The 55,751-nt window shown below is 63.8% G+C and carries 57 protein-coding genes (2 of these 57 running past the window's edge); 24 read left to right on the forward strand and 33 right to left on the reverse strand.

All coding sequences use genetic code 11. The features are described from left to right. The 6 genes from M8445_RS17485 to M8445_RS17505 all read right to left on the reverse strand — a co-directional run. On the reverse strand, nt 1-352 hold the 5' portion of the coding sequence (locus M8445_RS17485) for a response regulator transcription factor (protein WP_273991303.1). 320 nt of this gene lie to the left of the window's left edge; only the first 352 of its 672 coding nucleotides appear in the window; the start codon lies at nt 350-352; its stop codon lies beyond the left edge, outside the window. Further along, entirely contained in the window at nt 352-927 is a 576-nt protein-coding gene (locus tag M8445_RS17490; RefSeq protein WP_273991304.1) for a phosphatase PAP2 family protein, read from the reverse strand. The genes M8445_RS17485 and M8445_RS17490 overlap by 1 nt, the downstream gene beginning before the upstream one ends. 259 nt (nt 928-1,186) lie before the next feature. Beyond that, nucleotides 1,187-1,633, reverse strand: a complete 447-nt coding sequence (locus M8445_RS17495; protein WP_273991305.1) for a hypothetical protein — start codon at nt 1,631-1,633, stop codon at nt 1,187-1,189. A 245-nt stretch (nt 1,634-1,878) separates the two neighbouring features. Further along, nucleotides 1,879-2,043: a VapC50 family PIN domain-containing toxin gene (locus tag M8445_RS18375; protein ID WP_465252280.1), complete on the reverse strand. Its 165-nt coding sequence runs from the start codon at nt 2,041-2,043 to the stop codon at nt 1,879-1,881. Between the two features lie 3 nt (nt 2,044-2,046). Continuing rightward, a complete protein-coding gene (locus tag M8445_RS17500) occupies nt 2,047-2,427 on the reverse strand; it encodes a PIN domain-containing protein (RefSeq protein ID WP_337961629.1) in 381 nt (126 codons plus the stop codon). Next, on the reverse strand, nt 2,424-2,804 hold the full coding sequence (locus M8445_RS17505; RefSeq protein ID WP_273991306.1) for a helix-turn-helix domain-containing protein: 381 nt from the start codon (nt 2,802-2,804) through the stop codon (nt 2,424-2,426). The genes M8445_RS17500 and M8445_RS17505 overlap by 4 nt, the downstream gene beginning before the upstream one ends. Before the next feature lie 125 nt (nt 2,805-2,929). Between M8445_RS17505 and M8445_RS17510 the strand changes: the two genes are divergently transcribed. Both M8445_RS17510 and M8445_RS17515 read left to right on the forward strand, forming a co-directional pair. Further along, on the forward strand, nt 2,930-3,874 hold the full coding sequence (locus M8445_RS17510) for a tyrosine-type recombinase/integrase (protein WP_273991307.1): 945 nt from the start codon (nt 2,930-2,932) through the stop codon (nt 3,872-3,874). Nucleotides 3,875-4,171: 297 nt separating this feature from the next. Next, nucleotides 4,172-5,290 (forward strand): hypothetical protein, encoded by a 1,119-nt coding sequence (locus tag M8445_RS17515; RefSeq protein WP_273991308.1) that lies wholly within the window; start codon nt 4,172-4,174, stop codon nt 5,288-5,290. 291 nt (nt 5,291-5,581) lie between these two features. Here the strand turns inward: M8445_RS17515 and M8445_RS17520 are convergent, their stop codons facing one another. Further along, nucleotides 5,582-6,103, reverse strand: a complete 522-nt coding sequence (locus M8445_RS17520) for a hypothetical protein (RefSeq protein WP_273991309.1) — start codon at nt 6,101-6,103, stop codon at nt 5,582-5,584. 383 nt (nt 6,104-6,486) lie between these two features. Between M8445_RS17520 and M8445_RS17525 the strand changes: the two genes are divergently transcribed. The 4 genes from M8445_RS17525 to M8445_RS17540 all read left to right on the forward strand — a co-directional run bounded on the left by M8445_RS17525 (nt 6,487) and on the right by M8445_RS17540 (nt 12,534). Further along, the gene (locus tag M8445_RS17525; protein ID WP_273991310.1) at nt 6,487-6,897 is read left to right on the forward strand and encodes a hypothetical protein; all 411 of its coding nucleotides are present in this window, start codon (nt 6,487-6,489) and stop codon (nt 6,895-6,897) included. A gap of 32 nt (nt 6,898-6,929) precedes the next feature. Further along, nucleotides 6,930-7,352, forward strand: coding sequence for a transposase (locus M8445_RS17530; protein WP_273991311.1), 423 nt, complete (start codon nt 6,930-6,932; stop codon nt 7,350-7,352). A 1,259-nt stretch (nt 7,353-8,611) separates the two neighbouring features. After that, nucleotides 8,612-10,597 carry an ATP-dependent nuclease gene (locus M8445_RS17535; protein ID WP_273991312.1) on the forward strand — a complete coding sequence of 662 codons (1,986 nt, stop codon included), beginning with the start codon at nt 8,612-8,614 and terminating at the stop codon, nt 10,595-10,597. Beyond that, entirely contained in the window at nt 10,594-12,534 is a 1,941-nt protein-coding gene (locus tag M8445_RS17540) for a UvrD-helicase domain-containing protein (protein WP_189104514.1), read from the forward strand. Before M8445_RS17535 ends, M8445_RS17540 begins: the two co-directional genes overlap by 4 nt. 1 nt (nt 12,535) lies before the next feature. On the opposite strand, the gene M8445_RS17545 is transcribed toward M8445_RS17540, so the two are convergent. The 9 genes from M8445_RS17545 to M8445_RS17585 form a co-directional block, all read right to left on the reverse strand. Beyond that, a complete protein-coding gene (locus M8445_RS17545) occupies nt 12,536-12,712 on the reverse strand; it encodes a hypothetical protein (protein ID WP_189104512.1) in 177 nt (58 codons plus the stop codon). Nucleotides 12,713-13,068: 356 nt separating this feature from the next. Continuing rightward, a complete protein-coding gene (locus M8445_RS17550) occupies nt 13,069-13,998 on the reverse strand; it encodes a hypothetical protein (protein ID WP_273991313.1) in 930 nt (309 codons plus the stop codon). Next, nucleotides 13,995-14,210, reverse strand: coding sequence for a KTSC domain-containing protein (locus M8445_RS17555; RefSeq protein WP_189104508.1), 216 nt, complete (start codon nt 14,208-14,210; stop codon nt 13,995-13,997). The genes M8445_RS17550 and M8445_RS17555 overlap by 4 nt, the downstream gene beginning before the upstream one ends. A gap of 104 nt (nt 14,211-14,314) precedes the next feature. Further along, nucleotides 14,315-14,482 (reverse strand): hypothetical protein, encoded by a 168-nt coding sequence (locus M8445_RS17560; RefSeq protein ID WP_189104506.1) that lies wholly within the window; start codon nt 14,480-14,482, stop codon nt 14,315-14,317. A 355-nt stretch (nt 14,483-14,837) separates the two neighbouring features. Next, nucleotides 14,838-16,133 (reverse strand): hypothetical protein, encoded by a 1,296-nt coding sequence (locus tag M8445_RS17565; protein WP_273991314.1) that lies wholly within the window; start codon nt 16,131-16,133, stop codon nt 14,838-14,840. Nucleotides 16,134-16,665: 532 nt separating this feature from the next. After that, entirely contained in the window at nt 16,666-18,096 is a 1,431-nt protein-coding gene (locus M8445_RS17570) for a hypothetical protein (protein WP_273991315.1), read from the reverse strand. Nucleotides 18,097-18,426: 330 nt separating this feature from the next. Next, entirely contained in the window at nt 18,427-19,110 is a 684-nt protein-coding gene (locus tag M8445_RS17575) for a hypothetical protein (RefSeq protein ID WP_273991316.1), read from the reverse strand. Further along, a complete protein-coding gene (locus M8445_RS17580) occupies nt 19,107-21,110 on the reverse strand; it encodes a site-specific integrase (RefSeq protein ID WP_273991317.1) in 2,004 nt (667 codons plus the stop codon). The genes M8445_RS17575 and M8445_RS17580 overlap by 4 nt, the downstream gene beginning before the upstream one ends. Before the next feature lie 110 nt (nt 21,111-21,220). Then, nucleotides 21,221-22,585 carry a site-specific integrase gene (locus M8445_RS17585; protein ID WP_273991318.1) on the reverse strand — a complete coding sequence of 455 codons (1,365 nt, stop codon included), beginning with the start codon at nt 22,583-22,585 and terminating at the stop codon, nt 21,221-21,223. A gap of 264 nt (nt 22,586-22,849) precedes the next feature. On the opposite strand from M8445_RS17585, the gene M8445_RS17590 reads away from it, so the two are divergent. The 5 genes from M8445_RS17590 (at nt 22,850) to M8445_RS17610 (ending at nt 25,917) form a co-directional block, all read left to right on the forward strand. Then, nucleotides 22,850-23,377, forward strand: a complete 528-nt coding sequence (locus M8445_RS17590; protein WP_273991319.1) for a hypothetical protein — start codon at nt 22,850-22,852, stop codon at nt 23,375-23,377. Nucleotides 23,378-23,538: 161 nt separating this feature from the next. After that, a complete protein-coding gene (locus tag M8445_RS17595) occupies nt 23,539-24,066 on the forward strand; it encodes a hypothetical protein (RefSeq protein ID WP_273991320.1) in 528 nt (175 codons plus the stop codon). Between the two features lie 678 nt (nt 24,067-24,744). Next, nucleotides 24,745-24,966 (forward strand): hypothetical protein, encoded by a 222-nt coding sequence (locus tag M8445_RS17600; protein ID WP_273991321.1) that lies wholly within the window; start codon nt 24,745-24,747, stop codon nt 24,964-24,966. After that, nucleotides 24,963-25,700: a DUF2442 domain-containing protein gene (locus tag M8445_RS17605; RefSeq protein ID WP_273991322.1), complete on the forward strand. Its 738-nt coding sequence runs from the start codon at nt 24,963-24,965 to the stop codon at nt 25,698-25,700. Before M8445_RS17600 ends, M8445_RS17605 begins: the two co-directional genes overlap by 4 nt. Continuing rightward, the gene (locus tag M8445_RS17610) at nt 25,690-25,917 is read left to right on the forward strand and encodes a helix-turn-helix domain-containing protein (RefSeq protein ID WP_273991323.1); all 228 of its coding nucleotides are present in this window, start codon (nt 25,690-25,692) and stop codon (nt 25,915-25,917) included. The genes M8445_RS17605 and M8445_RS17610 overlap by 11 nt, the downstream gene beginning before the upstream one ends. An 802-nt stretch (nt 25,918-26,719) precedes the next feature. Here the strand turns inward: M8445_RS17610 and M8445_RS17615 are convergent. From M8445_RS17615 to M8445_RS17625, 3 genes are all read right to left on the reverse strand, one after another. Then, complete coding sequence (locus M8445_RS17615) at nt 26,720-27,610, reverse strand: C39 family peptidase (RefSeq protein WP_273991324.1); 891 nt, start codon at nt 27,608-27,610, stop codon at nt 26,720-26,722. A gap of 148 nt (nt 27,611-27,758) precedes the next feature. After that, the gene (locus M8445_RS17620) at nt 27,759-28,169 is read right to left on the reverse strand and encodes a hypothetical protein (RefSeq protein WP_078305901.1); all 411 of its coding nucleotides are present in this window, start codon (nt 28,167-28,169) and stop codon (nt 27,759-27,761) included. A 28-nt stretch (nt 28,170-28,197) separates the two neighbouring features. After that, a complete protein-coding gene (locus tag M8445_RS17625; RefSeq protein WP_273991325.1) occupies nt 28,198-30,705 on the reverse strand; it encodes a heavy metal translocating P-type ATPase in 2,508 nt (835 codons plus the stop codon). A 150-nt stretch (nt 30,706-30,855) separates the two neighbouring features. Between M8445_RS17625 and M8445_RS17630 the strand changes: the two genes are divergently transcribed. Together M8445_RS17630 and M8445_RS17635 are read left to right on the forward strand one after the other, a co-directional pair. Beyond that, nucleotides 30,856-31,059 (forward strand): CopZ family metallochaperone, encoded by a 204-nt coding sequence (locus M8445_RS17630; RefSeq protein WP_078305903.1) that lies wholly within the window; start codon nt 30,856-30,858, stop codon nt 31,057-31,059. A 25-nt stretch (nt 31,060-31,084) separates the two neighbouring features. Further along, a complete protein-coding gene (locus tag M8445_RS17635; protein ID WP_273991493.1) occupies nt 31,085-31,348 on the forward strand; it encodes a metal-sensitive transcriptional regulator in 264 nt (87 codons plus the stop codon). A gap of 288 nt (nt 31,349-31,636) precedes the next feature. On the opposite strand, the gene M8445_RS17640 is transcribed toward M8445_RS17635, so the two are convergent. The 10 genes from M8445_RS17640 to M8445_RS17685 form a co-directional block, all read right to left on the reverse strand. Further along, nucleotides 31,637-32,065 carry a type II toxin-antitoxin system VapC family toxin gene (locus M8445_RS17640; RefSeq protein ID WP_273991326.1) on the reverse strand — a complete coding sequence of 143 codons (429 nt, stop codon included), beginning with the start codon at nt 32,063-32,065 and terminating at the stop codon, nt 31,637-31,639. Then, on the reverse strand, nt 32,062-32,322 hold the full coding sequence (locus tag M8445_RS17645; RefSeq protein WP_273991327.1) for an AbrB/MazE/SpoVT family DNA-binding domain-containing protein: 261 nt from the start codon (nt 32,320-32,322) through the stop codon (nt 32,062-32,064). Before M8445_RS17645 ends, M8445_RS17640 begins: the two co-directional genes overlap by 4 nt. A 260-nt stretch (nt 32,323-32,582) precedes the next feature. Continuing rightward, nucleotides 32,583-33,176 (reverse strand): hypothetical protein, encoded by a 594-nt coding sequence (locus M8445_RS17650; protein WP_273991328.1) that lies wholly within the window; start codon nt 33,174-33,176, stop codon nt 32,583-32,585. Nucleotides 33,177-33,468: 292 nt separating this feature from the next. Next, nucleotides 33,469-35,895: a heavy metal translocating P-type ATPase gene (locus tag M8445_RS17655; protein WP_273991329.1), complete on the reverse strand. Its 2,427-nt coding sequence runs from the start codon at nt 35,893-35,895 to the stop codon at nt 33,469-33,471. A 273-nt stretch (nt 35,896-36,168) separates the two neighbouring features. Further along, on the reverse strand, nt 36,169-37,257 hold the full coding sequence (locus M8445_RS17660) for a sensor histidine kinase (protein ID WP_273991330.1): 1,089 nt from the start codon (nt 37,255-37,257) through the stop codon (nt 36,169-36,171). 4 nt (nt 37,258-37,261) lie between these two features. Next, nucleotides 37,262-37,927, reverse strand: coding sequence for a winged helix-turn-helix domain-containing protein (locus tag M8445_RS17665; RefSeq protein WP_273991331.1), 666 nt, complete (start codon nt 37,925-37,927; stop codon nt 37,262-37,264). A 16-nt stretch (nt 37,928-37,943) separates the two neighbouring features. Further along, nucleotides 37,944-38,564 (reverse strand): DUF305 domain-containing protein, encoded by a 621-nt coding sequence (locus M8445_RS17670; protein ID WP_273991332.1) that lies wholly within the window; start codon nt 38,562-38,564, stop codon nt 37,944-37,946. A 148-nt stretch (nt 38,565-38,712) separates the two neighbouring features. Continuing rightward, the gene (locus tag M8445_RS17675) at nt 38,713-39,369 is read right to left on the reverse strand and encodes a recombinase family protein (protein ID WP_099749999.1); all 657 of its coding nucleotides are present in this window, start codon (nt 39,367-39,369) and stop codon (nt 38,713-38,715) included. A 315-nt stretch (nt 39,370-39,684) separates the two neighbouring features. Beyond that, on the reverse strand, nt 39,685-40,653 hold the full coding sequence (locus M8445_RS17680) for a GGDEF domain-containing protein (RefSeq protein WP_273991333.1): 969 nt from the start codon (nt 40,651-40,653) through the stop codon (nt 39,685-39,687). 381 nt (nt 40,654-41,034) lie between these two features. Then, nucleotides 41,035-41,271 (reverse strand): hypothetical protein, encoded by a 237-nt coding sequence (locus M8445_RS17685; RefSeq protein ID WP_273991334.1) that lies wholly within the window; start codon nt 41,269-41,271, stop codon nt 41,035-41,037. A gap of 1,432 nt (nt 41,272-42,703) precedes the next feature. Here M8445_RS17685 and M8445_RS17690 point away from each other — a divergent pair. From M8445_RS17690 to M8445_RS17715, 6 genes are all read left to right on the forward strand, one after another. Next, the gene (locus M8445_RS17690; protein ID WP_273991335.1) at nt 42,704-43,024 is read left to right on the forward strand and encodes an ArsR/SmtB family transcription factor; all 321 of its coding nucleotides are present in this window, start codon (nt 42,704-42,706) and stop codon (nt 43,022-43,024) included. 10 nt (nt 43,025-43,034) lie between these two features. Beyond that, complete coding sequence (locus tag M8445_RS17695) at nt 43,035-43,496, forward strand: arsenate reductase ArsC (RefSeq protein WP_273991336.1); 462 nt, start codon at nt 43,035-43,037, stop codon at nt 43,494-43,496. Between the two features lies 1 nt (nt 43,497). After that, nucleotides 43,498-44,184, forward strand: a complete 687-nt coding sequence (locus M8445_RS17700) for an MIP/aquaporin family protein (RefSeq protein WP_273991337.1) — start codon at nt 43,498-43,500, stop codon at nt 44,182-44,184. After that, complete coding sequence (locus M8445_RS17705) at nt 44,181-44,612, forward strand: arsenate reductase ArsC (RefSeq protein WP_273991338.1); 432 nt, start codon at nt 44,181-44,183, stop codon at nt 44,610-44,612. Before M8445_RS17700 ends, M8445_RS17705 begins: the two co-directional genes overlap by 4 nt. Further along, the gene (locus M8445_RS17710; RefSeq protein ID WP_273991339.1) at nt 44,609-45,424 is read left to right on the forward strand and encodes a metallophosphoesterase family protein; all 816 of its coding nucleotides are present in this window, start codon (nt 44,609-44,611) and stop codon (nt 45,422-45,424) included. The genes M8445_RS17705 and M8445_RS17710 overlap by 4 nt, the downstream gene beginning before the upstream one ends. A gap of 126 nt (nt 45,425-45,550) precedes the next feature. Continuing rightward, the gene (locus M8445_RS17715) at nt 45,551-45,868 is read left to right on the forward strand and encodes a DUF6428 family protein (RefSeq protein WP_273991340.1); all 318 of its coding nucleotides are present in this window, start codon (nt 45,551-45,553) and stop codon (nt 45,866-45,868) included. A gap of 33 nt (nt 45,869-45,901) precedes the next feature. Here the strand turns inward: M8445_RS17715 and M8445_RS17720 are convergent, their stop codons facing one another. The 3 genes from M8445_RS17720 to M8445_RS17730 all read right to left on the reverse strand — a co-directional run bounded on the left by M8445_RS17720 (nt 45,902) and on the right by M8445_RS17730 (nt 50,603). After that, a complete protein-coding gene (locus tag M8445_RS17720) occupies nt 45,902-48,925 on the reverse strand; it encodes a Tn3 family transposase (RefSeq protein ID WP_221588530.1) in 3,024 nt (1,007 codons plus the stop codon). A 4-nt stretch (nt 48,926-48,929) separates the two neighbouring features. Continuing rightward, nucleotides 48,930-49,487: a recombinase family protein gene (locus M8445_RS17725; protein WP_184115575.1), complete on the reverse strand. Its 558-nt coding sequence runs from the start codon at nt 49,485-49,487 to the stop codon at nt 48,930-48,932. A 222-nt stretch (nt 49,488-49,709) separates the two neighbouring features. Beyond that, the gene (locus M8445_RS17730; RefSeq protein ID WP_273991341.1) at nt 49,710-50,603 is read right to left on the reverse strand and encodes a LysR substrate-binding domain-containing protein; all 894 of its coding nucleotides are present in this window, start codon (nt 50,601-50,603) and stop codon (nt 49,710-49,712) included. Nucleotides 50,604-50,683: 80 nt separating this feature from the next. Between M8445_RS17730 and M8445_RS17735 the strand changes: the two genes are divergently transcribed. The 4 genes from M8445_RS17735 (at nt 50,684) to M8445_RS17750 (ending at nt 54,396) form a co-directional block, all read left to right on the forward strand. Next, nucleotides 50,684-51,823: a TDT family transporter gene (locus tag M8445_RS17735; protein WP_184115571.1), complete on the forward strand. Its 1,140-nt coding sequence runs from the start codon at nt 50,684-50,686 to the stop codon at nt 51,821-51,823. Between the two features lie 62 nt (nt 51,824-51,885). Next, nucleotides 51,886-53,169: a molybdopterin-dependent oxidoreductase gene (locus tag M8445_RS17740; protein ID WP_184115568.1), complete on the forward strand. Its 1,284-nt coding sequence runs from the start codon at nt 51,886-51,888 to the stop codon at nt 53,167-53,169. Nucleotides 53,170-53,520: 351 nt separating this feature from the next. Further along, on the forward strand, nt 53,521-53,886 hold the full coding sequence (locus tag M8445_RS17745; protein WP_229782269.1) for a c-type cytochrome: 366 nt from the start codon (nt 53,521-53,523) through the stop codon (nt 53,884-53,886). A gap of 81 nt (nt 53,887-53,967) precedes the next feature. Beyond that, nucleotides 53,968-54,396: a hypothetical protein gene (locus M8445_RS17750; protein WP_184115564.1), complete on the forward strand. Its 429-nt coding sequence runs from the start codon at nt 53,968-53,970 to the stop codon at nt 54,394-54,396. Nucleotides 54,397-54,500: 104 nt separating this feature from the next. On the opposite strand, the gene M8445_RS17755 is transcribed toward M8445_RS17750, so the two are convergent. Continuing rightward, entirely contained in the window at nt 54,501-54,677 is a 177-nt protein-coding gene (locus tag M8445_RS17755) for a hypothetical protein (RefSeq protein ID WP_184115562.1), read from the reverse strand. 56 nt (nt 54,678-54,733) lie between these two features. Here M8445_RS17755 and M8445_RS17760 point away from each other — a divergent pair, with 56 nt between their 5' ends. Continuing rightward, nucleotides 54,734-55,751 carry the 5' portion of a beta-propeller fold lactonase family protein gene (locus tag M8445_RS17760; RefSeq protein WP_184115560.1) on the forward strand. The gene runs 620 nt beyond the window's last position, so only the first 1,018 of its 1,638 coding nucleotides appear in the window; it begins with the start codon at nt 54,734-54,736; its stop codon lies off the right edge, out of view.

Here is a 55,751-nt window from a genome sequence, read left to right on the forward strand (position 1 = left end):
GCAGGGCCCGCACCCGGGCGCTGAGCTCCGTGAAGTCGAACGGCTTGAGCAGGTAGTCGTCCCCGCCGGCGTCCAGGCCCTGCACGCGGTCGGCGACGGTGCCACGCGCCGTGAGGTAGAGGATCGGCGTGACGACGCCGGCGCTGCGCAGCTGGCGGCCGAGCGCGTACCCGGCGTCGATGCCCTCGGGGAGCATCACGTCCAGGATCAGCAGGCTGTATGGGAAGAGCTGCGCGAGTTCCGCGCCCACGGTGGCGCTGGGGGCCACGTCGACCTCATAGCCGTCCTCGCCGAGCCCGTCGCGGAGCAGTTCGGCGATGTGCGGGTCATCCTCGACGACCAGCACGCGCATCAGGCGCGCCTCAGGAACGGCAGAACCGCGAGCGTGGCCATGACGCAGGCCAGCCCCGTCAACGCCCCGGCCAGGACGTCCGTGGGATAGTGCACGCCCAGTACCACCCGCGACAGGCCCATCAGCGCAGCGTAGACGACCCCGGCACCCACCGCCAACCACCGCCAGCGGGATCGCCACGCCAGGACGACCAGCACGGCGGCCAGAGCCGCAGCGGCGGTCGCGTGTCCACTAGGAAAGGACAATCCCGAGACATACACGTCACTCGGCCACAGGTCAGGACGCGGACGACCGTACGCCACCTTCAGCAGCCACTGCGTCGCCTCGGCCAGCCCCAGACCCACGACCGCGAACACCGCCAGGTACCGGCGGTTCAGGATCCACAGGAGCAGCGGCAGCAGGACGAACAGGGGCGTCGTGACCCACGGGCCCCCCACGATGTTCATGACCTGCCCGAAGATCTGCAGGCCCGCCCCTGTGTGGGCATGCAGCCACGTCATGGCACTGACATCCATCATGACCGGCTGGCGCTCCAGGACTTCCTGCCCCAGCACCAGCACGCCGGCGGCAGGCACGGCCGCTCCGACGGTGGGACAGACCCATGGTGGGCGCTTCGCCGCGGGAGGCGTCTGAACGGGTGTGGTCATCATGCCGCGCAGCATGCCCATGTCAGGTTAAGCCGGGGTATACCGGGGCCGGGGCTCTGAACGCCACGCACCCTACCCTCGAGGCGAGAGGCAGCGTGGGAAGCAGGCGCAGCATGGCTCAACGTCGCAGGACTGTGTGTGTTTTACCCAGCGTCATGCGTGGCCCCTCCAACCCCGCGCTGGGTTCTCAACTGACCACGCTGGTGCCGGGCTGGGACTCCGGCAGGCACCGCTTCACCGTTACCCGCAGCGCCTCCTGGTATAACTCCGTGACGGACGTGAGGTCATGCCGGGTCTCGGTGCGCTCCTCGTTATCGAACAGCCCCACCTGCCAGCGCTTGCCGTTCAGATACAGGCGGCACACCGGCTTGCGGTTGTTATCGTCGAACAGCACCCCGCAGTAGCTCTGCACATCGCGCATCACCACGCGCATGACGTCCGTCTCGGACGCCACGATCACCCGGACGATCATGAAGGCCCCGAGTTCGTCCTGGGTCGTCACGACCAGCGAGGCGGGCTCGGTGGGTGTAGGTTCCGGCCGGGAATCCGGTGCTCCTGGGAGCGCCACATCCTGTCCACCCTGCTGCCCGATCACGCCCTTGAGCCGCTCGCTGAACACATCGCTCAGGTGCAAGAGTGGCGGCCCAGCGGCTTTTCGTTTCCATACCTCAAACTGGCGTGAAGCCGGTGGTCAGGGTGCATTCGTCCCCTCAGTACCCGAACCTATTGGTACTCCGTTGACTCTGGACAGGATTGACGTTCATCACGTGTTTTGAGAGGATCGTCGATATCCGCCTTCACTCCGTGTAGGACGCAATGATCGGAGAAATCAATGGATTATCGGTAAACCTGAAATCAGGAATGACCGAAATCAACCTTTCAGGTATTCCTGATTTCAGGCACACTTCTGATCAGGCCAGCTTGAGCCAGTCGCTCCATCAGTTCTGCCCAGGTGCCGGGTGGTCGCCGGAAACTGCTCCGCAGGCCTTCCAGCGCGTCCCGGGTGGCCAGAGGCTGCGCTTCCAGGAGTGTGTCGGGTGTCATCACCTACACGCCGTAGGGTTCCAGGTGTTCGCGGGGAAAGTCCTTGAGGTTGAGCGTGACGATCACGTCCGCCTGCGCGTGGATGGCGGCCGCCAGAACGTGCCGGTCATCCGGGTCAGGCAGCGACAGTGTCTCGATCAGCGGTTCATATCCGGTGACCTGCGCGTCGGGGACCGCCTGATCCATCAGGGCCCGGATCCGCTGGACTCGCGGCGCCCCGAGGTCAGGACGGTTGAGCAGCAGGTTCCGACTCCACTCGTCGTGGATGGCGTCGGTCCAGCGGGCGGCGACCAGGCCGGACACCGCGAGGTGCATCAGCAGGTTGCGCAGCAGAGACGGGTACAGGACATTCGCGTCGTACAGCGCCGTGTACCTCGGGGTCAATCCGACTCCAGGTCCTGCAGGTCGTCGGCCAGGGCCTGAAGGGCAGCCTGGCGCTGGGCGTCGAGGCCAGCTTCGTAGGCGAGGACGTCTTCGAGATACAGCCGGCGGCGGGGGCCGACCTTGCGGTGGGGGAACTGGCCTTCCTCGATGAGTTTGACGAGGTAGGGGCGGCTGACGCCGAGGAGTTCGGCGGCCTGCTGGGTGCTGATCTCCCGGTCGAGGGTGAGGACCTGAACGGCCTTGCCGGCGGCGAGTTGCCCGAGGAGATCTTCGAGGAGACCAGCGAGTCGGCCGGTGGCGGGGGTGCGCTGGAGTTGCTGAAGTTGGCGCTGGGCGTCCTGGGTGTCAGCGGGGGTGGGGATGAAGGGAACAGACATGGGAGCCTCCTACCTCATTCTACGAAATAAACGAAACAGGCAAAAGGAATGAATTGAACGAAACAGGAGAAATTCAGGGGCGATTTCTGGCGTGACCAAGAGTTAATCTATGTTATCTATAGGGTATGACCCTCGCCCTCGACGTCCTCCGAACCACCACTTTCGACCGGGCCAAGACGTGGAGTGACCTCAGTCCCGAAGAGAGGAAGAGGCGGGCCGTCCTCGCCGTCCGGGATCAGGAAGCAGACACCCTCTGGTCTCTGACCGAGGCCTACCTCACCCTGCACGGATCCAGCGGCACCGCGATCAGCCCCCGGACCCTCAAGGCCTACCGCTGGGCCGTCAACCGCTACCTGACCTATGCCGGTGCGCAGGCCGTCAACCTCCTGCGCGCCAGTTCCAGTGACGGCGTCCGATTCGTACGCACCGTCGAGGCAGAAGGACTCAGTGCGTCGAGCACCCGCGTGCAGCTCGCCGGGGTCCGCCTCTTCTACGCCGCCCTGCGGTGGGCCGACGCCACCCAGGCCGCCCCGTTCAACGATGTCAAACCTGTGCGGGAGAAAACAGCTGCGTGGGACAAGCGCAGTCCCTACACCCACGATGAGGTGCAGGCCCTCCTGGAACATGCCGACGAGCGGATGCAGGCGCTGATCCTGCTGTGCGCCCACGGCGGACTCCGGATCAGTGAAGCGCTGGCCGTTAAAGGCGCGGACATCAACCTGGACGGGCGGGAACTCACGGTGCGACACGGCAAGGGCGGCAAGCAGCGACGGGTCGTCATCGGCGACACCATGATTCGGGCGCTGAACTGCCTCCCGGAACAACAGGGGTCGCTGATCGGCGGCAGCTACCCCGCCGCCGTCGAGCGGTTGCATCGCCTCTGCCTCCGAGCAGAGGTGGCCTACCGCGGGTATCACGCACTCAGGCATTACGCCGGCACCCGCCTGACGAAAGAAGGGGCGTCACTTGACGATGTCGCCCGGCACCTCGGGCACGCCGTACTGGAAACTGCCCGGATCTACGCCAAGTGGAGCGATGACAGCCTCCGCAGACGGGTTGGTCAGTGGTGAGGTCGCTCAGCAGAGCGAAACGTCAGGTCAGAGCGAAATTCCGCAGGAACACATGTAGTCGATGCACAACACCCATTGCCGCGGGTTTCCGGTTGAAGCCAATGTTGACCCTACTTCTGACCTCATGCGGATTCCGATTGAGTGGCTGGCAAAGCCGTTCAATCCGAGCGGATGCGAGCAGGAGAGAAACGGGTTCCGGGCGTAAAGTTGGCAAATCAGCGATGTTCCGGGTTGTCAGCGAAACCGATGGAGTCCGTATCAGCTCCCCGGAATCCGGGATGAGCCTATGCTTTGAGCGTGACTGATGCGGTGCTGGCACTCCCTCGTAAACCAGATAACAGGACGCATCATGCGTCGAGTCTCCCAAAGCTGAGACAGCCGCTGTGGCCGCTGGATCTTCACCAGATCCGAGTGGTGGCCATGGACGCTAACGTCCTCGTGGACCTCGCGAAGTCATGCGCGAAAGCTAACGGCGCCGAACAGTCCGCCCTCCTGGAGCAGTTGCACGCCGGGCGCATCCGGGTGTTCATCTCCCACCAAGACGTAGAGCCCGTCGAGTCCATAATCCACCCGGGAGTGACCATTGAGCGCATTGAGCGGAGCATGGAGAAGGTCGCCAGTCTGAAACCCCGCCCTGCCTCAGACTGGCAGACTGCATGGCGCACGCACCTGCGGCCCTGGATGCACGTCTTGGACCCCACAGGTATGCCTGCCTCGGAGGTGCACGCCGACGTCATGATGCGCGACGCAGACGACGCGGACCTCGCCCTGATCGCCGAGATGCTGGGCGTGGACGCCTTCCTCTCCCGCGACGGGCGGGCCTTCGCCCCCACATTCCTTCCCGTGCTCCCGAGTGTTCAGCATGTCGGTGGTCAGTCTTCCCCCGGTGTGTTAAATATCCTGGCCGCGTGGCGCAATGAGAGTCGCGTCCACCAATACACAAGTACCCTGGCCCTGCCCCCAGCGGTTGTCACGGCGGCCGTAAAAGAAGGCATCCACGCGCTGAGCCGCACCACGAAGGTCCACCCGGCGCTCCTCCTGATCGCCGGGGTCGCCCTGGGGACCGTCGCGTTCAGAGCCTTCCCGACCGACTCCCGGACAAGCCTCACACGGAGCCTACTCGCCTACTTGGATCACACCATGGAGATCCAGCAGACGTTAGAGGAGCAGACCTACGACCGGGCCCTGCGTGCTTGGTGCGAACTCCCCACGTGGGAGAGCGCGACAGACTTCCGAATTATCGCTGCGCGTCATCTCGCCCGCGCCCGGCGACCTGTCCCCGTAGCTACCCTGGCAGAACTGGGCGGCGTCACACCCCGCACAGCGGGGATGCGCCTCCGGAAACATCCGGGGCTGTTCCGGGAGTGGCAGTGTGGCCTGTGGTCCCTCGTGCCTTGCACGGCCGAACTGTTATGAGGTAGGGGCATGTGATGGATGTATCGGTGATCCTGTGCGGGTACCCGCCGTGACCGCCCAGGATGTGTGGTCAGCTGCAGAGAATGCCAATCCATGTGCGCCGGACCTCTTAGCCCTTCGCCTGTCAGCGTGACAGGTGTACCACCCAACACGCTAGGGATGTTATACGCAGAATCCTACCTGCAGGCAGATAGGATTCTGCGTCTTGAAACACCACGTAGCACTCCATAGCCCGCTTCGTCACCCCCTATCACCGCGCTGCGACTGCTCGGGCGGCCAGTTGAACCATCCTCACCTCCGCGCGGCACACGCCGAATCCATCCAATTCCCATCATCGTGAAACAGGACGCTCGACATAGAAATGTGCGGCTGCGTCGGAAAGATCCGCAGCGGCACACTGTCCTGCATCTCCTCCCCAGGGTCCAGGCTGCCTGTACGGTATTTAGACTCGCCCAGATCCTCCCCACGCCAGCGAATCCGGAGCGTCACCTCCTCCACGGTGCAAGGCGAACGGTTCACAACCCGCAGTACCGGAAGCGGTCGTGAGAGCGTCACTGTGGTCTCCAGCCGCTCCATCACACGTAATTGCCGTTCGGACGTGAGATCAAGCACCCCCGCCTCGCGCAACGTGTCATCGACAATCCGATTAATGTCATCCGGAGCGCTCACTTCCATGTCCGCGTATACAGGAATGACTGCCGCGGACTTCCGCTCGCCCGCGAGAAAGCACCGCTCATCCCCACCGATCGACCGCGGCCCTACTGGCGTCAGAATCTTCTCGCAGCCCCCCCAGCGATCCCGGAGTACCGTCATACCCTCATAGGTGTAACGGTCATACCGCGTGTTCCACACACACAGCGCACAGACACAAATTCCCCCCACGAGCCATGCCCACCTGAGTCGTATCTTCATGGTTCGCTGTCCCCCATTTCTGGTGAGTGTATCCCCACGTCTGCGCTCCACGGCTACAGCAGGGGACTGCTTGCCTGCCCCAGGCTCTATTAAATCGCTCAGTCCGTGAAGACGGGGTCACGTGAGAGCAGGAATAGCCAACCACCCTAACGGCCTGGATCACAACTCGATCTGTTCCAAGTAGGCCGCCAGGGTGTTCGGATCACGAAGGCATCGGAGTTGACTGACATCTTACAGTTTGAGAAAAGGACGTCTGGCACGACACTTTGGCCTCAGAATGAGGTGTGAACCCAAAGAATGCACGTGCCAGACGGCTCTATTCTGACATCCTCACCTGCTTCTCGCGCAAACAACATCGCGACTCCTTTCAGGTCTTCCTGGACCTCCTCCTCGACGGTTCCGGCCGTCCCCTGCCCACTCGCGCAACCGTCAAATCGCCCTCTGCGATCAGTCGCTTCCTCAACCACACGAGCTGGGATCTCCGGACGCTCTGCCGCTTCATGCGCCAGGCTGCACTACAACTCTTCAATGACACGTGGAAACATGCTCCACACCAGCGTCCCCGGGTCGAATTCCTGGTCGACCTCACCAGTCTCGAAAAAGCAGGAAAGTTCTCCAGACTCTCCGACTGGATGCACGTCCTGAACGCCGTGAGCGGCGTTCATCTAAGGGCACGTCCTCACCTGCTGCGCTGACCCTCAAACTGCTCCATACCATTCCGCCCGTCATGCTGCAGGGGAAGCGCCGCCCCCGTCTGCATGCAGATGGGGGCTTCGAAAGTGCGGAGTTCATTGAGGCCGTCCTGGACAGAGGAATAGATATCGTGATCGGTGTCCGGCGCAACAGAACGCTCGCGAATGGGACACCCATTCACGAGCTGATGACCCGCGGGTACAGGGCACAGCTCCAGGGTCTGAAACCCACCATGTACGTCTCGTGGGCATGGCTATACCGGAACAAAGAGCCAGAGCAGCGCTTCGTCATGTCGAACATCAATCTGGGCGGCAAATACCTGGCCAGAGTCGGGAAGCGACGCTGGCGGATTGAGGGGTTCTTCAAGACCATCAAGGGGCGGTTCGGCCTGGAGCGGTTCGCGCAGCACAGCAAAACAGGTGTGATGCGGTGGTGGTGTCTCTCAGGGCTGGCATAGCTGCTCTGCCACTTGGCGGATCAGGATGTTCCGCCCAGACCACCGGGAACATGGCCAGATTGGGGAGCGTTAGCGAGAACCGTTCGGTTCTCGTTTATCCCCAAGAGTTTCCACGCCTGCTGGATTTGTGTGCCACACGACGTCATGACAGCACAGAGAAGGGGAAACGTCGGTCAGCACGTCATTTTCCCCGTTGCGCTCTGGAGGGGATTTTTGGCCGTGACAGGCTCTTCTCCACCTGAACAGCCCGGAAACGAGCGCCTAGCGATCGGAGAACGAGAAGGCGGGAGAAGCTGGATGTCGTGTGGTGCGGGGTACAGGGAACAGAAACGCACAGAATGCTGTACTAACCGATAAAAACCTGTGTAGGGCCGTGGTCGTCAGCGTCCTGGCGCGCATCTCGTGCCGCTTGGAAACTCTTGATCCCAGAAGTGCGTCGTAGAGCGCTTCAACTGGAACTTTCTGAGCTTGATGCCTTCCAGGACGCACTTTCTGCTCCCGCCCCCTAAACTGCAAGATGTCAGTCAATTCGAGTAAGAGGGCACACTATCGTCGTCCCTTTGCCCTTGGTGGGAGGTATGACGGCTGCCTATGAGGACGGACGGCCATCGGCCTCCTCGCCCTACTGGACCTTCCGCGAAAGTGGATTTTCAGACCGCCTCTCCAGTGTGGTTGCTTACAGCGAGGAATCCGGCCGGGAGTTCGGTATTCAGGGGAACTTTTGCAGTAGTTCTATTCGCTCTATTCAGCGAAGCGAGCGTCATCGCAACCGGCAACAGACTGCGCAACGCCCCAGTTGTCGGCGTGCCAGGACTTTCGCAGGAAATCTAACGTTGTCCGGCCGCACCGCTCACTCAGGACATTCATGCCTCAAAAGTTCCCTCGCTACTTGACGGACTGAAGTACCCTGGGCTCATTCGGACTGGGTTGACCAATGAGCAAGTGTTACCACTGCAGATCTCAATCACGAGAAATATATCTTTCCTCATCATGCACCGAACGCCGTTTGGAGGGGACACTTAAACCCAGCACACCTGACAGCCAACTATTCTCGTATGGATTTTTAATCCTTTTATCTCAGTGCAATACAATTTTATTCTCGTAATGTGCTTAATGTTCGAGATATTAGCTACAATCACTGCTTCTATTGCTTTTGAAAAATAAAGTTAACTTAAATCTGTCTTTTCGTTACGAATATGGCTTTAGGATAAGCAAATCTTTGAGCTTCGCTTTTAACTTGGTGACGCAGCAGAATATCTATGCATATCACCTTTCTAATGGAGAAAATCATGTATCTTTCCCGAGTTGAGATAGAGAATTTCCGAATTTACGGTCAGGATTCAGAGAAATTGTCGTTGGAACTGCGAGCCGGTATCAATCTGATCGCGGGAGAGAACAATTCAGGCAAAAGCGCCCTTATGGATGCGCTTCGTCTCGCGCTGGGTACGCGGGATCATGAAACTGTCCGGGTCACGCCCTATGACTTTCATATTAAAAGCGGCAAGGCAGCACAGAAGTTCACGATCCGGTGCACGTTCACCGACCTAGACGAGGATGAAGCTGCGGCCTTCGTGGAGTGGCTCAACATAGAGCGTCTTGATGGGACGGTGACGTGCTCACTGACCGTGACCCTCGAAGCGCGCCGGAAAGATGAAAAAGAGTGTACTGGACGGTTTGATAAGCCCATCACCCTGGAGTGGAAGGCCGGTCCGGACATTGAAGGCCGAGTGTTTGATGGAAGCGCTCGGGAGAGTTTACGAACGACGTACCTCAAACCCCTCCGGGACGCAGAGCAGGAATTGAGTGCCAAGCGGGGCTCCCGGCTCTCGCAGATCTTCAGCAAGCACCCGGCGTTTGAATTCCAGGATGACAAGACCGACAGCGCCTCGCTGTCCGGGATCATGCACCTGGCCAACACGCAGCTGCGCGGACATGACGTGCTGAAGTCCAGGGTCGACGACCTAAACAGTCAGTACCTCCAAAACCTCACGCTGGGCGACGATCCGCTCAGCGCACGGATCAACATCGCCCCCGTGTCCCTGCGCGGCATTCTGGAACGACTGGCGCTGTCCGTGGCGGATGAAGAACTGGAAGACGTCCGGCATGGCCTGGGCCTGGACAACCTGCTGTTCATCGCCACGGAGTTCCTGCTGCTGCAAGGCCCTCAGGCGCCACTGCGGTTGGCGCTGATTGAAGAGCCTGAAGCACACCTGCATCCGCAACTGCAACTGCGCCTCGTGGAGTTCCTGGAAGCTCAGCTCTCCGGCGCGAACGCCAAACCGGTACAGGTGCTCCTGACGTCACACAGCCCGAACCTCACGTCCAAGGTGGATCTGGAGAACGTGACCCTGATGCGGCGCGGGCAGGCGTTCTCACTGGCGGCGAAGTGCACCCAGCTGACCCCGGGCGATTACGAGCATCTGCGGTACTTCCTCGATGCGACGAAATCAAACCTGTTTTTTGCCCGGGGCGTCCTGATTGTGGAAGGCCCGGCGGAAAACCTGCTGCTGCCGGCGCTGGCCGAGGCGTTGGGCCGTTCGCTGTCCCGGCACGGCGTATCCGTGGTCAATGTCGGGCATATCGGCCTGTTCCGGTATTCCACCATCTTTCAGCGGAACTCGGGCCCGAACATGGACGTCCGGGTGGCCACGCTGACGGACCGCGACATCCCGCCGGATGAGGCCAAAGTGCCCCTCGACGGTTTGACTCCCCTCGTGAAGCCCGACAGCAAGACGCTGACTGGCTACACAGCGGATGAGATCACCAAGCGGATCGCGTCGAGAACCAAGCATGAGGGCGGGCCCGTGCGGGCCTATGTGTCGCCTGAGTGGACGCTCGAATATGACCTGGCCTTCCACGGTTTTGCCCTGCACCTGTTTGTGGCCTGTGAGCTAGCCCAGCAGAAAGGCGCTCTAACCCATGCCGAGTGCGAGGCGCTGCTGCCTGACATCGTTGGTCGCTACAAGGCCGCATGGAAAAGCCACGGGCCGCCCCGTGCGTCCAGGGCCCAGTGGGCGTGCTTCGCGTACGCCCCACTCACGCGCACGACCAGCAAGACCGCCGCAGCGTACTACTTGGCCTGGCTGTTCAAACGGGGCTTTGATCAGCACAAGCGGGCCGGTACGGAAGGCGCCTACACCACGAAGTTGGCCAGGAAACTCCCGGCATACCTCGTGGAGGCCATCTTCTACACCACGCGCCTGCCTCAGCCACCGGCCGCCGCGCCTGTGGCAGGTTCGGTATGAAACCACTTCCTGTCAAGGTGACGGATGAGGCCATCACGCGGCTTGAGGCGCGCTGGAGCCGCACCTTCACCCGACCCTTCGCATTTGACGAGGAGCGCCGCGTGGTGCTGCGTCAACTGGGCTCATGTGACGTTCAGGCCTGCCCAGGCAGTGGCAAAACCACCCTGCTGACCGCCAAGCTGGAACTTCTGCTGGAGCAATGGCCGGAGGACGGACGGGGCATCTGCGTCCTCTCCCACACCAACGCCGCCCGCGATGAGGTGATCAAGAAGCTCGGGGCGAAGGGTAGTGCGCTGCTGCGCCGACCGCATTTCATCGGAACCATTCAAAGTTTCATCAATGCGTTTCTCGCGACACAGGAAGCGGTTGAGCGCTTCGGCGTGCGGCCCTGGGCGTTTGATGACGGCGCACATTACGCCTTGATGCGGCGCAAACAGGCGACCCTGACGTTCCAGCGTCGCGCCTACTACGCGAGATCGTTCGGAACTGACGACGTCGCCTATACCCTGTCCACGCTTGCCCTGTCCTTTGACGATCCGGAACAGATCGTTCATTGGAGGGAGGACAAGGAATCGGCACTTAAGCAAGGGGCTCATACCGAGACCTTCAAGGAATTAGCTCGAATCAAATCTGAGGTGGCTCAGGAGGGCTGTTTTTCATTTCATGATGCTTACAGTCTGGCGAACGCATATATCCAACGGCATCCAGAAATTTGCGGCATCCTGTCCCGAAGATTCCCGTGCGTATTCATTGACGAGATGCAGGACACGGACCAGTATCAGATCAATGTCCTGAGACAGGTGTTTGACGGACGCTCGCGGGTGCAGCGGTTCGGCGACCGGAATCAGAGTATCTACTCGACGGGCCTCACGGATGCAGAAGTGAAGGCCCCCTGGGTGGCGGACGACTCGCTAACGCTGGCGTCCACGCATCGGCTCAGCTCATCCGTGGCGGTCCTGGCCGAGCGGATGGGCCTGGAGAAGCCCACGCTGGTCAGCACCACGGGCGTCGCGGCCTTACCCCACTCCATTTTCGTGTTCGATGACCCGAAGTCGGTCTTGCCCGCCTACGCGGCCCTGGTGGCGGCGCACGGTCTCGCCGGCCACCGCTGCGTGGCAGTAGCGGCGGTCGGCAAGCCCCAGGAGGAGGACCTCAAGTTTACGGTAGCCTCTTACTTTCCCGCGTACGCCACGTCCCTCCAGCGTCACAAGCACAGCAGCTTCCAGGCGTTCTGGGATGACGCGGCCCGCCAGTTCCAAGATTACGGATACGCAGGCAAGGCTTATGACACGCTCTACGCGGCCCTGTTGCAGATAAGTCGGGAACTACAGATGAAGCGCACGGGCGATCCGCTGAACCGGTCTCATTCCCTGACGTCGCTCAAACGCCTCTTGGACGGTGACGGCGGCAGGGCGCGCCGACTCCTGCTCAAGTGGCTTCGGCTGCTGGCCGCCGGCGAGCGCCCGCAAACCAGGGCCGTCCGCGACGACGTCCTGAGACTGTTATTCCCGAACGGTGAGCGGCCAAGTTCACTCAGCAGATTCCAGCAGTTTCTCGAAAACGACCCGTCCACGGTGCTTGCCGCGGACGCGCGCGAGCGGCACCGCTTCAAGGCGAGTGTGGCCGGTCAACAGGTGGAGATTGACCTGGGCACGATTCACTCCGTCAAGGGTCAGACCCATCACTCGACCCTTCTGATGGAGAGCTCCTGGTACGGCAGCGATCTGGACGGCTTGAAAGGGTACCTTCTTGACAAGCCCAGACCGAAGAAGATCAACCTGAGAACGATTAAGAAACTGAAGCTGGCGTACGTCGCCATGACGCGTCCTACCCACCTGTTGTGCCTAGCGATTCACTCGTCGCGCCTCACCGCACCGGAACAGGCGCAGCTCCAAGAACTGGGATGGCAGGTGGTCGTTTTGACCGCACCGACGTGAGCTAGGCCGCTTCGAGGCGGGTGGCGTTGGTCGTGATGTGCACTTCGTCGTAGAACGCGAAGAGGGAGCGAATGAATGTTTCGGCGAGGCTGGCGTGGTAGTGGGCATAGGTGGCCCTCGTCAGCTCTGTGTCCTGAGGCGCGATCGTTTCAAACTCTAGGCCACCAGTGACGAGCATGGGGCGAAGCCAAGCTTGACGGGCCCACCGTGGGGCGGCTTGTGTCAGCCAGCCCCGCGAGTCGCGCCGCCATTCGGTGATTTCACCAGACGCCACGCCGTCCCAAAGGGCTGCGAGGAGCTGTTCTGGATGCTCAGTCCGGAAGAGGAGTGACATAATACGTTTATAGCATAATACGTGACTCCAGATCAACTATCGCCCGTACTACCGGCAGTCCGTTATTGTTCCAGAATCACATATTGATCCGTGACGTGGATTGTGTGGCATATAATCCATTGAAGACCGCCTTTGCTCAATCGAATCACTTCTTTGATCGGCTCAGTGCACTTGAACAGGGCTTCCAACGACATGACGATTCACGCGAGGTACGCCTTGAGCTGTTCGCCCCAAGTCGCCTGATGGGGCACTCGCGCTTCGTGCAGGTCACCACGGAGCAAGTCCGCTTTGGTCAGGGTGGCTAGGTGCTCCCAATCGCCGCGTAGGATGTACGTCGCGTTGCCGTACAGCGCGCTTTCCAGCACGAATAAGTTGCGCTGGGGAAAAGCGAATAGCACGTACCCGGTAAAGCCGCCTGCACCGACGACCGTGAATTCAGGACCGTAAGCGGCGAGTGCTTCAAGCCGTTCATTGAGAAAGGCCCGCTTCTGCTGGCTGCGTGCCCGTTCAAACACCGGCGTCAGGTGAGCGCGCAGCACGTCCCAGGGAACTTCCCCATGGGGGAGAAGCTGCCAGTTCACGCGGCGTTCGTCACCCGCGTTTAGGTGCACCCTGCCCACGCCCAGCACGTGCACTTCGCCAAACAGCTCCAGGAATAGGTTCACCTGGTGAAGCAGCTCAGCGGACTGCGGATCATACGGAAGGGACGGCGCTGTAACAGTGAAGGCACCCGCATCATCCTGAACGAGGCTGAGTTCGACGCTCGGGGGTGACACGAAGATACGGGGGTACCTCAGATACGGCACGTCCTTCCATTCTTCCCGCTCGATGCGCTCGTCGCCGTGCCGTTCTATCCATTTCCACCGCACCGTGCGATATGCCGTTTCCTTTGACTCGTCGCGGCGAATTAGATACCGACCTTCAGCATTGAAGCGACTGACTGGTCCGCGTATTACTGGGAGGAGGGTCAGGCCGTGCTCGGCAGGGGTCAGCCCAATTCGCTCCACCGCCGTGAACCGCTCGGCCGTGACCAGCAGCCCAAGCGAAACGGATTCACCCAGCTCGAAGAACCCTAAATGGCGCGCCAAATTGCGGATCCGGCGACCTGTCAGGACAGAGCGGGTCGTCATGCCATGCCCTTGCGGAAGGCATATCGTCCTTTGATGTGCCGGTCAAAGTACCGGCCATGGGACGGAGCACTCATCAGGCCGGCATGAACTTCAGTGGGCACGCTGTCATAGACGTACACACCCCCGGAGTGAAAGGTAATTTCCAGGGTGTGAGTGGTGACGTCGTATCCGACGCTGCGGAGATTACTGGAGGATACGGAAGTTCGAATCATGGGGCTCCTGTCCCTCGCCGGTGAGATACAGTGACCCCACCGACGAGTCAATACAAATAGGGCTTCAACGGTTTCAGCCGCAGGGTGGTCCAGACCCGTGCGGCTTACTTTTCGCGGCGGACCCCCTTGAAGGGTTTCCCGTCTACTTTCACGTCCTTGAATTGGCCGGTCGCGGTATCGCGCTTGGTCCAGTTACCCGTAGTGGGATTCTGGCTCTGGCTGCGGCCGCGAATGGAACCGTTCCGGTGATTGTTACCGGTGTTCTTCGCCATGTTGTTCACCTCCTTCTAGTGATCTAGCATATGCCGGCGAACACGTTCTGCCACCAGCAAAACGAGTATACATTGTGAGTTTGAAATAATGCAACTCATATTCGCCATGATGTACCTCTATGGTGAACGATGTACTACTTCTTGTACCTACCCCACGTGAAGACGCATAACAGACGCATATGAGCTCGGAAGGTTCAGAACAGGCGAAGCTACGCCTGACTGCTGATTGCCCAAACCGTGTTGGAGTGCAACTCTGCGGCCAGGAAGGTAAAAGATGTTAGTCCATGTGTGCTGTGGTCTCGCTCCCCTTGTCCCCAGGCTGCACCTCTGGCAATCCGTGACCTGCCACAGCTGCTTACGCAGATTTCACGTGGTACACGTTGTCCATCCAGCCGCATTCACGGAGCTGATGCGTGAGCCACGCGCCTGGCCGCGAGAGGCCGAGCTCCGCTTTGGAGATCAGGGTGCGCTGCAAGGCCGCGGCGAGTTGCGCGTAGGCTGGGCATCCGCGGAATTCCGCTTCGGTGGCGCGCCACAGCACGCGGTAGTAGTGCTGCTCCCATCCTTCGTCGTCGAGGAGTTGCACCAGGCGGGCCGCACCTTCCTGCACTGCTTCGCGGCGGTGATGCGGGTGGGTACTGGCGACGCGGCTGAGGCTCCACAGAAGCTCCTGCGGGGTCTGGGCATCCTTGAAGATAGAAGTGCGGGAATCTACAGTACCCAGGGATTTCTGGTTGTTTTCTGGTAGCGACCACTGTAGTAGGGGGGTGATATTAAACTCATCCCCTGTCAGGAGGAATGACTCCCGCACTTCGCTCTTCGCCTCTTGCAGGCGCTGCCAGGCGGTGCGGCCCTTTTTGCGGTCGGTGGTCAGGTCGCGCGGGCAGGGCGGCAGTTCATGGCTGATGACCCTGGCGGTGATGCCTGGGGCGGGGCGGAGCAGGACGGCCACCCACGTGCCGGCGCAGGCCTGCGTGGTGACCTTCTGACCCTCCGCGTTGAGGAAGGTCGTCGGAACCCACGTGCCGCCCCGGTACTGGCGCTTACCGCCCGTCTGGGTGGGAAGGGCACCGGAGGTCTTGTGGATGAGCCCGAGGTCCTGCAGGCGCCGGGTGGCGCGTTCGCACTGGTCACTGGAGAGGCCGGTTACGACGGGGAGCAGGTCCAGCACCGTGAAGAAGGTGTAGGTGGTCGTGTGTGCGTGTTGCTGCGCCCTGACCTGAATGAGCGCGTATGCGGCCTGTGCCAGGGCGCGGTACACCATCAATGCGTTGTGCCGGGCGTCACGGCGTTTGACCTGCGCCTCGATGATCGGCCGGGCACGCTCCACGGCCTCGACGGCCCAGGCGGCCGGCGTGCCGGGGCGAGGGTGCCGGATCCGGTCCATGGCGGCTTCCAGCGAGGCCGGGATGATCTGTTCGCGCGAGCCAGGCAGAGGAGGCGCCGGTCGTGCTGGCCGGGCAGGCGTCGGGAGCAATGGAGGCTGCTCCGTGCTGCGTAGGGCGCGGCGGAAGGCCTTCTGCCCCTGTTCCTCGAGGGTGTGGGCATTCAGGCGCTTCTGGATGAGTTGCTGCTGGGCGCGCTGCCTGAGCTCCTGCTCGGTTGTGGTGAACGGCCGCGTGGTGGATGGGGTCGTCGTGTGGGCAATCATGGGACTCCAACAGACAAAACAGGGATGACGGTCACCGCTCGCCAAGACATGGCGGAAGGCAGCGACGGGCTGAGGTGAACGCTGAACGGCTCAGATGACCTGTGAACGCACGTGGGGTTGAGTTGTGAAACAGTACCTCCGTGAATAACGCGCTCAGCAGGACAGGGGTAACAGGGACGCGGGTATTGAAAGCACTGTAACGCCGCGTTTCAGGCACCTCAGAACCGGTTGGGAACGACAGAGAACGTCCGGCTCTCAAGGGAACTGGGAAGGCATTCCGCGTCCTGGACGCGGAAATACTCTGTTCTAAATGGCAGGCCTTCGGCAGTCAGGTGTCGGAATAACGACCGTGGTTCGGCAGTCAGGTGTCGGTGGAAACGTCAAGCCACGGCAGTCAGGTGTCGCTTTTACGCCTGCTCTTCGGCAGTCAGGTGTCGGAAAAACGCCTGCGGGAAGAACCATCGCTGCTTCGGCAGTCAGGTGTCGGGAAAACGACGGCACCCGGGCCTGTCGCTCCCTCTTTGCGGCGTGTTTACGGCCGCCGTTCGGCAGTCAGGTGTCGGTTTGTTTTACTGCCCACTGGTTTCTCTTCCCTGGCCAGTTCCGCGATGGAACGCAGGAACGGTTCCGGCACCCGCAGCTCCACCTGGCTGACCAGCCACGTTTCGAAGAACTCGGGCTTTCCCTGCCGCAGGTCCATGGCGGCCGCGCTACGTATCTCGTACGACCAGTGGTCGAACAGCCCCAGATGCTTGAGCTGCTCCAGCGCCGCTTCGAACCGCTCGATCGCGCGGTTCTGGTTCTTGTTTTCCCTCAAGCCCAGCACGTCCTGCATGACGCTGGCGCGCTGGAGTAGTGTTTGCACGGAGATGGAGCGGGTGGTACTGAGGTCTCCGGCGGTTTCCCGTAGCCAGTAGGAGAGTTCCGTGCCAATCTGCTTGGTCCAGAGGTTGGTCGCAGAGTTCGCGGGGAGTTCCACGAGTCCGCGGAAGATCGGCGCGAAACTACGCGGGAAGTACTGCGCCCAGTTGCCGAGTACCAGCGTCCAGGAGCTGGGCACGGACTGCCCTTCGATCTTGCGTGAGCGCCCACGGGCCATCACGGCCAGCACCCGCTGCCGGGACCCCTCGTCGTCTCCTGGCGCCGCGTCCGGGAGGGTCAGCCACAACCGCTCCAGGTGGAACAGGCTCTGCGTGCAGCGCAGCAGGTCCTTGGGGCGCACGCTGCCGTTCGGGTGGAGCTTGAGGCCCAGCGCGCGGGCCAGTTCGCCGGGCCTGATGGTGATGGGAGTGAACAGATCGTACCGGTCCTGCTCCAGGGCCTTGGCGGTCAGGAGGCGCCACACGTCGGACGTGCGGGGGTCCAGGGTCTGTAGCTGCTGGCGGAGGGTGTCCGCGCCGGCGTTCTCCTCGTAGTAGTTGAGGGTCAGGCCGTCCTCGAAGGCCTCGCGGTACTGCAGCGTGGTGTCGTTCCAGCCGTCTGGCCCTCGGGTAGCGCGGTCGATCAGCACGCTGGGTTTGTTGGCCAGTGTCAACAGGTACGGCTGGGCGGCGGGGGCGGCGCTTGTAGGAGCGGCGGCGGGCGCCACCACGGCCGGGAAGTGCCCAGCGGCGACGCCTGCGCGCAGCACCCACTGCCAGATTCTCGCTGGAAGGCGGTAGTGGTGACCCAGCGGAGCGACGAACAGGGTCCGTTCACGCCACAGTTGCTTCTCTGCGCTGTTGCCAGCCCGCACGCGCGCGCCCCCCAGCAGCGCCGCCACCTCGTCCGGCCCGAGTCGCTGCCCATGATCTTCAACCCACTGCACGGCCGCCCAGCCCTGATACGCCGCCTTGAGACGCTCGAATTCAGGACCACGGGTAGGCAGAGGGTCAGGCAGTGGTTCAGACGTGGCGTACCGTTCGGACAACTCCACCACGAAGCGGGCCATCTCCTCAGCGGTGGGTATTTTCTGCCTGGGCACGAAGGCATTTTAGACGGTTGAAGCGCTGAGCGTTCCGGCGCAGACGGCTATTGAGCGCGGCGTGAGTTTAGGCTTGTCATGGATCTACGCTGTCATCTCCGTAGGATAGAACTCGTTCTGCCCGCTGATCAAACCGATAAGCGTATTTACGACGTCCCACACGGACTCAAACCAATTATGCCTAATTTGTTGCTAGGGCTGCACGCAATCCCAGAGCGGAAAAATAATGCTTCTTATACAGTCGGGATTTTGGACGTTTATCTAGAATCGTTGTTTCATCAGAGCAAACATATGCTGCACAGATTATCCGCGTAGCAACACCGTTGTGCGTCATTCAAGGCTCACCATGTCATTTTTCAGGATCTCGAAATCCAAAGCTTCGAGGTGGCTCTGGTGTTCGGCAATTATAGCTTCCAGGCGGACGGCTTTTCGGGCGAGAGACTCTTGTGGTGAACTCCAGTAATGCCAGTAGCGACGCTGCGCTCCAGGCGAAGGCACAAGCTCGTCGTCCGGATAAACTTGGTCGAGTGGCCAAGCTCCTGACACCCAGCCCGTCGCTTCGAACTTCTGACGTCGGCGCACCAGGTACCACTCCTGTTCTTCCAGATAGACCACGTACTCTGCCAGCGCTTTGTGCTGGGTGTCTCTGGACAGGTATTTCTCTTTTCGGTCATTGATGGCCCGGGGAGTAAAACTACGTGGGAGTGCCCACCTGTTGAATGTCGAGAAGTCGGGGGTGAGCTCGGACTTGACGTCCCTCTCCTGGGCCGCGGCCAACAAGCGTCTCGCTTCCGGGTTACTGGTGAAAATGGAGCGGTGCATGCGCGCGTCCGGGTTGATTTGCCGGACTGTGGCAAGGACAGTGGAAACCCGAAGGTCTCGCTTCATTGAGGGGAGTTGCGCCTGTTGTTCCGCGAGCAGGGCCAGCGCCTGTCTGATCAGGCGCAGATTCTCCTGCGGAGAATGTCTGCGCGAGACAGGTGCATCAGCCCTGCTTGTTGGCGAAGCAGTCATAAATCTGCTGACCTTTTAGCCTGGAGTGCTTCCCAGAGAGTCAGGTGCCGACCCCTGGGCTGGAGGTGGTGCGTGGTGCCGATCGTCTGCCCAAACGTGTACGTCAGGGTGGTGCCCTGATAGTGGTGGCCAAGTTCCGCTTGAATGACTGGAAGTGGCGTTTCTTTCTCCAATCTGGCAAGAGCGTTGGCATACCGAAGGTCATGGCTGGCAAAAAAGTCTTCCATTCCGTGCACTTCGAGACCCGCTGAGGTATGACGTGCAAAGCCGCGTAGGCTGTTTTGGCGAAGGCAAGTATCGCCAGTTGAGAACAGGTATTTCCCGCCTTGATACCCCATTGCATCCGCCTTATATGGTTTGAGTACCGGCCATCCGGGCCATCGCTCCTCGTGCAGTGTCATGAGACGGATGACATGCGAGTGGAGTCTATCCGGTATCTGATGAATCTTTGCTTTTCCAGGGGCGCGTTTCCCGTTCTTCGGCAACACTTGGAAGGAGATGCGCCCTTCACTTCTGTGTGAATAGTTCTTGTCGACTCGCATCTGCTGGATTTCGTGGATCCGCATTGCGTTTGCGAAAGCCAGCATGAAGAAGAGCGTGCCGTAGGCGACTCCCAGAGTGAGCGCGCTCCAATCAAGCAGGATGCGTGGCCGTCGACCTGCCGCACGCGCACAGGTGTAATGCAGCTGACAGCGAATATTCAGGCCTTGCTTTGGCTTCATAACTCCATACGTTGCATCGACAAAGTCATGCATTCGGTGACCAGCCTCTAGGAATCGTTCCCGACACGCTGCGTCATACCAGGCGTCGTGCAAATCAGCGAAAAAAGGTTGCTCCAGGGGTGTGCCGCTCGCGTCACAAGCTCCCACGTATTCGGTGAGCACATCATCGAGAAGAGTTTTCCGAACGGGTAGGGCAATGCCTGCAGCCCTCGCCTCCTCATCCAGTTGACGGACGGTGGCTATTCGAAACGAAAGAGTGGCTGAGCAATCGGGCAGAATGACGTCGTACCGCAGAGGCTGGTGCGCCCCCTCAGAAAACCGCGAGTGCGCTTCTCTCGCCGCAGCGTGCAGAGCCTGAAATGCAGCGGCGCGGCTTTCATTCACGGTCAACAGGGGGAGGATGTTGGGCATCAGAGCGTCTAGCCTGCGCTGGCGGCGCTCTCTTTGCTCCTCGCGGGCTTGACGGAGCAGGTCATCTATGTCCAGCGTCAACGAGACGGGCGGGAGCAACCACGGAGCAAGCCGGGCCTCCAGTTGAGGCTCATTTTCAATCAACCTGCCTTGAGCGCCCGCAGCCACGAGGTACAATTTGAGGTTCTGTACCCGTGTTGCGGCCATGGAACAGCTGACGTTCTCATTTCCGCCCTGGGTGTAATTGATCAAAAAGTGGCGGACAGTGTGTTCCGTCAGCAGGGGTGCCTCAGGGCTACGAAGAAGGTGGGCCAAGCTGGCGACAGTGTCCGCGATCGTCTTTGGCGCGTTACGTTCCTCACCATGCGCGTTCCTTTCACCCATCATGGCTGCGGCGATGCAGCCACAGGTGGCAGCCAGCCATGGATCACGCTGACCCCTCAGCCAATAGGCCAAATCCCTGAACCGGGGGTTCATGCCTTGTTCTGATTCCGAGCGGGTCACCAAGAGGGAAAGGACGGCCTCGGGCAAGTGCGTCAGATTCGCCCAACCCAGGGTTTCGAGGTAGCGGTCTGGCAGGAGCATTTGCGCCACTGGTAGGAGATCTGCCGGTGCAATGCCACCCTGCAGGGCACGGTCAAGCGCACAACCTACCCGGACGCTCTGATTCCGGTCCCACGGGTTCATCCAGTCGCCGCTGAGATCGAGATCGGCAAAATGTTCTGTCCGGCCCTGCGCCTCCCAGGCCCGGCTCCACACTTTCCTCAACCTCCGCACCTGAACGCGCCGCTTGTACCACTGGCTAGGGTCACTGTCCAGAACATAGGTGACCAGAGCGGCAGCCCAGGGTTCGTCGGCGATCACCATCTCATGCAGAGGGGATAGGAGTTCGGACGGTGGGACGGGGACTCCTGGTGCTGTCCAGGCGGCCACGCGGGAACCCAGCAGTGGGTCGAGGCGAGAGACCAAGTCGGGAATCACGCGAAGCTCACGGGCGGGGGGAGCGTTCCGTCAGCCTGCAGTTGATCAAGGAGGCCGTTCATCGTCACTGCCGGGGCAGCTTTGCCTTCCAGGGCTCGCGTCCACGCCTGCATGAGGAACGTCACGGCGCCGCGGTGGTCGTAATGCTGTAGGGAGCGCCAGGACCGCCAGCCCATGTCCTGAACGTACGCACGCAGCGCCTCCACGGAACGGAATTCCTCCTGACCGTGGGCGGCCCAGATTCGGTCGAGATCGGCGTTGATCACCCAGTGCCGGATGTGATGCGGGGAGATGAGCAGCTGACCGCACGCCGTGCCCCGGGCGCTGGGCCGACGCAGTCTGGACCACGCGGCCTTCTGGAACGCATCGGGGTTATGGGCGGTTTTGCGGTGCGTCAGGAAGACTGGCACGGTCGCGGGATCGATCTGCTGGGCACGCAGGTACTCCAGGTAGCGCTCTGGCGTCCACTGTCGCCGCCCGAGCCAACTGGTGAAACCACCGTGATGCTCATCATAGGTAGGCCGTTCGCGCTGCAGGTAGGTGAGCAGAGCCCGCTTCGCTTCGCTGCTGAGGACCACCGGCTTTCGTGGGACGAGGCCCTGGCCTTTGGTGTGAAGGCGCAGATCGATATGCCCATCCGCTGAGGCCAGACTCGCCCACGTCATGCCGCACACTTCGGCCACGCGCGCGCCGCTGCACAGCAGAAGTTCGAGAACTGCCAGGTCACGCGACTGCCATCCGCCTGCGCGGGCCGCCTGGCGGAGAAGCCCCGGTAACCCCGGATTGTCCAGGATGCCCTGTGGAGTGACCCCTTCGTTCTGAATCCGGTAGTACCCGACTGGCGTGCGTGACTGGGTGCCGTCGTACAGGACGCCCTGACGCAGAACGCTCTGGTGCTGCCGCAACTGCCGCGTGGCGCAGCGGACCGTGTCCAACGGATGATCTATGCGGAGCTTCAGGGAGATCAATGCGTCGAACGCCACCCTGAACTGATACAGCACCGTGATGACGGTCGACGCCGGACTGGCCGGTTTCGGCTGGCAGACGAGTTGGGTAGTTTGGACGCTAGCTTTGATGTGGACGCCGTAGTGGGTTCGGAAGAGCTGCTCAAGAGCCTGCCGGACGGCGCTGCTGGGTGCGGACCAGGCGAGGTCCCAGGCGCCTCCCACTCGGTTGACGCGGTGAAGGAGGCGGGTGCACTGCTTGGCCAACCTGCCGTTATGCTTCTTGGCCAGGTACGTCGTGACGCGGCTGAGGATTCGCAGGAAGCGATTGCCCTCATAGACGGCGTAGAGCTCGCCTTTGGTCCGGATGATGAGGTGGCTCGCTTGGTCTGGCCGACGCAGTTGGGCTACGGACATGGTTCCCCCGATTTGACGTGGCGTCATCGCTTAGAGCGGGTGCGTCCGGGTGGAGCAGTCGAAGGGAAGGCACCTACTGGCGATTCTGTTCATTCGCGGGCAGATTCCGCTCCTGGCAAGGAGGGACGCAAGTTGGACGGGCCTCCATTGTAGTGCGCGGGCGAGCGGCACAGCAAGGCCGAAGGGTCGCCGCACACTGGTTGTCTCGTTGTTCTGCATTTCAACAATTATGCTTAATAGACATATTTATTGATGTGAACTCATATGACCAAGACCCTCACCGTTTTTGACCTCAAATCAAGCCCCTGGGCGATCCTGCGGGCCTTGGCTGACGGTCAAGACTTTCTCCTGATCGACGCAGGTCGGCCCGTTGGCCGCCTAACCCCCTACTCCGCCGAGCTCCAGCCTGGCGCTTCACCAACATCACAAACCCTTCCCGTGGACGCTCTGGCCGCACTCCTGGGCGACGAGGACCTCAGCCGACTCTCCGGTCTGACCGCCGCGACCTTCGCCCTGACCCGCAGCAGCGGAACGTTCCCCTCTCACGTGCAGGCACGACTGGAAGCAGTGAGTGCCGCTATCGCCCTGCAACTGCCGCTCGGGCCCGCGGCGCGCGTGAGGAAGTGGTGGCGCCGTCCGCACCCCGAACTGGGAGGCCGCTCACCCCTGGCGCACCTGGCCCTGCCCTGGATACCAGGCGACGCCCATTCAGAGCAGGTCTTCCGGATCATCCGGCGGCAGGACACCCTTCAGCAGCTGACCTTACGTCCAGGGCACCCCAAGGGGCCGTGAGGCGCTGCTGGCTTCAGGAGCGCCCAAGCGGCATGCCTGCCTGACGGACGCGCCCAGCGCCGCGTACACCCTCCCCTCCCGCTGCCAGACGAGCACGTACTCGTGATCGATGACGTCCCACTAAGGTCTGTGCAGCCATTCTCTGCATTACGCTTGACGTGATGAACGCCATCGACGCGTCACATGCGCTGGAACTCCTCAGGTCCGAGCAGCCGCTCCAGGACATCCACGTGGACAAGCTCGACCTCCACAGTCTGGCAACCGACCAGACCGAGGTGCCCGTGTCGATCACGGCTCGAGACAGCCGAATTGACGCCCTCGACACGTCCTCGCTGGTCTTCCATCGCCCCGTCGTCTTTGAACGGTGTCATCTCGGCACTACGTTTTGCTGGGCGACGTACTTCCTCGCTGGGGCGGAGTTCATCGAGTGCACGTTCGACGGCCCGGTCACGTTCGAGTGTGGCGGGCACAACGAACCACCTGCGGCCTTCGTCCTGAACGCCTGTACGTTCAGCCATTTCGTCAACTTCTTCGACTGCTGGTACCCAGGCCCCGTGCACATTCGCGGCTGTCACTTCTCAGCGGGGTCGAACCTTCTCGGGAACGTGGATCAACCCTTCGTGACCAGTTTTGAGCTCCCACCTCTCATTGAGGACAATACGGGGACCCTCTCGATGGATGGCGGCTGAGTCGGCATTTAGTGCTCACATCCAACAAGATTCAGTGCCGGACATCTTTGATTTCTGATCGGCTGAGACGCAGTTTAATGATTTCTGCGTCAGGTCACAGCCGGGGCAGCAAAAGAGCGGCATCACTGGTCTGCGACGCTCCACGATCCCACTCCGGAACAGCCCGCCAATCTGGCTGACCTGTTGAAAGCACGACTGGCGTTCCTCCACCGGGACACCCTGAAGCGTGTCCCGGACGTCGTTGAAGCCCTGATCCAGGTCCAGTCCACATCCCGCAGGCTGCTGGCTACCTTCCCCGCAACGTGGTGAGCGGCCGGATATCGCCGAGCCGGGCGACTGCTGCCACGCCCTCTCCACTTTGAACCGCCTTCACTTTCCTTTCACACATGACAACGGTGCCTTCTCCCAGTGAGGGAAAGGCGCAAATTATGTCTATTTAGCATAACCTGTCCGTATGAACGGTCAGCTCGCCCATTCCCAACCCAGGCGCCTCCGGCAACAACCACGCCCACTGACTGTCACACCTGCCTCAACTTCGACCCACCTCGCCACGGTTTCCCACACGTGCCGACCCCATTCCCACATCCCATCCCTGCGCACAGACGCGTCCCACGTCATTCAACTGCCGGGCAGGACGAGCCCCATATGAACCCCGCGCCACCTGACCCTTTTCGGCCGGTGCTGCTGATCCTGCTGCCCTGCACCGTCAATCATCCACCGCACCGGCTCCTGCAGGCCATCCGTGACGCCACGTTGACTCACGACCAGCGCGCGCAGGTCATCTGCCGGCATACCACCCGTCCCAGCCACGCCATCACCCTCCGACTGACTGGCGACTGGAGCTGCGCCCCAGAACACCTCTGGCGCACCCTCACCCACCTCTACACGGATTACCAGTGAGCAACCTGCGCATCACCGAAGCCCTCCCAGAAGGCGAACATGCCGCCTGGGTCACCCTTGACGACGGTCTGACCCGCCTCATTGATCTACGCCCCTTATCCCAACTCTCCACGCACCACTCACTACGCCTCCCCTCGCTGGTCCGCTCCCTGCGCGTCACTGAGGACGCCCGCCACATTTACTGGCCAGGGGGCGCCCACCTGGACATCACTTCCATCGCTCTCGCCCCAACTGGCCCACTCCCCGTTGGCCTCCTAGCCCTCCTCCCCAGCGCCCGACGGTACCGGCCCCTCGCCCCTCTGCTGAGCCATCAACCTGTCCACACGCACTCGTACCTGGACGTACGCCCGGAACAGGTCCTCCAAGACCAGCTGCGCATCAAACCCGCCGACCTGCAGCAGTTCCTGCGTAGTCACGCCCCAGTGGAACCCGGGCTGTGTATTGCCCGCCTCAGTGACCTGTACCTCGCCCTGCAACTCCTTCTCCCTGTCAATCTCATCCCGGCTCTGCTGCGCCGCCCCTGGCCCGCCGCCATCCGACACGCCGCGCAGGGCACAACCGCCCTGGACTGCCTGTGGAAGGGACGCATCGACCTGATCGACACCCCCCTCACGCACCTGCTTCTGCCCGACGCGCCGCCAGTCTCCGTGTTACTGTCCAGTGATGCGGAAGCCAACGGCGCTGCGACGGCAGAACAACAGCAGCGGCCTCCCGAGGGGCAACGTGATCGGTGACCGCGTCCGCGAGGCACGCTCCGAACAGAACCTGACCCTTCAGGCGCTGGATGAACGGATTGAGGCCGTCAGCGGCTTCAGCCTCAGCCAGCCGACCCTGACCCGCATCGAACAGGGCACCCGCAGCGTGTACGACTTCGAGGTGGTGGCCCTGTGCCTCGCGCTGAACGTCGACGCCCGCTGGCTCCTGGGTCTGATCGACGCGGAAGAGAGCTGAGCCCGCAACCGACTCAGGCCGTCAACAATCCGGAGGGACACGGCATCAGCAGTCAGTCGGACTCTTCCACGAAGCGTGTCAGTCGGTTCAGATCAGCGCGGATCACCAGGGTGAACTGCTCACCGGCCTCCCGTTCAACCAGCGTGGTGGTGGGGTAGTCCGTCAGATCACTGAGTAGCAGTTCATTGATGGTCAGCAGACCCGGAATATCGCGTTATAACCTCGATCGCCCGAAAACCCCCGTTAAGAGCTTTGATGCCGTTCCAGTCGGTATGGACGCGGATAGTCAAGAATGTTCAGAGGGCGAGGGAGAAGTTCGTACTTTCGATCTGACCCCGAACTTTTCCCCATTGAGCGCCAGTAGAGCTCGCTGCAAACCAGCAAAACAGCAGAAAAGTTCGCAGTATGGCCATTCTGCGAACTCTTCAGATCACCCGTGTGACCTTAACGGGGGTTTTCGGGCGATTGAGGCTACAACGCGGGGTCGGGCTGGGGCGCGGCTGGGCACCTGCAGGACCTGCCCCACTTTCAGCGCGAGCTGCGGGTTGAGGCCTCTGTTATTCGCCAGCAGGGCGTTCAACGTGACGCCCTGACGCTTCGCGATGCCGTACAGGGTGTCGCCCGGTTTTACGGTCACGGTCGCCGCTGCGCAGAAGCTCAGGCCAGCTAGGCCCAGGGAGAGGATCAGGGAACGCCACATCCAGGCGAGCGTAATCAGACATGATTAAGTTTCTGTAAATAAATGCTGACCCGCCGAACTATTAAGGCCTCAGGCCAAGTGCCTGTGGGGCATCTCCTCTGTTCATGACCCAGGTTTCTCCAAGCTCCGGCTGGCCAGTGTGCGGAAGTGTTGCAGCTCCTTGCTGCGTGGAAATGTCTGTAGGGCGCGCTGCGTGACGCTGAGCGTCCGGCTGTGCTTCCCAGCCTGCGTCCACGCCTCAAATGCTTCCTGGCGGTAGAGGTAATACATGGTCGGCACGCCCAGGTTGATGGCACGCTCGAAATACTCCGACGCGAGGCGCGGATTGCCCAGGCGCAGGGTAGCTTTGGCCAGACCCCACCAAGCGTAGGGGTCCCCCGGGCGCGCTTTGACGTCCTGTTCGCCGTGCGTCCTCAGGTGTTGCCAGTTGGCCGCCGTACTGAAATCACGCCCGAGAATCGCCTGCACCTGCGCTTCTTTTGCCGGCGGATAGGCGACCAGATACTCGCCGTTGTAGTACGCCCAGAGCGACATCAGTTGTGCAGGCGTCAAGCGTAGGGAGGGCCCCAGCAGTGGATCACTGGTCAGAAAATAGCCTGCGCTGTACCCGTACACAGTTCGGAAGTGCGCCACGTTGCTGCCCTGCTGGAGGCGCTGCTGCAGCACCACTGGAAAGCCGTTCGCCACCAGGGTGCGCAGCAACTCGGCATCCCCTGCGTACCGGATCACACTACGCAGGCCGGCACGACCCAGGTAGTTGGCGAGTTCCACGCTCGTGACCTGGGGATCACCGGGGTAGTCCTTCATCACGGCCGCTGCCTGCGCCTGCGTCACCGAAGCACCGTAGTACCCCAGGAGAGTCATGGCGGTCACTGGCGCGCAGTTGTTCAGCGACTGGGGTTCATGCCGGATGTTCTTCAATGTGACGCTGGCGGGCAGCGCCTCAGCAACCCCCCAGATCGAACACAGAGCTAGCAGCCAACGAAGCGTCATGCATCATCCTCACGCGGGTTCCTGCGGACTTCTGTAGGCCAGCGCTCAGCATCCTTGGGCATCTGTTCACCCATGTGCGCCCCTTGGAGACCCACACGAAACCGCCCGTGACGTGGACACGGGCGGTTCAGGTGGGGGATGAAGCGTTTTACGCGGGCGTTAGGGCTGCCACCAGGTCGCTGAGTACCTCTTCAGCCCTCTCGTACCCGGGGCGCAGGTAGACCATGCCGAAGGTGGTCCAATCCTGGACGGCAGCCACCTCCTGATCGTTCTCGTGCAGTTTCAGGTGGGGATACAGGCCGTATTCGACATAGCAGCCGTACCTGCTGGCGACGTCTTCCAGCGCGCGGGTGTTCTCATCGGTCCAGGTCAGCACGAACGGCAGGGCGAAGCACGGCTTGCCGCAGGAGCCGCCCATCCCGACCAGGGGCAACCCGGCCACAGTCGGTGTCTCGTCCCGCAGACGGGTGCGCTCCAGGAAGGCGAAGCGGTCACGGGCCACGTCACGGGAAGGAAGTTTCTGGGCGGCAATCCAGGGGCCAACAGTCAGTTTGGGCATCGGGGGTCTCCACAAGAGGGAAAGGGATTCAGGCTCGGGCAGGCTGGCTGACTGGCGGAACCACAGTGATAGGACCTGGCCGCACCGGCGGACGGAAGCCACGCAGGCGCAGGGCATTCGTCAGGACAAACACGCTGGAAAAGCCCATCGCTGCAGCGGCCAGGACTGGGCTCAGGAGCCAACCGAAGGCAGGGTACAGGGCACCGGCGGCCACTGGAATCAGGATGATGTTGTATGCGAACGCCCAGAACAGGTTGAGGCGGATGTTGCGCAGGGTGGCGCGGCTTAACGCGTAGGCATTCGGCACACCGCGCAGATCGCCGCTCATCAAGATCACGTCGGCGGTCTCGACGGCCACGTCGGTGCCAGTGCCAATGGCCAGGCCCACATCGGCCTGAGCCAGCGCTGGGGCGTCATTGATGCCGTCCCCCACAAAGGCGACGCTCTGCCCTTTGGCTTGGAGTTCCTTCACGGCGTCGCTCTTGCCGCTGGGCAGGACTTCGGCGAGCACTTCATCAATGCCCAATTGCCGCGCAATCGCCTGCGCCGTGCGGGCATTGTCACCGGTAATCATCGCTACGCGAAGTCCCTGAGCATGCAGGGCCTGCACGGCTTCCAGACTGCCCTCTTTGATGGGGTCGGCCACGGCAATAATGGCGGCCAGCTGCCCGTCAATGGCGGCGTACAGGGGCGACTTGCCTTCGTCTCCCAGCTGATGAGCCTGCGCAGTGAAAGCGCTGGTGTCCAGATTCAGGCGGGTCATGTAGCGGTCGGCCCCGACCTGCACGAGGTGGCCGTCCACACGCGCTTCCAGGCCGAAACCAGGGACCGCTTCGAAGTGGTCTGGAGTAGGCAGAGTCATTCCCTCACGGCGGGTGGCATCCACGATGGCCTGCGCGATGGGATGCTCACTCTGACCTTCTGCAGCGGCAACCAGACGCAGGACGGTTTGACGGTCCATACCAGCTGTCGTCACGAGGTCGGTCAGTTCAGGCTTGCCCTTGGTCAGGGTGCCAGTCTTGTCTACCGCCACGACCTTCACACCTTGCAGGCCTTCGAGTGCTGCACCGTTGCGGAACAACACGCCGAGTTCGGCCGCTTTTCCGGTACCCACCATGATGCTGGTGGGCGTGGCCAGCCCCATGGCGCAGGGGCAGGCGATGATCAGCACCGCGACCATGTTGACGAGAGCGAAGCTCAGGGCCGTCTGACCTCCGAAGAGGAGCCAGAGGACGAAGGTCAAAGCCGCAATACCTAATACGACAGGCACAAAGACGCTGACCACCTTATCGGCCAGGCCCTGAATAGGTGGCTTGCTGCCCTGCGCAGTTTCTACCAGTTTGATGATCTGCGCCAGGGCCGTGTCCGCACCGACTTTCGTGGCCTGGAAAGCGAAGGCGCCGTTCTGGTTGATGGTGCCGCCCACGACCCCCGCTCCGGCCTGCTTGCTCACTGGGACTGGTTCACCTGTGATCATCGACTCGTCCACGAAGGAATTGCCGCTCACCACCTGGCCGTCGACCGGAATCTTTTCGCCAGGACGCACGCTGATCAGGTCACCAATCAAGACCTCGTCAGTGGGGACTTCGAGTTCCTCTCCGTTCCGCACGACGCGGGCGACCTTGGCCTGGAGGCCCAGGAGCTTCTTCATGGCTTCGCTGGAGCGGCCTTTGGCGATGGCTTCGAAGTATTTGCCGAGCAGAATCAGGGTGATGACCACGGCTGACGCTTCGTAATACACATGCGCAGTGCCCTCAGGAAAGAGCTGCGGGGCCATGGTGGCGACCAGGCTGTAGAGGAAAGCTGCCGACGTGCCGATCATGACCAGACTGTTCATGTCTGGCGAGCGGTGCACAAGGCTCTTCCAACCCAGGCGGTAGAAGCGCAGGCCAGGACCAAACTGCACGGGCGCCGCGAGGGCCAGCATGATCCAGTTCAGGGTCTTCATGTCGATATAGCTCGTCAGCCACATGTGGAAGGGCATGTAGAGCATCGGCACCATGGCCAGAATGAGCAGGGGCACGGCGAAAATGGCACTGAAGGTGACAGCGCGTCTTAAGGCCTGCACCTCACGTTCCCGGGCTTCGCGTTCCTGGTCGGTCCGGTCCTGGCCAGCTTCCGCTTCCAGCACCCCATAGCCAGCAGACACGACGGCGGCTTTCAGCTGTCCGGGACTGACACTGGCGGGCAGATACCGAATGCTCGCCCGTTCGGTCGCGAGGTTCACCGTTGCGTCCAGTACACCGTCCACCTTCTTCAAAGCCCGCTCAACGCGACCTACGCAGTTCGCACAGGTCATGCCTTGAATGCCGAGGTCCAGTGTGCCGGTGACCGGCTCATACCCAATGGCTTTGACCTTCTCGATGAGGGCAGCTGGACTGGTCTGCTCCGGGTCGTATTGAACAGTCGCACGTTCGGTGGCGAGATTCACGGTGGCCTGCTCAACCCCTTCCACCTTGGTCAGGCCACGCTCCACCCGCCCCACGCAGCTCGCGCAGGTCATGCCCTGAACCCCAAGCTCCATTGTTTTGCTCATGGCTTCTCCTATCCCCCCTAGGGGGGTATGGATAGAACATAGGAGAATTTGAGTCAGTCTGCAACGTACCTGTCCCAATTATTGGGAAATTAGATGCCTTCCGACTCCAAGTTATTGACCTTATCCCCCGGTGGGGGGCAGAATAAGTCCATGACCACAGAACTGACTATTACGGGAATGACATGCGGGCACTGCGAAACAGCGGTACGCAATGCATTGAAAGCTGTTCCAGGCGTGCAGGACGTCAAGGTGGACCTGAAAGGGGGCTCGGCTATTGTGGAAGGCGCAGCAGACCCCCAGGCCCTGGTCGCGGCGGTGACCGATGAGGGCTACGGTGCCCAGCCCCGCGCCTGACCTCACTTGCCACCCCGGGCTGTCCATGCCCGGGGACGCCCGCAAGCGGGCAATCCGCCGGCTGAAGATCGCGCGCGGTCATCTGGAGAGCATCGTCACCATGCTGGAAAAGGACGACCCCTACTGCATGGACGTGTTGCGTCAGCTCAAGGCGGTGCAGGGGGCTATCAGTGGCGCCGGTGAAGTGATTCTGCGCGGGCACCTGGAATCCCATATCGCCACAGCGTCCACCCGTGGCGACACGGACGAACTGGTGGATGAGCTGATGGAAGCCCTGAAGTACACCTGAACTGTGCTTCGGGCTGGACTGGCCGCCTTTGGACGGCCGGTCCATTGTTCGCCTATTGCGGCCAGAGGCGGTTCATCGCGTTGTAGCCTCAATCGACTCTGTTGGCGAATTCAGGTGATGGCTCCCAGACTCCGCATTTCTCGTTGCCGAGTCGCGATGATCCGCCCCACCGAACAGCAAGTTTCGAATTCGCCAACAAAGTCCTGCTACAACGCGTAAAGGTGCGTACACGCAAGGCTACGCAGCCCTGACCTGATCCACTTGCCACGGAAAGTCGTTGCTGCCGGGTCAGGTATCCGGAGCGATCACGAGCCGCTGCACGTCGTCACCGAGCCGCACGAAGTGCCTGGCGTTGAGAGTGACCAGCCCCGTCACGCCGGCCCGCACGGCCGCCTGCGCGATCAGGGTGTCGTATACCGCGCCGCCCTGCAGTCCCAGGTCCCGGCAGCGGGTCATGGCCTCCAGGTAGTCCGCTTCACCCAGCGGGAGCACGGTCCAGTGACCGGTCAGGTCGCTCAGTACTTCCACGACCCGCGCGGGTGGGTAGCGCAGCTTCGGGTGCGCGGTCATCACCGCGTAAGCTTCCGCCAGCGTGTGTGCGCACACGGCGACCGGCCCGCGTTCCTGCGCGGCCTGTACCTGCGCGTCTGCCCAGGTGAACTGCGGGTGGTTCGCGACCAGTGCGGCGACCAGGGCGCTGGTGTCGAACAGGGTCACCACGAACCGAGGACCTCGGTCAGCCGCTCGTCTCGCAGGTCCTGCACGGGATCGCCGGTGATGGCGCCCTCTGCGCTGAGGATCAGGCGGCCGTGATGACGGGTGACCTGTGCGTTCCGCGCGGCGGGGCGCAGATGGATGGTGCCCCCTTCGAGTTCGACTTCGAGTTGCGCGCCGGGCTGCAGGGCCAGCGCGTCACGCAGGGCCTTGGGAATGAGGATGCGGCCGAAGCGGTCGATCTCCAGGTGCGCCGTCATACTTGGCAGTTTAGGCATATTCTTGCCAATTCACTGCGGCGCCGGTCACGTGCTCCTGCCCTGGCTTCCCCTCTCACGCCACGTCTACCTGAAAGACTACGGGGTAACTTCCAGGGTCTCCGGGCAACCGTGATGCACGTAGCCTGATTCCTGAGGTTGGACAATACGAAGTAGAAACTCGGTTCAACTGGGTGAGCAGTTGTCCTTCAATCTGTCCAGCTTTCGGGTCAGGCCACGTTGAGGCGTCTCGGGTGGAGCGGTCAGTGATCGGTATGCCCGTCTTCGTGCCCGTTGTCAGGTGCAACCTCGACGGGTTGCTCGGGAGTAGCTACGGGCGTGACTGGTGACGGGGCATCAACGACGGGGGCTGGACTGGCCGTGACCGCCGGGGACCCGGTGGTCTGCTCCTGAGCGCCGTGGGCGTGGCCGGTGGGTGTGTCCAGCCGGGCGGAGAAGGCACTGAGACCGCCGAACAGCAGCGCCGCGACCCCGACGGTGCCAGCGGCGAGATGGAGGAACTTGTGGCCGAGTGTCAGTTGTTCACGGAGCGCGAACGCGGTCACGGCGAGGGCCAGTCCCACGGGAATCAGGACGGTGGAGTAGGGGGGGTTGTCCAGGTAGTGCTGGACGCCGCCCGTCATCATGCCGATGCCTATGGAGAGCACGAAGGACACCAGGAGGAACCGGGCGAGACCTGTCCCGCGCGCGTTGTTATGGATGACGTATTCCTGCAGGTAATTGCCGGCCGTGAAGCACACGACGCCCACGGCCGCGAGGGTCACGTAGAAGGTGGTGTTCTCTCCCAGGCCGAGGTGCACGATGCCGCCGGCGATGAAGCTGGTGGAAGCCAGCATGAGCGCGTAGGCCGCGAAGGGGAGCAGCATATGCTGGCGCACGGAATGCAGGGGGGCCGTGGAAGTGGCCGGTTGTACGGCAGGCGTGGGTGAAGTCACGTCACAGACCGTAAAGCGCCATTATTAAGCTTGTGTAAAGTTGGTGGAGTGTCCGGGCAGGGAATTGGCGCCGGTGAACAACCTGACGCCCGGCTCCTCCCACGAATCTCATCAATTCACCGGCCGAGACGGTCAATCTCATGGCCACCATGCGCCCAGGGAGATGTGCTGTTGCCGCTGTGGCGCACTCCCTTCAGGCCATTCGGTGTCCAGGCGTGGCCTGCTTCGCCGCGCCCCGGTTCAGGCTCAGGGCGTTGACGGTCACGATCAGGGTACTGGCGCTCATCAGGAGGGCCGCCCACTCCGGGCGCAGCAGGATCCCGTAGGCCGGGTACAGCACGCCCGCCGCGAGCGGAATGGCCAGCAGGTTGTAGATGGCCGCCCAGAACAGGTTCTGCCGGATCTTGGTCTGCACGCGCCGGGCCAGGGCGATACCGGCGGGCACACCCAGGGGATCGCTGCGCACCAGCACCACGTCCGCCGTCTCGACGGCCACGTCCGTGCCGGCGCCGATGGCGAAGCCGACCTCCGCCTGCGCGAGGGCGGGCGCGTCGTTCACGCCGTCGCCGACCATGGCGACCTGACGGCCCTGCTCCTGAAGCTCCCTCACCCTGTCGGCCTTCTGCTCAGGCAGCACGTCGGCGATCACGGTGTCGATGCCCAGCTGGCGGGCCACGGCGCCCGCCGTGCGGGCATTGTCGCCGGTCAGCATCACGGTCTGCACGCCCAGCCCGTGAAGCTGCTCCACTGCTCGCCGGGCGGACTCCCGGATGCGGTCGGCCACCGCCAGCACGCCCAGCAGGCGACCGTCAGCGGCCACGTACATCGCGGTCTTGCCGTCTGTCGCCAGCTGCTCGGCCTGAACCGTCAGAGTCCCCACGGCCACCCCCTCCCGTTCCATCAGGCGGCGGTTGCCGATCAGGACGCGCACGCCGTCCACCGTGGCCTGCACGCCAAGACCGGAAACAGAGTCGAAATCCTGCGGATCCGTGATCTCGACACCCCGTTCCTGTGCTCCCTTCACGATCGCCTCGGCCAGCGGGTGCTGGGAGGGCCGGTCGGCTGAGGCGGCCATGTGCAGCAGTTCAGTCTCACTGACGCCCGGAGCCGGGAGGACGTCGGTCAGGGTGGGCCGGCCCTCGGTGAGCGTGCCGGTCTTATCGAAGATCACGGTGTTCACGCGGGCGGTGGCTTCCAGGGCCGCGGCGTTCTTGAAGAGCACGCCGTCCCGCGCGCCGCGCCCGACTCCCACGGTGATGGCGGTCGGTGTGGCCAGCGCCAGCGCGTCCGGGCAGGCGATCACGATGGCCGACACGGCGGCCGTGAGGGCAAAGACCATGTCCTGACCCAGCAGCCGCCACACCAGGAAGGCCAGCAGACCGCTGCCCAGCGCGACGAACACCAGGTACTTCCCGGCCGTGTCGGCGAGGCGCTGCGCGGGTGCCTTGCTCGCCTGCGCGTTCTGCACCAGTTGCACGATGCGGGCCAGGGCCGTGTCGGCGCCGACCGCCGTGGCCCGGAACTGGAACGCGCCCGTCTGGTTGACGGTCCCGCCTGTGACCCTCGCGCCGGTGGTCTTCTGCACGGGCAACGGTTCACCGGAGATCATGCTCTCATCCACGTAGGACGAGCCGGAGACCACCTCGCCGTCCACCGGCAGCCGGTCGCCGGGGCGGATGGCGAGCACGTCCCCGGCCACCACCTGCTCCACGGGCACCTCACTCTCCTGCCCGTCCCTGACAAGCCTCGCCGTCGCCGGGGCTAGCCTGAGCAGCGCCTCCACCGCACGCCCGGTGGCAAAGCGTGAGCGCATCTCTAGCCAGTGTCCGAGCAGCGAGAAGCTGGTCAGCATGGCCGCCGCCTCGAAAAACACGTCCATGCTGCCCAGCGCCAGGGTCGCCCAGGCGGAATACCCGTACGACACCAGGATGCCCAGCGCGATCAGGGTCATCATGTTCGCGTCCCGCTGCCGCAGGGCCCGCCACGCCGCAGAGATGAACGGCCAGCCGCCCCACCACACCACGGGCGTGGCCAGGATCAGCCCGAACACGTTCATGCCCAGCCCGAAGGGAGGCGCGGCCCGGAAGCCGATGGCTTCACCGATCGGGGAGTACAGGACGATGGGAAGGGTCAACACGAGGCTGACCACGAAGCGCCGCAGCATGTCCCGCACCATGGCCTCACCGTGACCCGTGTGTTCAGTGTGCCCGGCGTGACCGTCATGGCCCCCGTGGGTCGCGGCGGCACCGTGATCAGGGGAGGCCGGGGCGCCGTCCCCGTGGTGTTCAGGATGCTCCCGGTGTTCAGGGCCCTCCCCGTGTGCATGACCGGCCTGCGGATGACCCGGCTGAGCGGCCGACGGCTGGCAGTCGCGGCACGTGCAGGCATACCCGGCCCGGGCGATCTGCTCCCGCAGAACACTGTCATCCGTGCGCTGGTGGTCGTAACTGACGTGCGCGACGCTGCGGGTGCGGTCGAGGTGCACGCCCGTCACGCCCGGCAGTCCCGTCAGGGCGCGCTCGGCCGTGTCCAGGTCACTGCCGTTCGGGCAGGTGGTCAACGTGACTTCCAGCACTGAGCTGGCCACGTGATGGTGCGGGTGGGTTCCGTGGTGAGTCATGCTCGCTCCTTCGTGAACGGAATTGAGGACGGACCTTCTGCATCGCCCGGAGAATGTGAAGCGGCTGGCGGCCTTTCTGGTCAGCGGCCTGAGTGCCCTTGGCTTCGCGGTGCTGGAGTGGCTGTGCTGCCCGGTCTCCTGGCCATCGGCACGCCCTATTTCCTGGATGTGATGGGCAGGGGGGTCATTGCTGACGTGACCCCCGGGACCGCGGCACCATCCTGCCCCTGAAGAGCAGGTGGCTCACGCTGCTCCTGTGCTCATGGCCTGAAGTCACGGCGGCCCCACGGGAAGGGTCAGGGTCACGGCAGTGCCCTGGCCCGGGACGGAGTGCACGCTGAGCGTGCCGCGCATCGCCTCCGCCAGGCCGCGCGCGATGGTCAGACCTACCCCGCTGCCCCCGTCAGTGCGGGAGCGGGCGGGATCGGCGCGGTAGAAGCGGTCGAAGATCCTCGGCAGGTGCTCCGGGGAAATGCCTGCGCCGGTGTCCGTGACGGTCAGAATCACGTGAGTTCCGTTGATCCCGGCAGTCACCTGCGCTCGCCCTCCGGCAGGGGTATGCCGCAAGGCGTTCCCGACCAGGTTGGTCAGGATCTGCACGGCACGTTCCTCGTCGGCCCACACGGTCAGGGGGGGATCGGCGGACAGGGAAAGGTGCACGCCCTTGTCCTCGAAGGCCAGCGCAAACCGGTCATGGATCGACTGCAGGAGCGCCGTGACCGGCACTGCGCGCAGCCGCAGGTCCAGCTGACCGGCCTCCACACGGGACACCAGGCTGAGGTCACGTACCAACCGTTCCATCGCGCCCACCTCGCGGCTGATGGCCTGTGAGGCGTGCGCCGACGTCATGATCCCGTCCGTCATGGCGTCCGCGTACCCGCGCAGCGCCGCCAGTGGCGCCCGCAGTTCGTGCGCGACATTCCCGATCAGCTCCACCCGGCCCTGCTCCACCCTTTCCAGGGCGCCGGCCAGGACGTTGAAGTTGTGTGCGAGGTCGGCGAGTTCATCCCGCCCCGTTTCTTCCAGGCGTTGATGGTACTCGCCGCTGGCGAGAGCCATGCTCTGCAACCGCAGCACCTGCACGCTGCGGATCACCCGCCGCGACGAGACGTACGCGGTCACCATCGCCACGAGTGCGGCCAGCGGTAGCGCGGCCCACAGCGCCCGCGTGAGGGTCAGGCGCATGCCCCGTTCCAGGTCACCTCGCAGGGTGGCGCCGGCCGGACCCATGGTCTGCACCATCTCCTCGACGTGCGCGCGGTAAAAGCGCGGGGCGACCAGTTCCGCCGAGATGAAGATCCCGGCGACCACCAGCACGATCACCAGGACGTGCGACAGCAGCAGACGGGGAAAGAGGCGCATGCCTCTAGTCTTCCCTGAACCGGTACCCGACGCCGCGGATCGTCTCGATGAACCGCGGCGCGTCCGAGGTGTCCCCCAGTTTGCGGCGCAGGGCAGTGATGTGCACGTCGACGACCCGCTCGGTGCCGGAACCATCTGACGCCCAGACACGTTCGAGGAGCCGTTCACGCGTCCACGCCAGGCCAGGATGATGGGCGAGCGCGGTGAGAAGATCGAATTCCAGGCGGGAGAGCTCCAGCGGCGCGCCGTCCAGGGTCACGGCGTGGGACCGCAGATCGATGCGCAGGCCCCCATGGTTCACCTGTGCCTGAACACCTGAGCGCCGGAGCAGGGCCCGCACGCGCGCCACCACCTCGCGTGGACTGAAGGGCTTGACGACATAGTCGTCCACGCCGGTGTCCAGCCCGCGTAACCTGTCCTCTTCCTCACCGCGAGCGGTGAGCATCAGAAGGGGCAGCGTCAGTCCCTCTGCACGGGCTTCAAGGGCCAGGTCAACACCGCAGACTCCTGGGAGCATCCAGTCCAGGACCGCGAGGTCAGCCCGGGGTAACAGCGCGCGGGCTGCGTGGCCATCCGCCGCCTCGAGGACCGTGTATCCCTCAGCCTGCAGGTAGGCCCGCAGGATCTCCAGGATGGCGGGGTCATCGTCGACGATCAGGATGGTAGGCACGCGCCGGAATCCGCTCTTACTTCCGCAGGTACTGCTGGAAGTCGACCATCTCCTGTGCCTGCGAGGTGACGATGCCCTGCGCGAGCTTCAGGATGGCCGGGTCCTGCGAGCGCATCAGGGCCATGTTGGCCATCATGACCGCGCTCCCGTGGTGCTGGAGCATCTCCTGCACGAACGCCTGATCCTTGTTCTGGGGGCGCGCGCCGCTGGTCATACCACCCATCATGCCTGTCATCTGCCGGGCCATCTGGGTGTTCGGGCCACCGTACGCCCGCAGCAGGGCCGTCATCCGGGTGATCTCCGGTGTCTGCGCGGCGATGATCGCGGTCGCCCAGGCCTTGATCTGCGGATCGGTCGTCGTCTTGAGGACGGCCTGACTCATCTGGACGGCCGCCTGATGGTGGGGGATCATCATGCTCAGGAATGCCCGGTCGAAGGAGCGTCCGGTCAGGCGGTCGATGCCGGTCAGGGAACGCATCATGCCGCCCATGCTGCCGGCCATGTTCTGGTTGCCGCCCGTCATGGCCATGCTGCCGGTCATGCCACCAGTCATGGTGGTGCCCGCGTGGTTCATCTGTGCGGCGGCGAGGGAGGTCAGGGTCAGGGCGGTCAGTACGGTCACGAGCGGTTTATTCATGGGAGCACCTCTGCAACTCATGGTGGTCGCCCCCTGTTAAGTTCGTGTAAAGCGCGGCCTGGACACAATTCAGCGCAGGTCGCTGAATTGATCCTGGTCAGTTCGGTTCGTCTGTACTGCCGGGCTGGCCAGAAGTTCGCTCAACGGGTCAGCCCATGCGGTCGAGGATGCGCTTGACCTGGGTGGGGGACCAGAGGGAGCCGTGGCGGGTGCGGAAGCCGGTGTGGTTGAGGCGAGTGGCGATCGCCTGCAGGGTGTCGCCGCGCTCGCGGAGGACGGCGGCGAAGGCGGCGGCCTGCTGGGTAGCGACACGGGCCGCTTCCCGTTGAACCTGGGGGCCGAGGGCGCGGGCTTCAGGCGTGAGGTTCTCGGGGCGTCCGAGGGTGAGCCCGCGGGCCTTACGGGCAGCGAGGGCGGCGCGGGTGCGTTCGCTGATCAGCTGGGCTTCCTGCTCGGCGAGGGCGGCCATGACGTGCAGGGTCATGCGGTTGGCGTCGGGGATGTCGGCGGCGATGAAGTCGACGCCCGCTTCCATGAGGGCGCTGGTGAAGGCGACATTGCGGGCTAAGCGGTCGAGCTTGGCGATCAGGAGGATGGCGTTGCTGCGGCGGGCGTGATCGAGGGCCGCTTCGAGCTGGGCGCGGTTCTTCTTGCGGCCGGATTCGATCTCGGTGAAGTGGGCGGTGATGGTGAGGTGCCGGGCGTGGGCGAGGGCGGTGATGATGGCGCGCTGGGATTCGAGGCCGAGGCCGGACTGACCTTGTTTGGCGGTGGAGACTCGGTAGTAGGCGATGGCGTCGGGCACAGGGGGTCATTTTACAACTTGTGGAGGGACCCTCCCAAGCTGTAAAAACTGTATTCCCCTGTAAATGACTGATGCGGGCACGCTCACATCTGCCCTTCCTACGAGCACGTGCGCTCTACCATCAGTCGCTGAGCAGGGAAGCAGTAGTAGCGAAGGTGGGTGAAAAGCAGTGGCGCATCCTGGGGCCACTGCCGGGAGGAGCCGAGTTGCCACAGCGTCCGGAACAGGACTGGCTGCTGGAGGGTCAGCAGGTCACGTTCAGTGACCTGGACTCCTCTGGGCTAACGGGCTCGTGACGTTCCGCTGGTCTCCCGTTCAGATCTCATCCAGGGTGCTGTGAGCGGCGGAGCTGTGCAGGCGGTCACGTCCGGCGGCCTTGGCGCCGTACAGGAAGCGGTCCGCCCGGTCGAGCAGTACGCTGGCTGATCCCGCCTGACTCAGGACTGATACGCCGGCGCTCAGGGTGATGGGCTGAACGTCAAGTAGCCGCAATTCCCGCACGCAGGCCAGCATGTCCAGAACGCGCACGCTGGCCTGCGTGAGCGTCTGGTCGGGGAGCAAGAGCAGGAACTCCTCACCGCCCCAGCGGATCACGGCCCCGCCGGGCGGCAGGCCCGAGTTCAGGGTGGTCGCCAGGGCGATCAGGACCCGGTCACCGGTCTGGTGGCCCAGCGTGTCGTTGACGCATTTGAAGTGGTCGATGTCCAGCAAAGCTACACACAGCAGGTGTGGGGTTCGGGCGTACCGGAATACGGCGGCGTCCAGTGCGGCCTGCCCGGCGCGGCGGTTCAGGATCCCGGTCAGCGTGTCCGTGTCGGCCAGGGTCTGCAGGGCCTCGCTGCGGATGCGTTCAAGGTTGACGGCCAGTCCGTGCTGCGTGAGGTACCAGATGACCGGCAGGGTCAGCCCGGTCATCAGGACGCCCGGCACGTCCGGCCGCTGGCTGAAAGCGGCGGCGACCAGGAGGAACGCGTACCCGGCGGAGACCATCAGGGTGGCGGAGCGCAGAGTCAACCACGTGAATGAGAACAGCGCGACCAGAATCAGGTGAATCAGCAGGTCCGACGCGATGGGCCGCTGCATGACGATCACGTTCTGCACGTTCGCTGCGAACCAGAGCAGCAGCACGCCAACACTGACGCGCTGCAACGTGTGCAGAGTCACGCGGGGCCAGAGGGTGAGCAGAAGCAGGCCTGCGGAAGTGAGCAGAGCAGGCGGGGCGCGCCCCGCCTGCTGGAGGGGGTCGCTCTGCGTGAACAGGTGCAGCAGGATCAGGGCGTTCACGGCGGTCGCCAGGGCCGCGAGGAATTGCAGCGACTGCCGCTGGCGGCGGTCGTCGAAACGGGGCGGCTGCGGCGCGGGAAGATCGGCCAGGTCGGATTGGGAAACGACGAATCACCTCCACTGTTTTTACTTGCGAAAGCACCCGCTGACCCGGGGGATTGATCCGGGGGCTACGACAGCCTCCAACCATGACCGCACCCTGGGTCTTCTCGCGCTGCGCAGGTGCCGCCGCGTCAGTCCTTCCCTTCCCTCAGGACCGCGAGACGGACTCCCTCAGCTCACCCACTGCCGCTGTGCTTCCGGCCTGGCCTGCCCTCAGGTGAGAAGTGGAGCATCGGCTCAGACGAGTGAGAAGCTATCCTTCCATCCGTCCAGTGCCGTTCATGTGACGGGCTGCTGAAGATACGTGCATGGAAGTTCCCGCACGGCCAGGTCGAACGCGGCGCTCAGGGTCCGCTGCTGCGGGACCGTGACCAGCACTTCACCCACCAGGTACCAGGCGAACCCCCGCGGCTCGACCGGGCGGCCCTCCAGACCGTTCTGCTGAATGACGCGCGTCAGGGCCAGCTGGCCCGGGCTGAGGCCATTGATCCACGCGGGAGCTGCGTTGGTCGTCACCGGGTCTGGATGAACTGGCGTGTTGCCGCCGGCAGAGGCGATGGCCGGTCCCGGCGGAGGGTCTGGCCTGCGCAGCGACGCGTACAGAACCGTGAAGGGGGGCACTGGACGCACACTCCGGCGCGCCGGGGAGGCCCGCCGGGGCGGGAACAGCGGCTGACACCACGCACGTTCGTCTGGGCCGTCACGGCCGCCCTCGTTCACCCAGCGGTCCAGAGCGCCGGCCCAGGGCAGCGTGACCACGGCAGACGGAACGACCGGCCGGGTCTGCCGGCTGAGCTCAGGACCCGCGGCGCTCACATGCCAACCGGACAGGCCCTGAGTTCCGCGCGCGGCAACCAACTGTCCCCTGCGGTGGTGGGTAGAGGCAGGTGCCGCCTGATGACACGGCCAGTCCAGCTTCCGATGTGATCCTGTGTGGTCATGAGGGTTCTCCTGTGTCAGGTGGTGCTGATCCGGGTGTCACGAGGCAGACGTGCAGGGCTCTCACCTGCAACCGGCGCATCTGCGCCTGTGACATCCACCTTCCGGCTCCCATGCGGGGATGGACGTCACAGGCGGCAGCCTGTCTCAGGAATGATGGTCAGCCACCCATCACGGGTCTAACCGCACCAGTCACATGTTCACGCTAGGTCCAGCAGGGGCCGGTAGGCTCATGCTGAATCCCGGGGTTGTCGTGCGGCGCACTTGACCTGGTCGTCCATGCAGCCCGCAGAGACTCCAGCCCCTGCGACTGGGACAGGCGGCAAGGCGGACCAGCCTGCCCAGACCCATCCGGCTCTCACGGCGACTTTCATGAAGAGAAGGCCGCGTAGCCAACGTCCCTGTTCGCGTGACCTGATCACGCGGTTGGCCTTCCAGATCATGGTCTCACCTGACCTTTCTGCTGCAAGAATTTCCGACTCCAGTCGAAGTAGTGTCCCACACGGGATCATGACCACATCAATAGGGAAAACTGTCGGTCAGGACGTCATTTTCCGTTATGCGTTCCGGAGGAGGTTTTCGACATGTTGGGCCTCTGATACGGACTCGGATGGAACGGTTTTTGCAAACCATTCCATCCGAGCGGATGCGAATGGGAGCAAAGCGGATTCCGGGCGTGGAGTTGGCAACCCGGCGCCCTCCCGGGTTGTTAACGAAACAGACGGAATCCGTATGACAGCGTGAACAGCCCAGATGTTGGGTGTCTGGGAGTGGGACGACGAAAAGGGGATCGTCGCTGAATGGCGTGCGGGGCGGTATGAATGGGACCAAGATGACATGGATGCCGTCCTGACCGAACAAAATCCAGGAAAGCATGTTCTCGACGGCATCCTGAAGGGGATCTTGCCCCACCTGGAAACTCTTGCGAGTGGCCCACGACAAGGGGCTGCGCTAGCAAAGGCTGGGGTCATGCGGCTATGGAGTAGCTGGAAGCGAATAGAATAGATGCGTGACCGTCCTGACCACTCCCGCCGTGCTCGATCAACTCAAGGCCCTGGCGCAGGACACCCGGTATGAGCTGATGCGTCATCTGGCCCTTGGGGAACGCTGCGTCTGCGACCTGGAAGCGCTGCTCACCCTGCCGCAGTCCAAGGTCTCCTACCACCTCGGCATCCTGCGGGACGCGGGTCTGGTCACGTCCGAGCAGCGTGGCAAGAATGTGTACTACAGCATCAACCGCCCCGCGCTCTACCGCCTCGGCGGAGAGATGCTCACCGACCTGATGCCAGATCAGGGGTCCCTGACACATCAAGACAGATCGGTGTGTTAGCGTCAGCGGTATGACCCGCGTTCTGATCCTCTGCACGCACAACTCCGCCCGTTCGCAGATGGCTGAAGCCCTGACCCGGGGCGCTGCCCGGCGCCTCGGCGTCGACCTGGAGGTCCACTCGGCCGGGACCGAGGCCACCCGCGTCAAGGACGACGCGAAGACCGTCATGGCCGAAGTGGGCCTCGACCTGAGCACCCACACCAGCAAGACTCTCTGGGACGTCCCGGACGCCCAGAACTTCGATTACGTGGTCACCGTGTGCGACAGCGCGGCCGAGGCCTGCCCCGTGTACCCCGGCCAGACCACCCGCCGCCACTACCCCTTCACGGATCCCTCGGGCGGCAGCCTCGACCGCTGGCGCGCCGTCCGCGACCAGCTGAGCACCCAGTTCGACGCGTTCGTGCAGGCCCTGAGAGACGGCCGTGACGTGCCACCCACCTACGAGGACAGCCCCGCCGTCACGGTGGCCTGACGTGAGCGTTCCCCTCTCCCGCGCCGTCACGGCGGAAGGACTGGGCACCTTCGCCCTGGTGTTCTTCGGGCCCGGCGCCGCCGTCGTGCAGGCTCAGACGGGCGCCCTGGGCCACCTCGGAGTCGCGGTCGTGTTCGGTCTGACCGTCACGGCCGTGATCGCGGCGCTGGCCCCGATCAGCGGCGCCCACATCAACCCGGCCGCCACCTTCGCCCTGACGCTTGCCCGTCAGTTCCCGAGAGAGCGGGTGCTGCCGTACGTCGCGGCGCAACTGCTCGGGGCGGCGCTGGCCGCCTACGTGCTGCTGGCCCTGTTCGGCCTGAAAGGCAACCTGGGCGTGACCTTGCCTGCCGGAAGCGTTCCCCAGGCGTTCATCCTCGAACTGATCCTGACCTTCTTCCTGCTCCTGGTCGCGCTGCGCTCCGGGCTGCCCTGGGTGGTGGGCGGCGTCGTGGCGCTGGAAGCCGCGATGGGCGGACCGATCACCGGGGCCAGCATGAACCCCGCCCGCTCCTTCGGTCCGGCGCTGGCCAGCGGCATCTGGACGGCGCACTGGCTGTACTGGGTCGCCCCGCTGCTCGGTGCGGCCCTCGCCGTCGCTGTGAACCACCTTCTCGCGCCCGCCACTCCAGTCGAACCTCAACCGCAGCAAGCCCAGGAATTTGTGCCTGAAGGAGATCCCGTATGACCGACGCGTCCCGCCCGCCCCGCGTGCTGTTCCTGTGCACCGGCAACACCGCCCGCTCCCAGATGGCCCAGGCCCTGCTCGAACACCATGGCGGCTCACGGTACCAGGTGACCTCCGCCGGTCTGGAGCCCGGCATGGTGAATCCCCTGACCGTGCAGGTCCTGCAGGAGTCCGGCCTGCCCACCGGGCACCTGCAGGCCAAGGGTGTCAGACCCCTGATCGCCGAGCACTTCACGTACGTCATCACCGTGTGTGACCGCGCGGAAGCGAACTGCCCGATCTTCCCCAACGCCACCTACCGACTCGCTTGGGCGTTCGAGGATCCGGCCGCCGCCACCGGCAGTGACGCTGAGCGCCTGGCCGTGTTCCGGCGCGTGCGTGATGAGATCGACGCGCGGATTCAGGCGTGGGTGGCGCAACGCGCATGAAGGTCGCAGTTTTCGGGGACGTGCACGGGAACCGGTGGGCACTCGACGCGGTGGCCAGGGACATCGAAACCCACCGGCCGGACGCCTGGGTCAACCTGGGCGATCAGGTGTTCGGCGGCGCGGACCCGGCCGGCGCGTGGCAACTTCAGCAGGAACTCAAGGCGCAGCGCGGCGTCCTGGAAGTGCGGGGCAACACGGATGAACGCCTCGGCCAGCCTCTGACCGAAACGACTGAGAAACGCGAGATGCTCGCGTGGCTGCACGCTCAGCTCCCTGAAGGGGCAGGCGCGTCCGTCGCGGCCCTGCCGACCAGTGTCACTCTGGCGGGCGGGGAGGTGCTGGCAGCGCACGGCACGCCAGACTCCGCGTGGATGTACCTCCTGCGTGACGGGAAGGCCTGGGCCAGTGACGACCTCGTGCAGGAACGCCTGGGCGACACTGGGAACGCCCGCGTGGTGATCGTGGGCCATTCTCACCTGGAGCACGTGCGCCAGATCGGTTCCCTGACGGTCGTCAACGCCGGCGCGGTGTCACGGCAGAAAGACGGCTCCCCGCTGGCGCGCTGGGTGCTGCTCGAGGGCGGGGACGGGATCTGGACGGTGACGTTCCGGCGGGTGCCGTACGACATCGAGGCGGCCGCCCAGTGGGCGGAGGCGCACGCGTATCAGGGTGCGAAGGAAGCGGCGCACCTGCGCGCCGGTAAGGGTTCGAAGGAGGCAGTCGGTCGAGCGCGACACCCTGAGCCGGGCGCGCCCCTTGACCTGATCGTGAATGACGGCGTGACGCCGAGAAAGTCCGCTGTGCGCTCCTGACGAAGTCCGTCCATCGACGCCCGGCACCTCCACTGTTCATCGTTCGGCTGCCGGCCTGCGGCACCACCTGTCTCGTTTCCTGATTTCTGCACCCTGACCCACCCAAGATCAATAAGGAGCCCTGCCATGACCCAGACCCTGCCCCCCACCATTCCCGGCCTCAGCGAGCACACCGCCACCGACGCCCTGATCACGGCCCTGCGCACCCTGCCCCAGCGGCCCCTTCAGTTCCACCTGCACGGCGAGGTGCTCGTCCCGGCGGGCTATCACGTCACCGAGGTCAAGGCCGTCACCATCGAAGCGATGGACTGCGGCGGCCAGGCGAACACCTGGCGCGAAACGGTCATTCAACTGATGGATGGCAGCGCCGAGGACGCGCAGGCTGGGTTCATGACCAACCGGAAGTTCCTCGCCATCTATGACCGCGTCGTGGGGTCTGACTAGCGAAGGAACAGAAATCCGCCCTTGGGTTCCAGATCACAATTCAATCTGCTCAAGGTACGCCTGCACGGTGTCAGGATCACGCAGGGGACGCAGTTGACCTTGGGCAATCTCCTCTGGCAGCTTGAATTCGTAAGTTCCCAGCATGCGGATATGCCCATGCAAAAGCGGCGTCAGGCGGGAGATGTCCCGCTCGTTCTCAATCTTCCCGGCCTGTCTCAAGTCGTCCAGGGCAACGCCCATATACCGGGTGTTCCATAGCACGATGGCATTGACCACCAGCCCCAGCGCGCCCAGTTGATCTTCCATCCCTTCCCTGTATTTCTGCCGCAGTTCGCCCTTCCGTCCGTGGAACACAGCCCGGCCCACGCCGTGCCGCTGTTCGCCCCGATTGATCTGCCGCAGGATGCGCCGCCGGTACGCCTCATCCCCGACGTAGTTCAGCAGGAACAGGGTCTTCTCGACGCGGCCAAACTCAGCGATAGCCCGTCCCAGACCCGACAGGCTGCCGCCGCGTTGCAAGGTTCGCATCACCGCCGTGGCTTTGACCTTGCCCAGCTTGAGTGATCCAGCCAGGCGCAGCATGTCTTCCCAGTGGGCGGCGATCAGCCGCTCATCGACGACGTGGCGGCTCAGGTCATCCAGCGCGCCGTAATCGGCCTCGCGGTCCAGTCGCCAGAAGCGCTGATCGGGCAGATCGGCGAGCCGGGGGCTGAAGCGGTAGCCCAGCAGCGCGAACAACCCGAACACCACGTCGCTGGAGCCGTGCGTATCGGCCATAATCTCGCGGGGGTCAAGGCGGGTCTGCTGTTCCAGCAGGCCTGCCAGGATGAACAGCGAGTCGCGCAGCGTCCCCGGAATCACGATGCCGTGAAAGCCGGTGAACTGATCGCTGGTGAAGTTGTAGTACGTCACGCCACGCTGGGAGCCGAAATACTTGCGGTTCCATCCGGCGTGCAGGGTCCTCACTGGCACCACAAAGCGCAGCCCATCGGCGGATGCCACTTCACCTCCGCCCCAGGTGTGCGCCAGCGGCAGGGCGAACTGGGCGTCCACCAGGCGGGCATTGGCCGCCGTGATGGTCTCAGCGCGGACGTAGTTCTGCTGAACCCATGACAGGCGCGACAGGGTGAGCGCCTGAACCTCTGGCGCGGCCACCGCCGCCAGACCGATGTTGCACGCTTGGGCCAGCAGAACCGCTGTGACACTTAAAGGCAAGTCCCGCAAGGTGGAGGTGCCATCGGTGACGTGGGTAAAGGCATCGGCCAGCCCCGTAAAGGCATGCACTTCCAGCAACAAGGCGGCCAGCGGCACGGCGGGAAGACGCTGGGCCACCGCCTGCTGAAGCCGCTGAAGGCTGGGCGGATCAGGGGCTGGTTCCAGAGGCGTCAGGCGTAGCCGGGTTCCACCCGGCTGCCCATCCAGTTGCAAGGCCGTGTTTTGGGGCAAGGTGCGCTCCACCTCGCGGTAGGCACCATCCAGCTCAAGGCGCAGACGTTCCAGCTCTGGTTGGGGATCCAGCGAACGGTTCAGGGCGCGGCACACATCGTCGCTCACGGCGTCCCAGGACGCTCCTTGCAACAACTCGGCACGGGGATCGCCGTAGCGGTCACTGCCAGGGGCAAAGACCTCACGCCGCCGCAGGGCCTGTTGAAGCCGCTCCAGCAGACACAGGGTGTACGCCTGATGATCAGTCTTCCCGCCGTGCGGGAAAACCCGCCGCTGCCAGACCCGCGACACGAATCCCCTGGGGGCGTCTTTCCACTGCGGTCTATCCCGGCCACTCGTTTCCAGCTTTCTCAAAAAGGTCCAGGCGTCTAGCAGGGGCCGGGCGCTGGCCGTGCCGTCCAGCTCGACGGTATGGAGAAAGGCAGGCAGGAAGCGCCGCACAGTGCCATAAGCGTTGCTCAGCGCTTCTGGGCTGGTGTCGGCATCCTCGCTCGCCAGTGCGCTGACGGTGGCTACAGCCTGACGGAGTTCACCTGCACTCACCGCGCGGAAAGCCAGCTCGCGCAAGTCTCCATCTGAAATGGTTTCGTCTAGCAACACCCGCACGGCGTCACGTAGTCTCAGTGCAGCCTGGTCCAGATCCTTGAGTGTCCGTAGCCGTTCCTGCTTACGCCGCACTTCTCCCGTTAGGGTGAGGTGGGTCATAAATTGATCGAACAGATCCAGGGCGTCGTCGGTGGCGCTGCGCTCCAGGGCTTGCAGAAAGATCAGCAACGTGGCCTGACGACGTGCCGGGACCATCCGCAGCAGGGTCTGCGCCCAGGCGCTCTGCGCGTGGCGGGTCAATAGGGCCTGCCGTGACTGGGGAACCTCGCTCAGATCAATGTCGCTGACTCCAAGATCGCGAATCTGCTCAATGCGGTGCAGCGCGGCTTTCAGAGCGGGTGAGGAGATGCGTGTGGGGGAGGTGCGAAGCACCTCCAGCGGCGTGAACCGCGCGTCTGACGGAAGGATGAGCAGATTTTCCAGCGCCTGTCGTTGTGCCAGGCTGAGCTTCTGGCTGAGCTGTTCAAAGGTGCGGGCATGAAAGCGTTCGCGCACGCGGGCCACCAGTCGGGCCAGGACGGTGACGCCTGGCAACACGACTTTCCGGCGAATTAACTGGGCCGTGGCAAGATCAAAAAGAACCGATGGCCGCAGCGCACTCAGTGCCAGTTGAGCGTACAGCCAGCGAATCAGTCGCACGGCCTGCCCGCCGTCAAAGTCACAGTAGCCCAGAGCAGCCACGATGATCCGGCGGTGCTGGTAGCGGGTTTCCTCGCGCAGGGCGTAGCGGGCGATCACGCGGGCGGGCAGATGAAGTTGATCAGCGACGTGGCGGACCACGATGGACGGCACCTGCACAGGGTTGGGCAGGAATGAACCGAGAAAGCGCAGGGTGCAGAGCTGCACGGCAAAACCGAGCTGGTTGTGATCGCGGCGGCGTTCGGCAATCAGGGCCAGTTCGGCTTCGCTCAGGAAAAAGAAGTTGCTGAGTTGTTCGGGGGTGGGATCGCCCGCGTAGCGTCCGTACTGTGCGGCCTGTTCGTCGCTCAGAAACTCGACGGGCATCGCCTTAGCTCTGGCGTTGCAACAGTCGGGTAATGGTGCTGGGATGGACGCCGAACAAACGGGCGCACTGGGCCGCAGTGCGCTGCCCAGCCCCCACCGACTCACGAATGTCCTGCTCCTGGTGCGGCAGCAACTTGCGCTTGCGCCCACCAACGCGGCCTTCCAATCGGGCCTGTTCCAGCCCTGCATTCGTTCGCTCGCGGATCATGGCCCGCTCAAATTCGGCGAACGCTCCCACCATCTGCATCATCATTCGGCCTGCGGGCGTGGTGGTATCTATGGCCTCAGTCAAACTTCGGAACCCCACGCCTTTCTCTCCCAGCAGCTCCATCAGGTGCAAGACATCCTTGAGGCTGCGGCTGAGGCGATCCAGTTTCCAGACCACCACCACATCTCCGGCGCGGAGCTGATCCAGCATCTTGTGCAGCTCAGGACGGTCCCAGCGGCCACCAGAAGCATGTTCGGTAAACACGCGCTCTGCTCCTGCCGTCTTCAATGCACGAAGTTGTGCGGCGGTGTCCTGCTCATTTTGTTTACTGACGCGGGCGTAACCGACTTGCATGGAGCCTCCAGTGTTGCGAAAACGTGTTGCCAGTGTAAATCATTGTGCAACAGAGTTTCGCAAGGCGGGGAGGCTGTCGGGATGGGAGCAGCCAATTCGTTGCGTTATCGGGCGTTTTTGCACGCCTCGTCCCGGATCATTCAGATGGCTCTTCCTCTCTCAGACCTCCGCAAAAGGTTGGCTGACAGGCGGGGCCGAGATCTGGGACTCCCCTCCCCTCCCTCATCCGGCGGGTTCCAGGAAAGTCACGAAGACCTGCACGGCCCTCGACAGCAGTTCAGTGGGCGCGCCCACCACGTCCAGCCGGCGGTCCAGGCCGGGCAGTTCCAGGGGCGGACTGGCCAGCATCCCCGCCGCCACCTCCCGCCGGACGATCAGTTCCGACATGAACGCCGCCCCCAGGCCGCTGATCACCGCCTCCTTGACCGCCTCGCTGCCCGTCAGGGTCAGAACCTCCCGCGTCTGAATGCCCGCTCGCTCCAGCGCAGAGCGCGCCACTTCACGGGTTCCTGATCCCGGCTCCCGCCAGACCAGCCCCAGCCCACTCAGGTGCGCGGCGTTCAGCGCCGAATGCTGGGCCAGCGGATGCTGCGGGGCCAGCACCAGCCGCAGCGTATCCTGGGCGAAAGTGCGCCGGATCAGGTCGGCAGGCAGCGTTCCGGCCACCCCCTCGATCAGTGCCAGCTCACAGGCCCCGTCCAGCAGCGCGGCCAGCACCTCCCCGGTGTTGCCCTGCTGCACGCGCAGGGTGACCCCCGGGAAGCGGGCGTGGTACTGCGCCAGCACCCCCGGCAACAGGGCTGCGGCGATGGTGCTGCTGGCGGCGATGTTCAGCGTGCCTGTTTCCAGGCCGCGCAGATCGGCGGCGTAGCGCGTGGCCCCGGCCAAAGCGCGTTCAACGGCCACCGCGTGCGGCAGCAGGCCCTGGCCCGCCGGGGTCAGCCGGACGCCGTAACGGTGGCGGGTCAGCAGCGGCTCGCCCACCGCCTGCGTCAGCAGCTTGATCTGGCTGGACACGGCGGGCTGCGTCAGGTTCAGTTCGCCCGCCGCCGCACTCAGGTTGCCGTGACGGGCCACCCGCACGAAGGTCAGCAGATGATCGGGGTTCAGGGGCATGATCCAGATATACACCAAATTTGGGTTGCTATAGCGAATGGCTATTTGAGTTTATAAAAAGGCGGGCCTACGCTGACGTCATGATTGCCCACCCTTCCGCACCAGACACTTCCAGAACTGCTGCCAGCGACGTGCTGCGCGGGCTGACCCCCAACTGGTTTACCGCCAGCATGGGCACCGGCATCGTGTCCCTGATGCTGCCCCACCTGCCCCTCCCCGGCACAGCGGCGCTGGGCGAGGGCCTGTGGATCTTGAACATGCTGATCTTCGCCGCGCTGACCGTGCTGTCGCTGGCCCGCATCCTGCTGCACCCGGCAGACAGCCGCGCCACCCTGCTGCACCCGGCCCAGAGCATGTTCCTGGGGGCCATCCCGATGGGCCTGGCCACGATCATCAACGGCCTGATCGTCTTCGGCGTGCCGCGCTGGGGCGTGGACGCGGCGCTGCTGGCCCGTGACCTGTGGGTCTTCGACGCCGCGCTGTCGGCGGCGGTGGGCCTGCTGGTGCCGTACCTGATGTTCACCCGCCAGGACCACGCGCTGGAACGCATGACGGCGTTGTGGCTGCTGCCCGTGGTGGCCTCGGAAGTGGCCGCCGCCAGCGCCGGGCAGATCGCGCCGCACCTGGGCGTGGCGGCAGCCACGCCGCTGATCTACGGCGGCTACGTGCTGTTTGCGCTGTCGGTGCCGCTGGCCCTGATGATCCTGACCGTGTTCGTGCTGCGGCTGGCCCAGCACAAGCTGCCGGGGGCCGAGCTGGGCGTGAGCATGTTCCTGCCCCTGGGGCCGCTGGGCACCGGCGCGCTGGCCCTGCTGCAACTGGGCGAGGCCGCCCCCCGCGTGCTGGCCGCGCAGGGCCTGGGGGAACTCGGCCCGATCCTGACCGGCGCGGGCCTGCTGGGCGGCCTGGTGCTGTGGGGCTTCGGAACGTGGTGGCTGGCGCTGGCCACGCTGACCACGCTGCGTTTCATCCGGCAGGGCCTGCCGTTCAACCTGGGCTGGTGGGCGTTCACCTTCCCGCTGGGCGTCTTTACAGCCTCCACCTTCAGCCTGGGCAGCCTGACCCACCTGGGCTTTTTCACGGGCCTGGGAGAAGTGTTTGTCCCCGTGCTGGCGGTGCTGTGGCTGCTGGTCACGGTCCGCACCGCGCACGGCGTCTGGCGTGGGGAACTGCTGGGAAAGGTGCCCGCCCTGCCCGCCATCGGCCTGCCCCGCGCTTGAATATCGCGTCTGACACCCTGCACCTCAGCCTCTCCCCCCACCCCGTTCCAGGAGGTCCACGTATGTCCGATTCATCCGCTCCACTCACCCGCCGCAGCGCTCTGGGACTGCTGGGCACCGCTGGCGCTGCCCTGACGCTGGGCCGCAGCGCCCTGGCCCAGCAGAGCCTGCCCAGCGCGCCCGCCCCCACCTTCAGCGGTCCCGGCCCCCTGGACGCCTGGAACGGTCTGGGGCCGCTGATCGCCCTGCCGCAGAAGGTGCCGCTGATCCGCCTGGTGGACCGTCCACCGCTGTACGAGACGCCGCGCAGCTACTTTCAAAGTGCGTTCACGCCCACCGCCGCGTTCTTCGTGCGCACCAATCTGTCGGGCTTTCCGGCCAGCGTCGACCTGGGCACCTGGCGGCTCAAGCTGAGCGGCAACGTGAACAAGCCGGTGTCGCTGAGCCTGGCTGAGTTGCTGCGTGACTTCGAGGCGGTCAGCGTGAACGCGGTGATGCAGTGCACCGGCAACAGCCGCGCCCGCTTCCAGCCGCGCCGTCCCGGCGGGCAGTGGGGCAACGGCGCGATGGGTTGCGCCACCTGGACCGGGGTACGCCTGCGGGACCTGCTGGACCGCGCGGGCCTCAAACCCGGCGGCGTACAGGTGCAGTTCCAGGGCCTGGACACCGGGGCAGGTGCGCCCGGCAGCGGTGGGGCCAGCTACCAGAAGAGCCTGAACCTGGATGATCCGGTGCTGGACGAGTGCATCGTCGCCTACGCCATGAACGGCCAGCCGCTGCCGCTGGTCAACGGCTTTCCGGTGCGGCTGGTAGTGCCCGGCTACTTCGCCACGTACTGGATGAAGACCCTGAGCTTTATCCGGGTACTGACCCAGCCGGACGACAATTTCTGGATGACCACGGCGTACCTGCAACCCGACAACGCCCGGGGGAACACGACGCCGCAGGCGGTCAAGGACAAAACGGTCAAGCTGCGCCCGGTGGGGAGTATGCCCGTGCGCTCGTTCATCGTGACCCCGGACGAGACCGTCAAGGTGCCCGCCGGACTGCCCATGACCGTGCAGGGGCTGGCGATGAGCGGGCGCGGCAAGGTCAACAAGGTGGAGGTCTCCAGCGACGGCGGCAAGACCTGGAGCGCCGCGAAGCTGGGCGAGGACCACGGGCGCTACGCCTTCCGCCCCTGGACCTTTGCGTGGACGCCCAAGAAACCCGGTCAGTACACCCTGGCCGTGCGCGCCACCGACACCAGCGGCGGAAATCAGCCGGACGGGGCCATCTGGAACCCGTCGGGCTACCTGTGGACCACGGTGGAGCGTCAGACGGTCACCGTGGGCCAGGCCGGTTAAAGGAGCGTCATGAAATATCCTGAATTGATGGGGCTGCTGTTTCCCCTCGCCGTCCTGGCCGTGGTGGTTCCGGTGGTCACGCTGAGCGTCCGCAACAACAGCGTGCCAGCCGCCACGGCCACCACTGGCGCAACTCCGGCTACGGCCCCCGTCTCCGCCCCTGCCCCCGCACCGTCCCCAGCACAGGCTGCCCCAGCAGCGCAGGCCGCTGCGAATCCCAAATCCGCCGCAGTGTCCGCGTCGCCTGAAACTGCGTCCGGCAGCGCTGAGACGGCCAGACCACAGACCTCCACGGCCCAGACCGCCGCAGCTCAGACCACCAGCTCCCAGACCACCCAGCCTCAAAACACGATGGCCCAGTACGCCGAGCAGATGCGCGGCGTGATTGACCAGGCCGCCAGCGGCGCGTACACCACGGACGCCAGCTACGCCATCGGCCCCATTCCGCAGGACACCCCCGCCCTGGCCGAGGGGGAAAACGTGGAACTGGTCCGCAGCAATTGCAGCGTGTGCCACGCCACCACCCTGATCACGTCCCAGCCGCCTCTGCCCAGCGAGGTCTGGCACGCCGAGGTCTACAAGATGAAGGAGAAATACGGCGCGACGTTTATCAGCGACGAGAACGCCGACAGGATCGTGACCTACCTGAGCGCCCACTACACGCCGGAAACCCGCAAAGCGGAGAGCAGCACTGCGCCGGACCGCACCAGCCCGTGACACAGCGCCAGAACGCAACACCGGGACAGTGGCCCGGCAGGATGGGGACGCCCTGGACGTCCCCGTTCAGGAGGTTCCCAGATGAATAGCGCCGCCCACCACCGCCCCCGGATGCTGGCCTCGTTCGCCAACCACATGATCGGCGTGCTGGACGATCCTGATCACGCGGAGGCTGCGCTGCGTGACCTGCGGGTGCAAGAACACCTGCGCGATCAGGATCTGGAATTGCTGATGGGGGACGCCGGCGAGGAGCGCCTCGACTTCACGGGCGAGCGGCACGGCCTGCTGGCCCGCCTGCGCCGCAACGTGCAGAAACTGACCGACGAGTACGAGCATGCGCGGCGCTACGAGCTGGAACTGGCGCGGGGGCACGTCCTTATCGTGGCCGCCGTGCGGTATGAAGTGCAGGCCCAGCGCATGTGTCACCTGCTGCGCGCCCACGGCGCTCACTTCATTCACTATTACGGGCCGCTGATCGTCGAGTCGTTCTGCCCGGACCCGGAAGCCTGACCGCGAGGGGCGAGACGTAGTCCTGGTTCCTGGGCGCGTCGCGTGAGACCGTCGTGACCGGGCCAGCGTTGATCTGATCGCCCCCGGTCCACTGGAATTCGCCTTCAAGAAAAGGAGAAACCTGCTTTTGATGGGCGGGCGATCAGACGCGGCGTACTGTTCCAGCGCGGCGCAGCTTTCGAGGCCAGCGCAGGCAGATCGCAGTATTCATAAAGATCCGGTAAAGACGGTGGTGCATCCACAAAAGGCACGCGGGGCATACGGGTCATGAAGCCGTTCACCCAAGCAGTCTGCTCCGCCTCTATGCCATTTCCGAGCCGTCCCTTCTGAGGTTGTCATGTTCCAGATTCACCGTCCCGTCCTCGTCACCGTCCTTGCCGTCAGCCTGACCGGCGCACTTGCTCTGGCGCAGCAGGCCAGGGGGGGAGGCACCCCGCAGCCCCCGGCGCTCAGTGGCCCCGCCCTCTCCGCGCGCGACCGGGTCTATACCGCCGACCAGACCTCGAACACCGTGACCGTCATCAACCCCGCAACCAACGCCGTGATAGGCCAGATCCCGCTGGGCCATCCCCGGCCCGGGGTGCTGGGGGCGCTCGACGATATGCAGGTCAATGTCCACGGCCTGGGCTTCTCACCCGACGGACGCTATCTGGACGTCATCAGCAACGCCTCGAACGGCGTGACCATCATCCGTACCCGCGACAACACGGTCATGGGAACGGTGTACATCGGGCGTGGCCCCCACGAGGGGTTCTTCACGCCGGATGGCCAGCAGGTCTGGGTCACGGTGCGCGGCGAGGATTACCTCTCGGTCATCGACGTGGCGAGCATGAAGGAGGTTGACCGCATCAGGGTGGCCGGGGGTCCCGGCATGGTGGTGTTCAGCCCGGACGGGCGGCGCGCCTTTGTGGATTCCAGCCGCACGGCACAGCTCGACGTGATCGACGTCCAGACCCGCAAGGTGATCGCCCGCGTGCCGGTGGTCAGTCCGTTCTCGCCCAACCTGGTGGTCACGCCGGACGGCAAGGAGGTCTGGTTGACCCACAAGGACGTGGGCAAAGTGAGCGTCATCGACGCCCGCACCTTCAAGGTGCTGCATGTGCTGGACACCGGCAAGGTCACCAACCACGTGAACGCCGTGACCACCAGAGCTGGCGACTTCATCTACGTTACGGTGGGCGGGGAGGACGTCGTCAAGGTGATCAAGCGTGGTCCGCAGCCGCAGATCGTGGCCACCATCCCCACGGGCTTCACGCCCCACGGCCTGTGGCCCAGCGGCGACAACACGCGCGTGTATGTGGGCCTGGAAGACCAGGACGCGGTGGACGTGATCGATACAGCCACCAACACCGTCA

The organism is Deinococcus aquaticus, from assembly GCF_028622095.1.
Classification (GTDB): domain Bacteria; phylum Deinococcota; class Deinococci; order Deinococcales; family Deinococcaceae; genus Deinococcus; species Deinococcus aquaticus.

What these genes read in the sequence shown, in the direction of transcription:
- M8445_RS17660 (WP_273991330.1), bottom strand. Translation starts at nt 37,257, where the DNA reads ATGCGCCTCTTTCCCCGTCTGCTGCTGTCGCACGTCCTGGTGATCGTG.
- M8445_RS17710 (WP_273991339.1), top strand. Translation starts at nt 44,609, where the DNA reads ATGAAGGTCGCAGTTTTCGGGGACGTGCACGGGAACCGGTGGGCACTC.
- M8445_RS17530 (WP_273991311.1), top strand. Translation starts at nt 6,930, where the DNA reads ATGCTGCAGGGGAAGCGCCGCCCCCGTCTGCATGCAGATGGGGGCTTC.
- M8445_RS17635 (WP_273991493.1), top strand. Translation starts at nt 31,085, where the DNA reads ATGCCCGGGGACGCCCGCAAGCGGGCAATCCGCCGGCTGAAGATCGCG.
- M8445_RS17735 (WP_184115571.1), top strand. Translation starts at nt 50,684, where the DNA reads ATGATTGCCCACCCTTCCGCACCAGACACTTCCAGAACTGCTGCCAGC.
- M8445_RS17520 (WP_273991309.1), bottom strand. Translation starts at nt 6,103, where the DNA reads ATGACGGTACTCCGGGATCGCTGGGGGGGCTGCGAGAAGATTCTGACG.
- M8445_RS17695 (WP_273991336.1), top strand. Translation starts at nt 43,035, where the DNA reads ATGACCCGCGTTCTGATCCTCTGCACGCACAACTCCGCCCGTTCGCAG.
- M8445_RS17670 (WP_273991332.1), bottom strand. Translation starts at nt 38,564, where the DNA reads ATGAATAAACCGCTCGTGACCGTACTGACCGCCCTGACCCTGACCTCC.
- M8445_RS17590 (WP_273991319.1), top strand. Translation starts at nt 22,850, where the DNA reads ATGACCAAGACCCTCACCGTTTTTGACCTCAAATCAAGCCCCTGGGCG.
- M8445_RS17595 (WP_273991320.1), top strand. Translation starts at nt 23,539, where the DNA reads ATGAACGCCATCGACGCGTCACATGCGCTGGAACTCCTCAGGTCCGAG.
- M8445_RS17585 (WP_273991318.1), bottom strand. Translation starts at nt 22,585, where the DNA reads ATGTCCGTAGCCCAACTGCGTCGGCCAGACCAAGCGAGCCACCTCATC.
- M8445_RS17720 (WP_221588530.1), bottom strand. Translation starts at nt 48,925, where the DNA reads ATGCCCGTCGAGTTTCTGAGCGACGAACAGGCCGCACAGTACGGACGC.
- M8445_RS17540 (WP_189104514.1), top strand. Translation starts at nt 10,594, where the DNA reads ATGAAACCACTTCCTGTCAAGGTGACGGATGAGGCCATCACGCGGCTT.
- M8445_RS17550 (WP_273991313.1), bottom strand. Translation starts at nt 13,998, where the DNA reads ATGACGACCCGCTCTGTCCTGACAGGTCGCCGGATCCGCAATTTGGCG.
- M8445_RS17740 (WP_184115568.1), top strand. Translation starts at nt 51,886, where the DNA reads ATGTCCGATTCATCCGCTCCACTCACCCGCCGCAGCGCTCTGGGACTG.
- M8445_RS17560 (WP_189104506.1), bottom strand. Translation starts at nt 14,482, where the DNA reads ATGGCGAAGAACACCGGTAACAATCACCGGAACGGTTCCATTCGCGGC.
- M8445_RS17620 (WP_078305901.1), bottom strand. Translation starts at nt 28,169, where the DNA reads ATGCCCAAACTGACTGTTGGCCCCTGGATTGCCGCCCAGAAACTTCCT.
- M8445_RS17745 (WP_229782269.1), top strand. Translation starts at nt 53,521, where the DNA reads ATGGCCCAGTACGCCGAGCAGATGCGCGGCGTGATTGACCAGGCCGCC.
- M8445_RS17545 (WP_189104512.1), bottom strand. Translation starts at nt 12,712, where the DNA reads ATGCTCGTCACTGGTGGCCTAGAGTTTGAAACGATCGCGCCTCAGGAC.
- M8445_RS17505 (WP_273991306.1), bottom strand. Translation starts at nt 2,804, where the DNA reads ATGTCTGTTCCCTTCATCCCCACCCCCGCTGACACCCAGGACGCCCAG.
- M8445_RS17750 (WP_184115564.1), top strand. Translation starts at nt 53,968, where the DNA reads ATGAATAGCGCCGCCCACCACCGCCCCCGGATGCTGGCCTCGTTCGCC.
- M8445_RS17510 (WP_273991307.1), top strand. Translation starts at nt 2,930, where the DNA reads ATGACCCTCGCCCTCGACGTCCTCCGAACCACCACTTTCGACCGGGCC.
- M8445_RS17715 (WP_273991340.1), top strand. Translation starts at nt 45,551, where the DNA reads ATGACCCAGACCCTGCCCCCCACCATTCCCGGCCTCAGCGAGCACACC.
- M8445_RS17730 (WP_273991341.1), bottom strand. Translation starts at nt 50,603, where the DNA reads ATGCCCCTGAACCCCGATCATCTGCTGACCTTCGTGCGGGTGGCCCGT.
- M8445_RS17565 (WP_273991314.1), bottom strand. Translation starts at nt 16,133, where the DNA reads ATGATTGCCCACACGACGACCCCATCCACCACGCGGCCGTTCACCACA.
- M8445_RS17630 (WP_078305903.1), top strand. Translation starts at nt 30,856, where the DNA reads ATGACCACAGAACTGACTATTACGGGAATGACATGCGGGCACTGCGAA.
- M8445_RS17580 (WP_273991317.1), bottom strand. Translation starts at nt 21,110, where the DNA reads ATGGTGATCGCCGACGAACCCTGGGCTGCCGCTCTGGTCACCTATGTT.
- M8445_RS17725 (WP_184115575.1), bottom strand. Translation starts at nt 49,487, where the DNA reads ATGCAAGTCGGTTACGCCCGCGTCAGTAAACAAAATGAGCAGGACACC.
- M8445_RS17575 (WP_273991316.1), bottom strand. Translation starts at nt 19,110, where the DNA reads ATGACTGCTTCGCCAACAAGCAGGGCTGATGCACCTGTCTCGCGCAGA.
- M8445_RS17615 (WP_273991324.1), bottom strand. Translation starts at nt 27,610, where the DNA reads ATGACGCTTCGTTGGCTGCTAGCTCTGTGTTCGATCTGGGGGGTTGCT.
- M8445_RS17645 (WP_273991327.1), bottom strand. Translation starts at nt 32,322, where the DNA reads ATGACGGCGCACCTGGAGATCGACCGCTTCGGCCGCATCCTCATTCCC.
- M8445_RS17655 (WP_273991329.1), bottom strand. Translation starts at nt 35,895, where the DNA reads ATGACTCACCACGGAACCCACCCGCACCATCACGTGGCCAGCTCAGTG.
- M8445_RS17650 (WP_273991328.1), bottom strand. Translation starts at nt 33,176, where the DNA reads ATGCTGGCTTCCACCAGCTTCATCGCCGGCGGCATCGTGCACCTCGGC.
- M8445_RS17625 (WP_273991325.1), bottom strand. Translation starts at nt 30,705, where the DNA reads ATGAGCAAAACAATGGAGCTTGGGGTTCAGGGCATGACCTGCGCGAGC.
- M8445_RS17555 (WP_189104508.1), bottom strand. Translation starts at nt 14,210, where the DNA reads ATGATTCGAACTTCCGTATCCTCCAGTAATCTCCGCAGCGTCGGATAC.
- M8445_RS17705 (WP_273991338.1), top strand. Translation starts at nt 44,181, where the DNA reads ATGACCGACGCGTCCCGCCCGCCCCGCGTGCTGTTCCTGTGCACCGGC.
- M8445_RS17535 (WP_273991312.1), top strand. Translation starts at nt 8,612, where the DNA reads ATGCATATCACCTTTCTAATGGAGAAAATCATGTATCTTTCCCGAGTT.
- M8445_RS18375 (WP_465252280.1), bottom strand. Translation starts at nt 2,043, where the DNA reads ATGACACCCGACACACTCCTGGAAGCGCAGCCTCTGGCCACCCGGGAC.